General features: G+C 39.5%; 42 protein-coding genes, 6 tRNA genes, 6 rRNA genes and 2 pseudogenes (2 of these 56 cut by a window edge). 36 read left to right on the forward strand and 20 right to left on the reverse strand.

All coding sequences use genetic code 11. The features are described 5' to 3' along the window. On the reverse strand, window positions 1-1639 hold the 5' portion of the coding sequence (locus J6L97_RS00285) for an oligopeptide ABC transporter substrate-binding protein (RefSeq protein ID WP_057726944.1). It extends 122 nt beyond the left edge of the window; the window shows 1639 of its 1761 coding nt (coding positions 1-1639); its start codon is at window positions 1637-1639; the stop codon falls past the left edge of the window. A 196-nt stretch (window positions 1640-1835) separates the two neighbouring features. Here J6L97_RS00285 and J6L97_RS00290 point away from each other — a divergent pair, with 196 nt between their 5' ends. Beyond that, a complete protein-coding gene (locus J6L97_RS00290) occupies window positions 1836-2870 on the forward strand; it encodes an AI-2E family transporter (protein ID WP_057726948.1) in 1035 nt (344 codons plus the stop codon). Continuing rightward, entirely contained in the window at window positions 2870-3442 is a 573-nt protein-coding gene (locus J6L97_RS00295; RefSeq protein WP_013085611.1) for an SGNH/GDSL hydrolase family protein, read from the forward strand. The genes J6L97_RS00290 and J6L97_RS00295 overlap by 1 nt, the downstream gene beginning before the upstream one ends. A gap of 33 nt (window positions 3443-3475) precedes the next feature. Here J6L97_RS00295 and J6L97_RS00300 read toward each other — a convergent pair whose 3' ends face one another. Continuing rightward, window positions 3476-3658 (reverse strand): hypothetical protein, encoded by a 183-nt coding sequence (locus tag J6L97_RS00300; protein WP_013085612.1) that lies wholly within the window; start codon window positions 3656-3658, stop codon window positions 3476-3478. Window positions 3659-3841: 183 nt separating this feature from the next. Here J6L97_RS00300 and J6L97_RS00305 point away from each other — a divergent pair, with 183 nt between their 5' ends. Next, window positions 3842-5176, forward strand: a complete 1335-nt coding sequence (locus J6L97_RS00305; RefSeq protein WP_005720622.1) for an SLC45 family MFS transporter — start codon at window positions 3842-3844, stop codon at window positions 5174-5176. A 407-nt stretch (window positions 5177-5583) separates the two neighbouring features. Here J6L97_RS00305 and J6L97_RS00310 read toward each other — a convergent pair whose 3' ends face one another. From J6L97_RS00310 to trpX, 3 genes are read right to left on the reverse strand one after another with little or no spacing between them, the layout of a single operon-like run. Next, on the reverse strand, window positions 5584-6345 hold the full coding sequence (locus J6L97_RS00310) for an ABC transporter ATP-binding protein (RefSeq protein WP_013085614.1): 762 nt from the start codon (window positions 6343-6345) through the stop codon (window positions 5584-5586). Then, window positions 6342-7238: an ABC transporter permease gene (locus tag J6L97_RS00315; protein WP_013085615.1), complete on the reverse strand. Its 897-nt coding sequence runs from the start codon at window positions 7236-7238 to the stop codon at window positions 6342-6344. The genes J6L97_RS00310 and J6L97_RS00315 overlap by 4 nt, the downstream gene beginning before the upstream one ends. Then, on the reverse strand, window positions 7235-8227 hold the full coding sequence (gene trpX / locus J6L97_RS00320) for a tryptophan ABC transporter substrate-binding protein (protein WP_057726945.1): 993 nt from the start codon (window positions 8225-8227) through the stop codon (window positions 7235-7237). The genes J6L97_RS00315 and trpX overlap by 4 nt, the downstream gene beginning before the upstream one ends. A gap of 337 nt (window positions 8228-8564) precedes the next feature. On the opposite strand from trpX, the gene J6L97_RS00325 reads away from it, so the two are divergent. Next, window positions 8565-9272, forward strand: a complete 708-nt coding sequence (locus tag J6L97_RS00325) for a YjjG family noncanonical pyrimidine nucleotidase (RefSeq protein ID WP_057726946.1) — start codon at window positions 8565-8567, stop codon at window positions 9270-9272. Here J6L97_RS00325 and J6L97_RS00330 read toward each other — a convergent pair. Beyond that, entirely contained in the window at window positions 9269-10099 is an 831-nt protein-coding gene (locus J6L97_RS00330; protein WP_223876376.1) for a CorA family divalent cation transporter, read from the reverse strand. The two genes, J6L97_RS00325 and J6L97_RS00330, sit on opposite strands and share 4 nt — an antisense overlap. A gap of 124 nt (window positions 10100-10223) precedes the next feature. Here J6L97_RS00330 and J6L97_RS00335 point away from each other — a divergent pair, with 124 nt between their 5' ends. The 6 genes from J6L97_RS00335 to J6L97_RS00360 all read left to right on the forward strand — a co-directional run bounded on the left by J6L97_RS00335 (window position 10224) and on the right by J6L97_RS00360 (window position 16138). Then, the gene (locus J6L97_RS00335) at window positions 10224-11081 is read left to right on the forward strand and encodes an IS982 family transposase (RefSeq protein ID WP_118992340.1); all 858 of its coding nucleotides are present in this window, start codon (window positions 10224-10226) and stop codon (window positions 11079-11081) included. A gap of 146 nt (window positions 11082-11227) precedes the next feature. Beyond that, window positions 11228-12085 carry an aldo/keto reductase gene (locus tag J6L97_RS00340; RefSeq protein ID WP_057726855.1) on the forward strand — a complete coding sequence of 286 codons (858 nt, stop codon included), beginning with the start codon at window positions 11228-11230 and terminating at the stop codon, window positions 12083-12085. A 72-nt stretch (window positions 12086-12157) separates the two neighbouring features. Beyond that, complete coding sequence (locus J6L97_RS00345) at window positions 12158-14083, forward strand: GTP-binding protein (RefSeq protein ID WP_057726854.1); 1926 nt, start codon at window positions 12158-12160, stop codon at window positions 14081-14083. 197 nt (window positions 14084-14280) lie between these two features. Next, window positions 14281-15099, forward strand: a complete 819-nt coding sequence (locus J6L97_RS00350; RefSeq protein ID WP_057726853.1) for a Cof-type HAD-IIB family hydrolase — start codon at window positions 14281-14283, stop codon at window positions 15097-15099. Between the two features lie 206 nt (window positions 15100-15305). After that, window positions 15306-15890, forward strand: a complete 585-nt coding sequence (locus J6L97_RS00355) for a hypothetical protein (protein WP_223876368.1) — start codon at window positions 15306-15308, stop codon at window positions 15888-15890. 8 nt (window positions 15891-15898) lie between these two features. Further along, window positions 15899-16138 carry a hypothetical protein gene (locus J6L97_RS00360; protein WP_068813084.1) on the forward strand — a complete coding sequence of 80 codons (240 nt, stop codon included), beginning with the start codon at window positions 15899-15901 and terminating at the stop codon, window positions 16136-16138. Window positions 16139-16523: 385 nt separating this feature from the next. On the opposite strand, the gene J6L97_RS00365 is transcribed toward J6L97_RS00360, so the two are convergent. The 3 genes from J6L97_RS00365 to J6L97_RS00375 form a co-directional block, all read right to left on the reverse strand. Further along, the gene (locus J6L97_RS00365) at window positions 16524-17060 is read right to left on the reverse strand and encodes a group II intron maturase-specific domain-containing protein (RefSeq protein ID WP_223845404.1); all 537 of its coding nucleotides are present in this window, start codon (window positions 17058-17060) and stop codon (window positions 16524-16526) included. A gap of 129 nt (window positions 17061-17189) precedes the next feature. Then, window positions 17190-18359, reverse strand: a complete 1170-nt coding sequence (locus J6L97_RS00370) for an MFS transporter (protein ID WP_057726851.1) — start codon at window positions 18357-18359, stop codon at window positions 17190-17192. Between the two features lie 120 nt (window positions 18360-18479). Then, window positions 18480-19493 carry a D-2-hydroxyacid dehydrogenase gene (locus J6L97_RS00375; RefSeq protein ID WP_057726850.1) on the reverse strand — a complete coding sequence of 338 codons (1014 nt, stop codon included), beginning with the start codon at window positions 19491-19493 and terminating at the stop codon, window positions 18480-18482. A gap of 357 nt (window positions 19494-19850) precedes the next feature. Here J6L97_RS00375 and J6L97_RS00380 point away from each other — a divergent pair, with 357 nt between their 5' ends. The 5 genes from J6L97_RS00380 to J6L97_RS00400 all read left to right on the forward strand — a co-directional run bounded on the left by J6L97_RS00380 (window position 19851) and on the right by J6L97_RS00400 (window position 26393). Further along, window positions 19851-20102 carry a YSIRK-type signal peptide-containing protein gene (locus J6L97_RS00380; protein WP_005720610.1) on the forward strand — a complete coding sequence of 84 codons (252 nt, stop codon included), beginning with the start codon at window positions 19851-19853 and terminating at the stop codon, window positions 20100-20102. Continuing rightward, a complete protein-coding gene (locus J6L97_RS11190; RefSeq protein ID WP_054832922.1) occupies window positions 20062-20601 on the forward strand; it encodes an LPXTG cell wall anchor domain-containing protein in 540 nt (179 codons plus the stop codon). Before J6L97_RS00380 ends, J6L97_RS11190 begins: the two co-directional genes overlap by 41 nt. A gap of 554 nt (window positions 20602-21155) precedes the next feature. After that, on the forward strand, window positions 21156-21983 hold the full coding sequence (locus J6L97_RS00390) for an exodeoxyribonuclease III (RefSeq protein ID WP_057726849.1): 828 nt from the start codon (window positions 21156-21158) through the stop codon (window positions 21981-21983). Window positions 21984-22056: 73 nt separating this feature from the next. Further along, window positions 22057-23499 (forward strand): amino acid permease, encoded by a 1443-nt coding sequence (locus J6L97_RS00395; RefSeq protein ID WP_005720607.1) that lies wholly within the window; start codon window positions 22057-22059, stop codon window positions 23497-23499. A 65-nt stretch (window positions 23500-23564) separates the two neighbouring features. Then, the gene (locus J6L97_RS00400; RefSeq protein ID WP_057726848.1) at window positions 23565-26393 is read left to right on the forward strand and encodes a DEAD/DEAH box helicase; all 2829 of its coding nucleotides are present in this window, start codon (window positions 23565-23567) and stop codon (window positions 26391-26393) included. Window positions 26394-26428: 35 nt separating this feature from the next. Here J6L97_RS00400 and J6L97_RS00405 read toward each other — a convergent pair whose 3' ends face one another. Together J6L97_RS00405 and J6L97_RS00410 are read right to left on the reverse strand one after the other, a co-directional pair. Continuing rightward, a complete protein-coding gene (locus J6L97_RS00405; protein WP_005721937.1) occupies window positions 26429-27481 on the reverse strand; it encodes a serine hydrolase domain-containing protein in 1053 nt (350 codons plus the stop codon). 204 nt (window positions 27482-27685) lie between these two features. Continuing rightward, entirely contained in the window at window positions 27686-28903 is a 1218-nt protein-coding gene (locus J6L97_RS00410; RefSeq protein ID WP_057726847.1) for a DUF2075 domain-containing protein, read from the reverse strand. Window positions 28904-28964: 61 nt separating this feature from the next. Between J6L97_RS00410 and J6L97_RS00415 the strand changes: the two genes are divergently transcribed. From J6L97_RS00415 to J6L97_RS00465, 11 genes are all read left to right on the forward strand, one after another. Further along, complete coding sequence (locus J6L97_RS00415) at window positions 28965-29378, forward strand: peptide deformylase (protein ID WP_005723569.1); 414 nt, start codon at window positions 28965-28967, stop codon at window positions 29376-29378. A gap of 610 nt (window positions 29379-29988) precedes the next feature. Further along, window positions 29989-31552 (forward strand): 16S ribosomal RNA (locus tag J6L97_RS00420). Between the two features lie 205 nt (window positions 31553-31757). Continuing rightward, window positions 31758-34665, forward strand: a 23S ribosomal RNA gene (locus J6L97_RS00425). A 70-nt stretch (window positions 34666-34735) separates the two neighbouring features. Further along, window positions 34736-34852: ribosomal RNA gene (rrf, locus tag J6L97_RS00430) — 5S ribosomal RNA — on the forward strand. 13 nt (window positions 34853-34865) lie between these two features. Beyond that, a tRNA-Asn gene (locus tag J6L97_RS00435) sits at window positions 34866-34938 on the forward strand. 1345 nt (window positions 34939-36283) lie between these two features. Then, window positions 36284-37847: ribosomal RNA gene (locus J6L97_RS00440) — 16S ribosomal RNA — on the forward strand. A 131-nt stretch (window positions 37848-37978) separates the two neighbouring features. Then, window positions 37979-38053 (forward strand) — tRNA-Ile (locus tag J6L97_RS00445). A gap of 56 nt (window positions 38054-38109) precedes the next feature. Next, window positions 38110-38182, forward strand: a tRNA-Ala gene (locus tag J6L97_RS00450). Between the two features lie 120 nt (window positions 38183-38302). Then, a 23S ribosomal RNA gene (locus J6L97_RS00455) occupies window positions 38303-41210 on the forward strand. A 70-nt stretch (window positions 41211-41280) separates the two neighbouring features. Further along, window positions 41281-41397 (forward strand): 5S ribosomal RNA (gene rrf / locus J6L97_RS00460). The 16S, 23S and 5S rRNA genes sit together here with 4 tRNA genes alongside, the layout of an rRNA operon. A 13-nt stretch (window positions 41398-41410) precedes the next feature. Next, window positions 41411-41483 (forward strand) — tRNA-Asn (locus tag J6L97_RS00465). Between the two features lie 414 nt (window positions 41484-41897). Here J6L97_RS00465 and J6L97_RS00470 read toward each other — a convergent pair. Beyond that, window positions 41898-42119, reverse strand: coding sequence for a cytochrome b5-like heme/steroid binding domain-containing protein (locus J6L97_RS00470; protein ID WP_005726080.1), 222 nt, complete (start codon window positions 42117-42119; stop codon window positions 41898-41900). Between the two features lie 92 nt (window positions 42120-42211). Further along, window positions 42212-43052 (reverse strand): annotated as a pseudogene (locus J6L97_RS00475) (lysophospholipid acyltransferase family protein). A 97-nt stretch (window positions 43053-43149) separates the two neighbouring features. On the opposite strand from J6L97_RS00475, the gene J6L97_RS00480 reads away from it, so the two are divergent. After that, entirely contained in the window at window positions 43150-44007 is an 858-nt protein-coding gene (locus J6L97_RS00480; RefSeq protein WP_118992340.1) for an IS982 family transposase, read from the forward strand. Window positions 44008-44052: 45 nt separating this feature from the next. Here the strand turns inward: J6L97_RS00480 and J6L97_RS00485 are convergent, their stop codons facing one another. The 7 genes from J6L97_RS00485 to J6L97_RS00515 form a co-directional block, all read right to left on the reverse strand. Further along, window positions 44053-45000: a glycosyltransferase family 8 protein gene (locus J6L97_RS00485; protein WP_057726590.1), complete on the reverse strand. Its 948-nt coding sequence runs from the start codon at window positions 44998-45000 to the stop codon at window positions 44053-44055. A 13-nt stretch (window positions 45001-45013) separates the two neighbouring features. Continuing rightward, window positions 45014-45967: a glycosyltransferase family 8 protein gene (locus J6L97_RS00490; RefSeq protein WP_035443297.1), complete on the reverse strand. Its 954-nt coding sequence runs from the start codon at window positions 45965-45967 to the stop codon at window positions 45014-45016. Between the two features lie 17 nt (window positions 45968-45984). After that, window positions 45985-46821 (reverse strand): glycosyltransferase family 8 protein, encoded by an 837-nt coding sequence (locus J6L97_RS00495; protein WP_057726591.1) that lies wholly within the window; start codon window positions 46819-46821, stop codon window positions 45985-45987. Between the two features lie 16 nt (window positions 46822-46837). Continuing rightward, a complete protein-coding gene (locus J6L97_RS00500) occupies window positions 46838-47599 on the reverse strand; it encodes a lysophospholipid acyltransferase family protein (RefSeq protein ID WP_013085640.1) in 762 nt (253 codons plus the stop codon). Between the two features lie 179 nt (window positions 47600-47778). Beyond that, window positions 47779-47851 (reverse strand) — tRNA-Lys (locus J6L97_RS00505). A gap of 132 nt (window positions 47852-47983) precedes the next feature. Beyond that, window positions 47984-48205 (reverse strand): hypothetical protein, encoded by a 222-nt coding sequence (locus J6L97_RS00510; RefSeq protein WP_005720458.1) that lies wholly within the window; start codon window positions 48203-48205, stop codon window positions 47984-47986. A gap of 118 nt (window positions 48206-48323) precedes the next feature. Continuing rightward, window positions 48324-48396 (reverse strand) — tRNA-Lys (locus J6L97_RS00515). A 137-nt stretch (window positions 48397-48533) separates the two neighbouring features. Between J6L97_RS00515 and yycF the strand changes: the two genes are divergently transcribed. The 9 genes and pseudogenes from yycF to J6L97_RS00560 form a co-directional block, all read left to right on the forward strand. Continuing rightward, window positions 48534-49250: a response regulator YycF gene (gene yycF, locus J6L97_RS00520; RefSeq protein WP_005720459.1), complete on the forward strand. Its 717-nt coding sequence runs from the start codon at window positions 48534-48536 to the stop codon at window positions 49248-49250. 70 nt (window positions 49251-49320) lie between these two features. Further along, window positions 49321-51174 (forward strand): cell wall metabolism sensor histidine kinase WalK, encoded by a 1854-nt coding sequence (gene walK, locus J6L97_RS00525; RefSeq protein ID WP_005720460.1) that lies wholly within the window; start codon window positions 49321-49323, stop codon window positions 51172-51174. Further along, window positions 51155-52516, forward strand: coding sequence for a YycH family regulatory protein (locus tag J6L97_RS00530; protein ID WP_005720461.1), 1362 nt, complete (start codon window positions 51155-51157; stop codon window positions 52514-52516). Before walK ends, J6L97_RS00530 begins: the two co-directional genes overlap by 20 nt. Before the next feature lie 2 nt (window positions 52517-52518). Continuing rightward, window positions 52519-53343 carry a two-component system regulatory protein YycI gene (locus tag J6L97_RS00535; RefSeq protein WP_057726592.1) on the forward strand — a complete coding sequence of 275 codons (825 nt, stop codon included), beginning with the start codon at window positions 52519-52521 and terminating at the stop codon, window positions 53341-53343. Between the two features lie 12 nt (window positions 53344-53355). Beyond that, window positions 53356-54153: pseudogene (locus tag J6L97_RS00540) on the forward strand (MBL fold metallo-hydrolase). Window positions 54154-54232: 79 nt separating this feature from the next. After that, a complete protein-coding gene (locus J6L97_RS00545) occupies window positions 54233-55495 on the forward strand; it encodes a S1C family serine protease (protein ID WP_057726593.1) in 1263 nt (420 codons plus the stop codon). A 517-nt stretch (window positions 55496-56012) separates the two neighbouring features. After that, complete coding sequence (gene rlmH, locus J6L97_RS00550) at window positions 56013-56492, forward strand: 23S rRNA (pseudouridine(1915)-N(3))-methyltransferase RlmH (protein WP_005720466.1); 480 nt, start codon at window positions 56013-56015, stop codon at window positions 56490-56492. Between the two features lie 399 nt (window positions 56493-56891). Next, window positions 56892-57215, forward strand: coding sequence for an SLAP domain-containing protein (locus J6L97_RS00555; RefSeq protein ID WP_202401254.1), 324 nt, complete (start codon window positions 56892-56894; stop codon window positions 57213-57215). Window positions 57216-57325: 110 nt separating this feature from the next. Continuing rightward, window positions 57326-57671, forward strand: partial view of a DUF5776 domain-containing protein gene (locus J6L97_RS00560; RefSeq protein WP_054832776.1) — the 5' portion only. Its footprint extends 797 nt past the window's final position; 346 of the gene's 1143 nt are visible here — the first part of the coding sequence; its start codon is at window positions 57326-57328; its stop codon lies beyond the right edge, outside the window.

Here is a 57671-nt window from a genome sequence, read left to right on the forward strand (position 1 = left end):
CATACATCCACTTTTGCCACTTCTTGAAGGCATTAGCACGGTAAGTAGGATTGAAGGCCTTCTCTGAGTCGATATCAGCCAAAAGCTTAGTTTGCTTAGGTGAAACGAAACGAGCCAAGTTGTATGGTGCAGCTTCATTGTAAAGGTCGTTAGGGGATGGTTCACTTGAAAGTGACCAACCACCTTCGAAGACGTCGATTCTTGGATCGTCAGATTGGACAGCTTGTACCCAGTTGTTGAATTCCATTGGACGGCCGCCGACAAATTTAACATCCAAACCAACTTTCTTCCATTGTTGGATGTAGTTTCTCCAAACAGGTTCAGCGGTAGTTGAGTTGTTTCTAACAGCCAAGTTAATTACTAACTTCTTGCCGTTAGGTTGAACTCTGTATTCACCCTTCTTCTTGTAGCCGGCTTTATCCAATAATTCGTTAGCCTTCTTCAAGTTGTATGGGTAACCCTTGATTGACTTGTCAGTATAATCACCAAATTGTTCAGGGATCAAAGTGTTAACGCGGAAGGCCAAGCCGTGGTAGTAACGTTTAGCGACTGCATCAACGTTCATTGCATAAGCCATTGCCTTACGTAATGATGGATTATTCATCTTAGAATTCTTGTTTTCAACGTTTTTGCCAGCCTTTTTGTCCCATTTACCTACCTTAAAGCCTAAGTAGCTATAAGATAGAGGCACATTGCCGATAAAGTTAGTGTCAGTGGCATTCTTAACATCTTCCCATTGGGTATTAACGACACCAGCAACGTCGAACTTGTGACTCTTGATGGCTTGAGTAACTGAGTTGGTACCGATGACTGTCATGGATACCTTTTCCAAGTTTGGTGTACCACGCCAGTAATGCGGGTTACGTTCCCAAGTGACAGATTGACCACGAACAAGCTTGCTTACGCGGAATGGGCCGTAGAAGAGTGGTTGTTTTCTAACCTTGTCACTAGACATCAACTTGGAGAATGGTACGTCCTTTAAGTAATGGTAAGGTTCAGCGTATTCCCAGAAGTAACCGTTACCTGATTGAAGCATACCAGGCTTCATTTGTTTAAAGTGAATTACGACCTTGCGGCCATTTTCGCCATCAGGCATCTCAATACCAGAAATCTTCTTGCTCTTGCCTTCGTGATATTCTGCTAAACCAACAATGTCGGCAAGAGAATCGGTATAACGTTGTGACTTGGAGTCTTTATTAGCGATAATTTCATAAGCGTATTCCACGTCTTTAGCATTAACTTGCTTGCCGTCTGACCACTTAACACCCTTCTTAACCTCGATAGTTACGGTCTTGGCTTTACGGTCAAGCTTAAAGGTAGCAGCACCTTTATTGTTAATCTTGTATTGATCGTTGACTGAGAATAACCCTTCTTGTCCTGGTCCTGCAACTTCGGAGTCGGTAGCAGTATCAGATAATTCTGGCAAGAAAATACCAGTGAAGGGACTATCTGACTCGATAGCGTAATTTAAGGTCCCACCTTTTTTAACACTTTTCACAGGAACAGTTTGACTGAACTTGTGATGTGTATCTGCCGCATCATTAGTCTTGGCATTCTTATTATTACCACAGGCAACCAAACTTAAAGCTGCCCCAGAAACAAGTGCTAATGCACCAAAATATCGTTTTGCTTTACTCATTCAAAAAGCACCTCCAAATAAATTAAAAATATTTGAGTTTTATTCTATGATATTAAAATGAAAAAAACAATAGAAAAATGAATAAAAATGTGAAAAATATTATTTTTAAATTATTTTTGAAGCTAAGATTAGTTTTCTTTCTTGGCTAATTAGGCATAGAATAAGGAAATAACAGCTTTTTATGTTGGAGGAAAATATGGATACAGCCTGGAAAAAATTTAAAAATAATATTCCATTACGTCGATTTGTGGTACTGCTATTAATTATTGCCTGCCTTTATGAAATACGAGCAATGATGAACACAGTATTATTAACTTTTATTTTTACTTATGTGATCGTGCATTTAATTCATCTAGTGCAGCGGTATTTTCCTAAAATACCAACAGGTCTAATTGTTGCGGTAACATATCTAATTATCTTGGCGCTGCTTTATTTCGTGGTTACCATTTATTTGCCCATGTTAGTTGGCCAAATATCTAAAATGGTAAAGTCAGTGATGGCGTTTTATGAATCAAATGAATCATCGCGCTTAGCCAGCCATGTAACGCGTTATATCAGTAAAGGTGAGATTGTTACGCAGGCAAAGCGAGTTGGGACTTTTGCTCTGCATACGGTGACCAATTTTGGTAGTTTAACAATTGCTACCTTTATGTCCTTGATTTTAAGTTTCTTCTATACGATTGAATTAGATAGAATGATTGAATTTTCAAAGTTATTTGTTAAAAGTGGTTACTTTAAATGGCTTTTTGAGGATATTCGCTATTTTGGTAAAAAGTTTACCAATACTTTTGGTGTCGTTTTAGAGGCGCAATTCTTTATTGCCATTTGTAATACGGCCTTGACGATGATTGGTCTGGCATTTATGCATATGCCGCAAATTATTGCCTTAGGCTTAATGGTCTTTATTTTAAGTTTAGTGCCAGTAGCTGGTGTGATCATTTCTTTAATTCCATTAAGTATTATCGGCTATTCTGTTGGTGGCATTCGTTATGTGATTTATATCTTCATTATGATCATGATTATTCATGCAATTGAGGCCTATGTGTTGAATCCCAAATTTATGGCTAGCAAAACTGAATTACCAATTTTCTATACTTTTTTAGTTTTGTTAGTAGCTGAACACTTCTGGGGTACTTGGGGCCTGATTGTCGGTGTGCCGATCTTCACTTTCTTGCTTGATGTCTTAGGGATTAAATCGGCGAAGAAAAGTAAAAAGAAAGCGAGTAAATAATGAGAGTACTTTTGACAGGTGATAGCATTATTGCACGCCAGGAAGGAAAAAATGAACCGCACCTTAATTGGAATTTACAACAGCTTTTGCCTGAGATTGAACTAGAAAATACGGCTGTTTCGGGAATTAATTCTGGGGCATTTTTTGCCAAATTAAATGAATTAGTACTAAGCGTAAAGCAGTGCGATAATTTGGTGATCTTGCTGGGAACCAATGATTTGGCTATGCACAAACAAGTGCCAGCAAGGCAATTTAAGCAAAATATGGAAATTATTTCCTCGGCAATAATTTGTCAATATTACCCACCACATGTTCTGCTTGTTTCGCCGCCAGCTGTTGATGAAGCTAAGCAACGTGTACGGAATAATACGTTAGTAGCGGAATATGCTCAGATCGTGAAAGAAGTAGCACATGAGTATCATTTTCGTTATGCAGATCTGGCACAAGCTATGCGGGATACTGGCGATTTAAGCGAGATTTGTCAAGGAGTAAAAAACGATGGACTTCATTTTGGTGATCGTGGCTATGAGATTTTAGGAAAACTAATCGCTGAAAATTTGAAACAAATGTAAAAAGGATCGCAATTTGCGGTCCTTTATTTTTCGCTATTTTAATGTTGCCCAAAGCAAGCTTCCAGCTAGCGCAATGGCCAAGAACGGAATGAGCAAATAGGCAAAAAAGAAAAACATAATTCCTACGACTAGTAAAAAGCCGATAACTTTAATGAGACCAATTCCTAATTTAAAGAATAGCCAGAGTAAGAGTAATGTTAATAATAAAGAAAGCATATTAATACCTCCATAAATCTATGAGAGTATTTTACTACCAAATTGGACGAATAGAATAGTAGGAAGATTAATGCTTTAGAAAAATTTAGTTACCGGTAACAAGATAAATCATATTGAAAGCTCTTTCTGTAACCGCTATATTTTAACTATTGAAAGCGATTTAAGAAACGAGAGGAAAAATAAATGGAGGAGAAAAAAACTGGGTTACCTACGCTAGCTAGTACGACAATTTGGATGATTAGTTTGGGGTATTTGGGTGTGCAAATCGCCTTTACTTTGGAAACATCACAGATGAGTCGAATCTTCCAAACATTGGGTGCTGATCCAACTAAACTAGGCTGGTTCTTTATTTTACCGCCGTTAGCTGGATTGGTAGTGCAACCTGGAATTGGATCATTATCCGATCGAACTTGGATTCCTAAGATTGGACGGCGTTTGCCATATTTATTAGTCGGTATGATCTTTGCCGTAATTACTATGATTTTGTTACCAAATGTTGGTAGTTTTGGTCTAGGCTATGGTTCAATTGAGGCTCTAATATTTGGTGCTGTTGCAATCGCGATATTAGACGTGGCATCGAACATGGCAATGCAACCATTTAAAATGATGATTGGTGACATGGTCAATGATGAACAAAAGTCATATGCCTATGGGATTCAAAGCATGTTGTCCAACTTTGGTGCTGTTATTGCCGCATTTTTCCCGTTCTTGTTAACTAGTTTGGGTGTTGCTAATACTGCTAAAAAGGGTGTGGTACCACAATCAGTAATTATTTCATTTTATGTTGGTGCTGCCGTTTTAGTCATTACATCATTGTTCACGATATTCAGAGTACATGAATATGATCCAGAAACCTACGCTCGTTATCATGGAATTAAAGAATCTGATAATCAAGAAGGCGGTGGTTGGATTGAACTGCTTAAGAAGGCGCCAAAAGTCTTCTGGCAAGTGTCATTAGTTCAGTTCTTCTGCTGGATCTCTTTCCAATATCTATCAACTTACGCTACTGGTGCTATTGCACAAAATGTTTGGAATACGACCAATGCCTCCTCTGCAGGCTACCAGATTGCTGGTAACTGGTTTGGTGTTTTAACTGCTGTACAATCAATTGCGGCAGTAGTTTGGTCATATGTTTTAGCGAAGGTTCCAAATAATCACCACAAGCTAGGTTACGGTATCAGTTTGCTACTAGGTGGAGTAGGATATACTTCAATCTTCTTGATTCATTCTCAGGGGTTTTTAATTCTATCCTTCATTTTAATTGGCATCAGTTGGGCTGGTATGAATACTTATCCATTGACGATGGTATCTAATGCTTTATCAGGTAAACACATGGGAACATACTTAGGTTTGTTCAATTGCTCAATCTGCTTACCTCAAATTGTGGCATCACTGCTCAGCTTCATGATTTTCCCAATGGTGGGTAACTCCATGCCAGCAATGATGTTGATTACTGGTATTTCAGGCTTCTTAGGCGCTTTATCAGTTTTAGCAATTAAGGAAACTTACGTAAAATAGCATAATTTTTCCGATAAAAAAACAATAAAGGCATCATTTGGCTTTAGATAGCCAATTTGATGCTTTTTTGCGTATGCTAAATAAGCGTAGTTTGTATTTCTTTTTTATTAGGCCACGCGATACATGTAATATACTGCAGACTTGGCTTTTAAATTTCGTTTGTCTTTTCGCCTTTATTTTTGCAAAAAAAAGAATCGAATCCAAATGATTCGATTCCTAAAAAGATCAGTTTTTAAAAGTCAATAGCTTAACTTAATGACATTGCATTTTGAATAACTGTGGAGATTTTTTGGTATAAGTCCCTTAACGATGACCTCGGCTCTTATTATAATAAGAAAATCCGCAAATTCACAGTGTTCATATTATAGCTGTCGTTCACTCTTAACTTATAATCCTAAAATAACGTTCTAATCTGTGAAGTATTGCAGAATATCCTCCTCAGTTAGGCGTTTTTTGTCGTCGCCTTTGACATCAAAAACGATTCTACCATTGTTTAAAATGATAGTGCGGTTTCCGTATTTGATTGCGTCTTTTAATTGGTGAGTGATCATGATGCAAGTCAAATGCTCTTCTTGCACAACTTTATCAGTTAGTTCAAGCAATTCGCGGCTAGTATTTGGATCTAACGCCGCAGTATGCTCATCTAGTAAGAGCAAATCAGGGCGCTTAATTGTTGCCATTAAAAAACTTAATGTTTGTCGTTGACCACCAGAAAGATTACCCACAAAAGTATTTAAGCGTTCATTTAACCCATTAGGGAGTTGGGCCGCCTGGCGTTTAAATTCTTGCATATGTTTATCTAGGCCTCTTAAACGCAGACCGCGGTGTTCACCTCGTTTGGTTGCAAGTAATAAGTTTTCTGCAACAGTCATTCGCGGAGCTGTACCCATTTTAGGATCTTGGAATACTTGGGCAATATATTTAGCGCGTTTTACTTCAGAAAGATTGGTTAAATCTTGGTCTTTGAGCATTATTTTTCCGCTAGTAGGAAAAATAGAGCCATTGATAATATTTAGTAGCGTTGATTTACCAGCACCGTTGGTTCCTAAAAGAGTAACAAAATCTCCATCTTCAAGTTTTAGATTAATATTTTTGAGGATTTGCTTTTCTTCATTGGTACCAGCATTAACGGTAGTGGTAATATTTTGTAAATCAAGAATAGTACTCATGGTTTTTCAACGCCTTTCTTTAATAATTTACGAGTGCGAAATTTTTGTTCAAATAAAGGTAACATCATACAAATAGCAAGAATAATAGCGGAAATCAATTTAAAGTCGTTGGTACTAAAGCCAAGTTGGAGGACTAGGAGTAAGATAAGGCGATAAATAATACTACCGATAACAACTGCTACCAAGCGGGCAGTTAAACTTAAATTGCCGTAAACGACTTCACCAATAATGATGGCAGCTAGTCCGATAACCATAGTACCGATACCCATATTGACGTCGGCGTAGCCACCATTTTGGGCTAAAAGGCCGCCAGCTAAGCCAATCAAGCCATTAGAGAGCATTAGACCTAAGATTTTCATATTATCGGTATTAATGCCAAGTGATTGAGCCATTTTTTCGTTGTCACCAGTGGCAATAAAGGCTTGACCAAGATCAGTATCAAGGAAAACTGCTAGCAAAACGATGACGATAATGGCAATGATCAAACCAACAACAATAGTAGGAAAATTGATCGGTAATTTTTGTAAAAGCTGACCGTTTAGTAAAGTATTTTTGTTAAGTAAACCTACATTAGCCTTGCCTAGAATTCTAAGATTAACTGAGTAGACACTGGTCATCGTTAAAATACCAGCTAAAAGAACAGGGATTTTTCCTTTAGTATACAGTAAGCCGGTGACTAAGCCAGTGACCATGCCAGCGAAGAAGGAAAGAATGGTAGCTGCTAAAGGATTGACGCCATGAACTAACGCACTAACACAAATTGCGGCACCGAAGGGGAAGGTTCCTTCAACAGTCATGTCTGGGAAATTCAAAATTCTAAAAGTTAGGTAGAGGCCTAAGGCTAAAATACCCCAGAGTAAGCCTTGGCCAATAGAAGAAGTAATTAAGCTCATTTGATAATTCGTCCTTTCTTTTGGGCAGCTTGAATTACACTGTTAGGAATAGTGATGTTTAATTCACGAGCTATTTTTTCATTGATTACTGTTTCATAATGGGTTACGCGCTTGACGGGAAGAGTAGCAGGGTTTTTACCATGTAAAATTTGTCCTGCCATTTTTCCAGTTAAGATTCCCATGTCGAATTGACTGACACACCTGGTAGCGAGACCACCACTTTTAACCATAGTATCGGCAGCAGGAAAAACTGGGATCTTGGCACTGTTAGTAGCCTTTAATAAGGTGGCAATTCCACTAGCTACAGTATTGTCGGTTGGGACATAAACTGCTTGAACCTTGCCTACCATGGTTTGGGCAACTTGTTCGATATCATTGGTTGAAGTGATAGTGTAAGGGATAACTTTAAGTCCTTTTGCTTCAGCTAGTCGTCTGAATTCACGGTACTCTGATGCTGATGAATCATCACTTGAGGTGTAAATGACACCGATGTTTTTGGCTTTAGGTAGAATTTCTTGCATTAAGGCCAGCTGGCTGGCGATTGGCTGGCGGTCCTGGACACCGGTAATTTTACCGCCAGGATGTGTTAGACTTTTTACTAAATGAGCTCCAAGAGGATCGCTGACCGCGCCCATAACTACAGGGATGTTGCCAGAAGTATTAGCTAGAGATTGGACAGCAGGAGTGGCAATTCCAATAGTTACAGTTGCGTTTTCCTGGCTAAAGCGATCGCTCATTGATTTCAGATTACTTTGATCACCTTGGGCATTTTGAAAATCAATTTTAAGATTTTTTCCTTCGATATATCCTTCATCTTTGAGTCCTTGAATAATGCCTCGATGGATCTGATCTAGAGCGGGGTGGCTCATTGTTTGCAAGATACCGATAGTTGGCGTTTTCTTTTCCGCATTTTTCTTATTTACTTCACTGACAAATGCAACTGCCAGAAAAGCAAAAAGAGCAATAATTGTTCCGATTAACCTTTTCATTCTTTTTCTCCTTCAAACAAAAAAGGCACTTCCTTTTTTCGGGAAATGCCTAAAACAAAACCCGCACGTTATTTTCCGTGCGGGCAATATTTCTTGAAGATTTTACCAGCACAGATACGATCTTAATGAGTCGCATCTGTACTTCACGAACAGAAACAACTCTAGTGCTGGAATTGCCAACGATTGATTGCTGTAAATTTAATCATGATAAAATCTTCCTTTCGTTCAAATTTGTTAGCTAAATTTTAAGTAATTATGAGAAAGATGTCAAATGATTTTTTTATTAACCATGCTATAATAATTATTCTAACAATCATCATAGAAAGAAGGGACCAGATTGCGTTACAAACAAATTATTTTTGATGTAGATGACACAATTATCGATTTTGCGGCAACTGAAGATTTTGCTTTACATAGCTTGTTTAACGCTCATCACTGGCCTTTATCTGCGGAATTGCAGCGGCAGTACCATTCTTATAATCAAGGACTTTGGCGCCGGCTTGAACAAGGTGAACTAACTTATGAAGAGTTAAGTGAAATGACTTTCCATGATTTCATTTTGGATCATTTTGGTATTGAGATTGATGGCAAGAAGGCAATGGATGAATATCGTTCATACTTTGGCGAAGCACACCAATTATTGCCAGGGGTTGAGGACACCTTGATTTTTGCTAAAAAGCAGGGCTATAAGCTGACCGTTTTGAGCAATGGTGAAAAATTCATGCAAAATCACCGGTTGGAGCTTGCTGGTGTGAAAAAATATTTTGACCTAATTGTTACGTCAGAAGAAGCCCACTATTCTAAGCCTAACCCACATGCTTTTGATTATTTCTTCAGTCGTACGGAAATTGGTCCGAGTGAGACTGTCTTTTTTGGGGACGGCCTACAATCTGATATTTTAGGTGCAGAAAAATATGGCTTTGATAGTATTTGGTACAATCATCGCCATCGAAAAAATACTTTGAATTTGCATCCAATTTTTGAGGTAGAAACCTATCCAGAACTTGTTAAATTAATGCAGAATGATTTTGAGAAGAAGTACTAATCATTATACTTTTTGCTCTTCAAGAAGATGCCCCAACCAATAGTTAATAAGCTGGCAAAAATTATTAAAATCCAAAAGCCGTTTTCATTTTCTTTACCTGGTAAGCCGCCGACATTCATGCCCCAAATGCCACTGATTAAAGCGGGAAGAGCAATTACCAGGGCAGCTGAATCTAAATATTTCATTAAATGGTTCAAGTGACTGTCCATCATGGCGGTAAAGAGGCCGCTAATGGAATCGAGCAAGTCAGTATAAACATGAATCATTTTGGTAATTCGTTTTTGCTTGGTCATGATACTTTTGACGCGGGCTTGATTTGCTAGCTTGTTTTCTACTAAATAATTGCCAAATTCTTCTAGACTAGGTGTTTGATCATCTAAGGTATGCTTTAAGTAAACTAGCTGGCGAGTTAAATCTGTTACTTTTTTTAATTCTTTGGTCTTAGTTGTCTTTCTAGCAGCTTGATCTAAACGATCAATTTCTTGTTTGATGGTTACTAATTCTGACCGAATGTGTTTAATTTGAATACACAAGCTTTGGAAAATAGTTTCAATAATATTTTCTTGTGGCTTTAATTCTGAGCAGCTTGCTGTTGTACCAATAAAAAGATGATTTTCGTCAAAGATAGTGAAAACTGGAATTAATTTTTGTTCAATAGGTAAGTCAGCGCTTAATAGATCAAAGCTGACTAGTAGGTGACCATTTTTTAGTTTATTAGAATCAATAGGGATAAAACGAGCAACCTCAATCGAGGAATTAGGGTAAGTGAAAATTGTAGGATCTAGATCCCATTTTTTGATTAAATGATCGATATCGTTTTGCGTCAATTGATCTTTTAAAATTATATTCTGACTACGCGTGGTGCTAGTTAAATCGTTTTAGTTAATAAAAAAATCCAATCTTGTTAGACTCGACTTGTAAATAGTAATAATAGAAAAGAGTCTGATCTGATTGAACTGCCTTAAGCTTAAGCGTTTTAGCCACCATTTACAAGTTAGTTTTAAAGATTTAGTGATAATTTGTCGGCACTGGTATCGTTTGTATGCACCGGCTGAGTTTACTCATCGGCGAAATATTGATCAAATTAAAACTACGGACAGTCTGATTTTGGCTTTACTTATCTGGCAAGCTAAGACAGGAATTGAATCACAAAGAAGATTCTGTGAATGTTTCAATTGTTTATCACACTCACGTTTTAATCGGCGTTCACGTCAGCTATTGCAATTGATTTATCAGATACGGCAAGAAATGAATAAAAAGGTTGACCTGAATGGACATTTCTTGATCATTGACAGCTTTCCGGTACCTGTTTGCCAACCAATTCGCAACTATCGTGCTAAAATTTTTCGCGGTTATGCCAACATTGGTTATAAGGCCACCAAGAAAATTTACTTCTATGGTTTCAAAGTTCATGCCATTGTTAGCGATGACGGTTACATTCTTGATTATGTCGTAACAAAAGCATCAGTTCATGATGCCAAGGAGACAGTTGAACTGATGGAAAATGCACATCCATCTAATTACTATCTTCTTGGCGACGAAGGCTATTTAGGCAAAGAACTGCATCAACAGCTAAAACAAATGGGTTATGAACTTTGGACACCATATCGTAAAAATATGACAGGAGCTAAAAAGCACAATGATCATCAATTGATGGCTATTCGCAGAACAATTGAAAGCGACTTTTCGCTTCTGACCTATTACAATGCCGAGAACAATCGAGCACGTAGTCTGATAGGCTTTCAAAGCCGGTTGGAAATTGCAATTTTAGCTTATAATTTGGCTTATTGTCTAGAAAGATTTAACTAGCACCACGCGTATTCTGACTATTAGTAAGCATATTTGTTCACCTCTGTTTCTTTTTTAGTTTAAGATTAACATGTAATGTTTTTTAGACTGAATTAAGTTGACTTGAAAATATGTTTTTTTAACAAAAAATATAGAAAGGTGAGAATATGGAATTACATTCACTTACTGATACTTATACCCTAAATAATGGTGTAGAGATCCCTGTAATTGGCTTTGGTACTTGGCAAACACCAAGTGGAGAAGTTGCAAGAGAATCTGTTGAAGCCGCACTTGAGGCGGGATACCGTCACATTGATACTGCAGCAGCTTACGGCAATGAAGAAAGTGTTGGCGAAGCAATTAAACGTAGCGGCGTTAACCGCCATGAATTATTTGTAACTACTAAATTGTGGAATTCCGATCATGGTTATGACAAGACTAAAAAGGCAATTGATACTAGTCTAGAAAAATTAGATTTAGACTACCTTGATCTTTATTTAATTCACTGGCCAAATCCTGCCAATATGCGTGACCATTGGGCAGAATTAAATGCTGAAAGCTGGCAAGCAATGGAAGAAGCAGTGAAGGCTGGCAAGATTCGCGCAATTGGTGTATCCAACTTTAGAAAGCATCACCTGGATGAATTAATGAAGACTGCTGAGATTAAGCCGGTAGTTAACCAAAGTTACTTGAATCCGAGTGATTTGCAACCGGAAGTAACGGCCGCAAGCAAGGAATATGATTTGCTTAATGAGGCTTACAGTCCTTTGGGTACAGGTGGTTTATTAGGCAATGAGGTAGTTAATGCAGTTGCTGAAAACTATGGTAAGTCACCAGCCCAAATCTTGATTCGCTGGTCCTTACAACATGGCTTTTTGCCATTGCCTAAGTCAGTACACCCTAAGTATATTGCGGCTAATGCGGATGTCTTTGACTTTGAGATTAGTCCAGAAGATATGGAGAAGCTTGATGGTTTACATGGGGCAAGTAAGTTGGCTAATGATCCGGATCAGGTAGATTTTTAAAGTTAAGAAAATTGAATTATCACAAGAAGTATCTTATTTTTGAAGTAAGATACTTTTTTATTAGGTGAAAAAATGAAGAAAATTACAACAGGAATTGTAGCTCACGTTGACGCGGGCAAAACGACTCTTTCTGAGGCTCTGCTGTACAAGGCAGGAAATTTGCGGACGCTAGGAAGAGTAGACAATGGGGATGCTTTTTTAGATACAGATCAATTGGAGAAAAAACGTGGCATTACCATTTTTTCTCATGAAGCTAAATTAACGACTGATGATTTAGAAATTACGTTGTTGGACACACCGGGACACGTTGATTTCAGTGCACAAACAGAAGAAACGCTGAGTGTACTTGATTATGCTATCTTGGTTATTTCAATTACAGATGGTGTAACTAGTTACACTCGTACTTTGTGGCATTTGCTCAAGCGATATCAGGTACCAGTTTTTATTTTTGTGAATAAGGTTGATGCGATAGGCGCTGATCGAGGGATGGCGTTGGTTGATATTCAAAAGAACTTAAGTGAGAGTTGCGTTGATTTTTCGAAGATTGATGATGAATTTTATGAAAATGTGGCTGCCACAGATGATGCCTTGCTTGAGAAGTATTTGGATAGTGGTGCCATTTATGATCAGGACGTGCAGAATGCAATTGTGCAGCGGAAAGTTTTTCCAATTTATTTTGGTTCTGCGTTGAAATTAACGGGAATTACGGAATTTTTGGCTGGTTTTAGTAAATGGACTAAGGAAAAGGAATTCTCTGATAAGTTTGCGGCACGGTGTTTTAAGATCTCACATGATGCTAAGGGTGAACGCTTAACTTGGTTGCGAATTTTGGGTGGCAGCTTAAAAGCCAAGACTGAATTAGCTGGTGAGAAAATTAATCAGCTGCGTAGTTATAATGGTGAAAAATTTGTAACTATTACTGAAGCAGCTGCTGGAGAGATCGTTGCTGCAACAGGATTGGCAAAGACGTATCCAGGACAAGAATTCGGCGTGGGGGATGCACCAACTGCACTGCTTAAGCCAGTTTTGACCTATAAAGTTAATCCCCAGGATAATGATCTTCACGCTTGCTTAAAAGCTCTGCAAACCTTGGAAGATGAAGATCCACAGCTGCATGTGACTTGGTCCGAACATTTGCAAGAAATCCACGTGCAAGTGATGGGAAAGATTCAATTAGAAATTTTAGAACAGTTAATGCAAGAACGTTTTGATTTGAATATTGTTTTTGAACAGGGAAGTATTCTTTATCAAGAAACAATCACTAAACCAATTGAAGCAGTAGGCCACTTTGAACCGCTACGTCACTACGCGGAAGTTCATCTTTTACTGGAGCCACTGCCACGTAATAGCGGTATTGTTTTTGAAAATAAATGCAGTTTAGAAGTTTTGACTAAAAATTGGCAACATCAAATCATGACGGCATTGAAGTCTAAAGAACATCTTGGTGTTTTGACAGCTTCGCCGATTACAGATATGAAGATTACCTTGATCGGTGGTAAAGGCTCAATTGTACATTCGGTTGGTGGCGATTTCCGTGAAGCAACTTATCGTGCAGTGCGGCAGGGCTTGATGGAAGAAAAATTGCGCCAGCAAACTATTTTGCTCGAACCGTGGTATGATTTCCGCTTAGAAATAGGAAAAGATCAGGTAGGGCGTGCTTTAAATGATATTCAGCGCATGAATGGAAAATTTAGTACGCCTGAAAATATTGGTGAACGAACAGTCATATCCGGTTCTGCACCGGTAGCTGAAATGCAAGATTATGCGACAGAAGTGCGCAATTATACGCATGGTGAAGGTAATCTTGAATGCGTAGTCAGTGGTTATTTGCCTTGTCACAATGCGGCAGAAATTATTGAGGAAAAGAATTATGATCCCGTTTCTGATCTGGAGAATACGCCTAACTCTGTCTTTTGTTCACATGGTGCAGGTCACACCGTCACTTGGGATAAGGTGCCAGAGACTGCACAATATCCTTATACTTATCCATTAGATTAGCATGATACCATGAATTGCTTATCTTGTTACATGTGAAACATTAAAAATGCGGCATAGTGTTTTTCTTATTAAAAAGTGCAACTTGAAATAAGCGAAATATTTGACTAGTTATGAAAGAAATTTCATTTTATTAGCAAAATACTGCTAGAAAATCGCTTGCATAGTAAGATAAAGGTACGATAGAAAGGTGATAAAACATGACACAAATACCTTTTAAAGCTGTAGCGGTTGATCTAGATGGCACTTTTTTGACCGAAAAAAAGACTTTTGATCATGCGCTATTTGCAAAAGTTTTACGAAAATTGCAAGCTAATCAAATACCGTTTATCTGTGCAACAGGTAACCAACTAATTCGTTCGCATGAATATTTTGACGAGTTTACTAATGAAGTAGATTACGTGTCTGAAAATGGGGCAATTCTAGAAGCCGATGGCAAAGTATTTAAGCGGATTGCGATTGACTATGATACTGCACAAAAATTGCTACATTTTATTCAAACAGAATACCCTGAAGCGATCATTATGGTTAGCGCACAGCATCATTGCTATATTTTGAAGAGTATGGATCAAGCGGATAAAGACGACATTAGAATTTATTATCGTGATGTTCAGGAAATCGATCAGTTTACTGACATTGATCCAACCGATGCGATCTTGAAGGTTTGTCTGACAGCTGATGATGAACTGGCACAGGTGATTCAGGATCGGTTTAATGAAAAATATGGCGACTGTATTCGCGGTACTAGCAGTGGTAATATGACAATTGACTTGGTGCATAAGGGGATTAATAAAGCTGCGGGGATCGCCGAGATGCTTAAGCATTATGGCATTGAACAAAAGGACTTAATTGCTTTTGGCGATGGCGAAAACGATATTGATATGCTTAAAGCTTGTGGTTATAGCTATGCAATGAAGAATGCGAATGAGAAGACTAAGGCGGTAGCAAAGTATGAGGCACCTTCGAATGATGACAATGGTGTGTTGCAGATTTTGGCTAAGTATTTAGATGTTGAATAAAAAATTCAAATTAAATAGTGAATCGATTATCTGATGAGATATTGATTCACTATTTTTTTGTAATGAGAATGTGACTTTAAAAAATGATGATTCAAAGTGACAATTATGTTAAAAACATTAAAATTGTAATTGACATTTAATCTATTATAAAATTAACTAACATTTAACAAAATTATTTTTTATTAGATGTTAGTGGAGGAAAGAAGATGAATTTGAAAAAGATTTTGTGTACTACATTGGCAACTGTTACATTAGGAACAGCTTTTTCTAGTGTATTGGCAACTCCAACTTATGCTAGTGAAGCGAATGTTGAAGAAAATGATGAAGTTACTCAAAAAGAACTAGCTCAAGCGATTGATAAACTAGCTCAGGCCTTTAAAGAAGCACATGACGCAAATCCAGATATGGATGAAGTTCAATTATCTAAGGGAGTTTTATCATACGCTACTGGTGAAATTAAATTGCCAACAGAGCGAGAGTTGCGACTTCAAATGCTGTATGGGTCTGCTTTTTTTTCAGCAGAAGGTTTTGGCAAATGTTTGTTAAAACAATATGGCATAATGGGAGCAGAAAATTATGCTAAGGTATTGTACAGTCCTCAAATAAAAAAATTATTGCGGTCACATGCTTGGGAAAAAGCAGCAAGTCTTATGGTTAAAGCATTTGCAAAAGTAGCTGGAAAAAAATTAGCAAAACAATTTGCTGAAAAGATAGCTGGATCATTGGTACCAGGGGTTGGTTGGGTTTCATTAGGTTGGGCTGTTGCTAACTGTGGTATAAAGTCTAGATAAATTAGAGTATGAAAAGTAAGCTAAAGAAACTATTTAATAGTTGGCTATTTTGTATGATTATTACAAACATAGTTATTATTTTAATAATTACTATTTGGAATTTATATCATTGTTATGGAATGATGATTTATGGTGATAGTTTTGCAGAAGCAACTAAATTTTTTTGGGAGGTTGAAATTATTGATAGTGCTGTTGCATTATCAGTCTTTAATATTTATGCTATTATTCGAAAATTTATTAAGAAATAGTATTAAATTAAGAGCTTCTAAGTTTTAAACTGCTAAATTTCTGATGCTAAGTTTTTTAATTAAAGTTTTTGAAGCTATATTATAATCAGTATAGCAACGAAGTAATTAGGGTATTCAAGCATACTCAAGAAGCTTTACCAGTTATGATGGTAAGGCTTCTTTTTTCGCTAGAGACAACTATATAATGTGAGGGGGATACGAAGTGATTAAGTTGACAAACATGTCCCCGCTTTATTTCGGCGTAGTCGTGCAAGATAGTATTTGCAGATTATATGTTGAGAATACTGTTATTGCAGGGGTGAAAAGTTCATTACTGTAATAGAGTAGAGGGAGATTAATTCTCGCCCCCTCTCATTGCACCGGACGTACGGTTCCGTATCCGGCGCTACATTTGTAATTCTTTACGAGTTAAATAGTATTTCAGCGGATCGACCAAACCTGGGCGATCCGCTTTGCTTATGCCCAATACTTTTGGGCTAAGCAAAAAGTTAATGACATGCCCTGTACTGCGCTTATACCAACCCAGTCGTGTGTTAGCTGTTTTATGAATATCTTCATCACTAAAGTTGCACTTTAATACCTTGTTTATCCGCATTAAGTTAGTGTATATTCGTTTTGGTAGTTTCCATTGTTTAATGATTACCACCCGTACTTTATGACGCAGCCATTGACTAAATTTAATTAGAAAGCTTTTCATACCACCAATTTTAAAGTAGTTGATCCAGCCTCTGACCACTTGATTTACCTTGGTAAAGACTAGTGATAAAGGCTGGGCAGCTGCTTTCTTACGGCAGAGAAGCTCTCTAATTTTGTCGTAAAGCTTGGCTTTACGGTTGTCTTTAGGACTTCGACTTGGTATGACCAGGTTTTTATACGTAGGCTCAGAAAACTTGCTAGCCACTTCCTTCACCCATAGCGTCATCGCTACCGGCTTGTGGTTCACTACACTTGGCGACAACTACCCGTGATTCAAACTTTCATTGAACTAGATAAATGCCATGCCCGACACACATATGCAAAAAAGACTTGAGAATTAATTTTCCCAAGGCTTTTAGTTTGCTTTATTAACTGCTCTGAAAATATTAAGTCCGCTAATTAGAATAATGAATCCACAAGCTAAAATCAGAACCGTTTCACCAGAGCTGTCTAACAAAATTCCGGCAACAATTGAACTAATCGGTCCACCAATAGAGGTACTGGTACGAATAGTAGTTAGCACTCTGCCTAATATTTCATCGTCCACAGTAATCTGAATCAATGATTCTGCCAAAATATTGTGAATACTCGTCATTAGCCCAAATAAGAAAATTAGTCCTGTGAATATCAACCAATTGTTACTGAAGAAAATTATCAAAAGTAATGGTACTGCACTAGCTATCCAAGTAAAACCAATTGTTTTTACCCGTACGGATAATCTTCCTGCAATAGTTGCACCTATTACAAAGCCAATCATAAAACTGATATAGAACATACTGTATAGTCCCGCTTGACCATTTTGTTGAGCAATTCTTGGCAACAGAATGGCCATTGCTGGCGTTATAAAAGAATACAGGATTGAGGACCAGAAGTAATGACTTAAGAAATAATTTGTTTTAATAAACTTATAGCCATTAAGAATTTGATTGAGGTATTTTGCCTCTGCTTTTTTGACTTTAGGTCTATCTTTAATTTCTTTTAGGGCGTAAAATAGAAAAACAAAACTGATTAGGCTCAGTAGACTGCAGATCAACATTACATTAGCTGAAATTAAAAAAGTTAATAAAAATCCAGAAAGAGCAGTTCCCGCTACATTCACAAGCTGGTCGATGTTGCTAACTTTAGAAATTAGATTATTTAATTCTTGGTCATCAGCCGTTGTTTCTTTTAAAATAGCCCGGTCAGCTGGATTAAAAAATTCATCGCAGACAGATACTATTCCTGCGCAGATTAATGCCAAAATATAACTTTTGCTAAGTTGGTAAACTGCAATTGTTGTGGCAAATAGGAAAACAGTTTGAACAAGAATTGAATAGTAACTTGTCCTTTTGAATGAATAATGATCGATAATGGGGCCGTAGAATATTGATAAGGCGGCAGTGGTGGAAAAGATGGCTTCCGCAATTCCGACGACAAAGGAACTTTTGGTGGAAGTTTGCAGCCACCAGATAAAGACCATGCTGAAGAGGGAATTAGCTAGTCCGCCAACGGCACGCGAGAAAAAATATGATTTCTTTTTTAACATTTTATTTATCCTATTCTCATTTTTATTTTCCAATTAGGATCAATTTAATAAAAATAGTGCAAAAAAAGACTTGAGAAGTAATTTTTCCCAAGTCTTTTAGTTTGTCTTAATTTAGGTTAATTAAAACTTGTTCTTGTCCAAAACAACTGGAGAATCTGGCTTTTCACCATTGATCATCTTCAAGTTGTTGTCAAATGCCTTAACAACCATGTTACGTACAGCGTGGGTGGTGTAGAAGGCGGTGTGTGGAGTTACCAAAACGTTTGGACGATCAATTAAGTCAGCTAAACGCTTGTCTGGGAATTCTTTACCTTCCCAATCTTCGTTAAATACACCAACTTCGTCTTCGTAAGTATCCATAACAAAGCCAAAGATCTTACCTGAATCCAAACCGCGGATAACAGCGTCAGTGTCAACAAGTGGGCCACGTGAGCAGTTTACAATTACAACGCCATCTTTCATCTTGGCAATTGATTCGTCATTGATCATGTGTACATTTGCTGGAACATCTGGTACGTGAAGTGAAATTACATCAGCTTGCTTGTACAAGTCGTCAAGTGAGTCAACGTAGTAACCCTTCTTTTCGAGTTCTGGGTTCTTGAAGATATCGTAAGCAATAACCTTTGCGCCGAAACCTTCCATAATTCTCATAAATACTTGACCAATGTGACCAGTACCTACAACACCAACAACTTGGTCACGAACTTCACGACCAATAGTAGGTGCCCAACGTAAGTCGCGCTTAGCCATCTTTTCGTCCATACGCTTGTCTTGACGTAATACACGAGCAGCTTGGATTGCAGCATGTTCAGCAATAGCGTCAGGAGAGTATACAGGAACGTTAGTAATTTCAAAGCCAAGTTCCTTAGCCTTGTCCATGTCGATGTTGTCGACACCAACGTTACGTAATGACATCTTAGTTACGCCAGCGTCTGCCAATGCTTGAAGAGTTTCTGGGGTGTAGTCTAATTGTTGGTAAACAACAACACCGTCAGCACCCTTAGCTAACTTAGCAGTTTCAGGAGTCAAAAGCTTATCAGTGTAATCTACATCGATATCCTTGTGAGCATCCTTCCATTCGTTTAAGAATGGTTCTTCGTCTTTACGAATAGCGTAAGCAAAAATCTTTGTCATAAATTTAACCTCCGTAAAATTTATTAGTATGACCAGTCCTCATTATACGCTTTTACTTGCTCAACAAAACACAAAAGAACCATTTTTTTGTATAGATTTTAAGAAAAATAAAAGTCAAGTTTTACTCTGAGCAAAAAAGTTGCAATTTTTTCAAAAAAAGTTTATAGCCTAAAAATTGCAACTATTATTAACTGTTACCTAATCTCAATCCCATAGATATGAAAATTATTTTTGTATATAGCAATATTAGTGAAAGGTAGTATATGGATTTGTATAAGAGACGCATTTTCGTTATATAACCCAAGTTATATAATGGATTTTAAGTAGAGAAACAAACATAGCGGAGGAAAATTGAATATGCATTTTAAAGGAGAAAGCCAACAGCATTTCAGCCTAAGAAAGCTGACAATTGGTGTTGCTTCTGTAATAATCGGGACCACCTTTATGTTTTTTGGTGGTCATGCTGTTCATGCAGATGATTTAAGTAGAGATGCTGAGCAAACCAGCTCAGTTGTTCAAAAACAGAGTAGTGAGAAAATAGATGTAGATGCAGTCAAAGAAGCTGATAATGTTTCAAATCAAAGACAAGACTTACCCAGACGGTACTAAGAGTACCGCAACTGTTCCTGTAACTGTCATTGCACCAAATGTACCAGACGTTATCTACGTACCAAAGGGTGACAAGGTTCCAGACCCAAGTACTGTAGTTACTAACTCTAACGATATCAAGGACAAGATTCCTGACACGACTTACACTTGGAAAACTACTCCAGATACTCCAAATACTAAAGTAGTAATTAACTATAAGGCTAATAATCCTGGTACTCCAGATACCCCAGTTACTCCACCAGTGGATCCAGGCGATAATCCAGCAACCCCAGTTACCCCGCCTGTAAAGCCAGAGCAGAAGCCAACAACACCAACTCCTCATGCTACTAAGACACCAGCAAAGGATAATGGTGGCAAGAAGACAGTAGCTAGTGAGCAAAAATCTACTTTGCCACAAACGGGGAAGAAGGATAACGTTGCTTTGACTGCTATCGGTGTAGCTATTGCAGCTGCTGGAAGCTTATTAGGATTAGCAGATAGCAAGAAGCATAGATCTTAATTTGTAATATCTAATTTCTGTTTACTAAGAAGCAAGTTGACTCAAATAGGAGCTAGCTTGCTTTTTTGTCTAAAAGTTTAAGGATTTCTAAAGACAAAAAACAAATAGTGACGCATTGTCATAAAGCTGATATTATATACTCATAACAAAAATACAACGCATCAAATAGAGATGAATTGTAAGAAGGTAACAAATCTTCTAATTCCTTATTAATACATCCTATTGGGCCTTTATTAATTCATACATTGGGTATTGCTTTTTGCTGGTTGTCCCCTATACAACCGCGAAAGTTAAGATTGATAATAAGTCCATCCCCTTTTTGCGAAGGTAAAGAGTCAAGACCCCCTGCAACATCTCTTGCGTTGAATCTTTTGTTAATCTTGATAATTTATTTTCGCAACATTAGTGATGAGTAGGCTAATGTAAAAAAATCTCGTTATTCTCATTCAACACAACTCCCTTAAAAGGGCTGGTTTAGAAAAGTCATCTAAATCAGTCCTTTTTCTTTTTTTCGTTATAATTAAACTTGAGAACTAAAACAAAGGGGAAGAAAAATGATCTTAATTTCATGGAATATCGATTCATTAAATGCAGCTCTGACTGGTACTTCAGCTAGGGCGGAAGAAACGCAGCAAGTTTTAACTAAAATTCATGATGCCAATCCAGATATTATTGCGATTCAAGAAACTAAGCTGCGTGCAACTGGGCCAACTAAAAAACATAAAGAAGTGTTGGCTGAAAAGTTCCCTGAGTATGACTATGTTTGGCGCTCTTCAGAAGAACCAGCTAGAAAAGGCTATGCTGGTACAATGTATCTTTATAAGAAAGGATTAACTCCTGCAGTGTCTGAGCCGATTATTGGCGCCCCTGAGCCGATGGATCATGAGGGACGGATAATCACACTGGAATTTGATAAATGCTTTGTCACCCAGGTTTATACGCCAAATTCAGGCAGTGGTTTAAAGCGACTAGCTGAACGTCAAGTTTGGGACCAAAAGTATATTGAATATCTGCAAAAATTAGATGAAAAAAAGCCAGTTTTGGCAAGTGGCGATTATAATTGCGCTCACACAGAAATTGACTTAAAACATCCCGAAAATAATCATCACTCAGCAGGTTTTACTGATGAAGAAAGAGTCGACTTTACCAATTTGCTCAATGCTGGCTTTACCGATACCTTTAGAAAAGTTCATGGTGAGATTACTGGCGTATATTCTTGGTGGGCTCAACGTGTCAGAACCGCTAAGGCTAACAACTCTGGCTGGAGAATTGATTATTGGCTAGTAAGCAATCGCATTGCTGATAAGGTGGTCCGCTCAGAGATGATCGATACGGGCAAACGAGCAGACCACTGCCCAATTTTGCTTGAAATAAATCTTTAAATTGAAGCAAGCCCTAGTATAATTTCTTTTTGAAATGTTTTTATTTTGAAAAAGAAGTAGGGGTTGAAATTCTTTGAATAACGAGAAAAAAGAAGATTGGGCTTTGGAGCAGGATCTGAAGTACAATCGTCTGACAGCATTTAAGCTATTCGCGATGACTAGTTCAATGGTTATTTCTGTTGATGAACTCGCACCATTTGGTAAAACTGGAGCAACGGCACTGTTTTACTTGTTAATTGCTGGAATCGCTTGGTTTATCCCGATTACGCAAATGGCTGGAGAAATGGCCTCAATTGATGGCTGGGAAAAAGGCGGAATCTTCACTTGGGTGAAAGGATCTCTTGGAGACAAAACAGGCTGGACAGCAATGTTTTATCAATGGATTCATATTACTGTTGGTATGGATACGATGATGTATGTGATCATTGGGGCATTGTCTATCACATTTGGGACACCTTGGTTCAACACCACGCCAATCGTACGCTTCATTTTAATGATGGTTATTCTGTGGGGAGCAACAGCGATTCAGGTAATTGGTGTTAGAAAGATTGGTCGAATCGCTGAATGGCTGTTTATTCTGGGGATTGCGACACCAGTAATTTTATTGATTATTTCATTCTTCGTATATGTGATTCAGGGGCATCCCTTGCATATGACGATTAACTGGAATACTGTAATTCCACATAAATTGAATGGTAATACATTAGTTGCCTTTGTCCCATTTATGTTGGCCTTTTGTGGTGGGGAAGCTTCTGCACCGCACGTTAAAAACTTGGACCACATCAAGTCATACTCAAAAGTTATGCTTGGCTTAGCCGTTACTGCAATCTGCTTCGACTTGCTAGGTAGTATGGCAATTGGAATGACTGTGCCTAAGGATCAAATAGAGAACAGTACAGGCTTTGTTTATACCTATGGCAAGCTGTTAACGTCAATCGGGCTACCTGGTGATCTGTTGCAAAAAATTGTGGGTATAATGTTAGCCTGCGGTATTATTGGTGAGCTAGGCAACTGGATTGCTGGTCCTAATCAGGGAATGTATGAAGCGGCTAAAGAGGGCTATATGCCTAAGTTTTTTGCTAAAACCACTAAGCACGGCGTGCCATTAAGAATTATGGTTTTACAATCAAGTATCGTTACCATTTCTGCATTATTGATTACTTTTACCAGTGGTGCCGATGCCGATTTTGCGTTTAACGTTTCATTGGCCGCAACGACGGCGCAATATCTCATGGTTTATATGATTATGTTGATTGCTTACATGGTTTTGAAAAGAAAGCATGAAGATTATCACCGTATGTATTACATGAGCAAGAACCCTAATTTGAGTATTGCAATTGCGGTGCTTGCATTAATCATCACGGTTATAGCTTTCTTTGTAACTTTTGTTCCAGCACAAGGCACGCCAAGCAATTTGCGTCACGTTTATGTTTGGACCTTAATCGGCATGTGTGCCATTGTGTCGATTTTGCCACTTATTTTGTATCGCTGGCATGAAAAATGGCAATCACAATAGAATTAAGAAGCATTCGTTTTTCAAGACGGATGCTTTTTTAGTAGAATTTGAGAGAGGTGAATAAAATGGCGGATGCGATGAGGGATGCAATATTAAATGGTTTTGTTGATCAAAATTATTTAGGAAGTGAAGAATTAGGTCCTAAAATATTAGCTAATAATCAGCAAGAGAGAATCTGGCAGACTTTGCGCCAGGAATTGTATAGTTGCAAGTCCTTTACTTGGGCGGTTGCGTTTATTACGCAAGACATGCTAGTTCCGTTTAAGGTGATAATGGCAGATTTAGCGAAAAATGGAATTAGTGGCACGATTATTACTGGTGATTACTTGGGTTTTAACAATCCGCGTGTTTTTACGGAATTACAAAAGATTCCTAATTTAGAAGTTCGTATTGCTAATAAGGCAGGTTTCCATACTAAAGGATATTTATTTGATCATGAAAACTATCAAACTGTGATTATTGGCAGTGCTAATTTTACACGTTCAGCTCTGCTGGCTAACTATGAGTGGGCTTTGAAAGTAAGTTCAAAAAAGCAAGCAGATTTAACAGCTCAATTAGTGGATAAAATTGCAGATTTGAAACAGGATAGTTTTGTTTTAAATTCAGCCTGGCTAACAGATTATCGTAAAAATTGGGTAAAGCCTGAGCGAGTTGCTACTGATCGGCATCAGACAAAAATTTTACCAAATAAAATGCAAAAAGCGGCTTTAAAACAGATAGAGGCACTGGTTGCAAGTGGTGAAAAACGAGGGCTAGTAGTGTCAGCCACAGGAACGGGGAAAACTTATTTAGGTGCTTTTGCTGTTAAGAAATATCAGCCGCGGCGTTTTTTATACATTGTGCATCGTGAGCAAATTGCTAAAAAGTCATTAGAAAGTTTTTATCGTGTAATCGGTGGACCAAGATCGGATTGTGGCTTATTAACGGGAAATAGGCACAATTTACAGGCCAAGTATTTATTTGCGACGGTACAAACGATAAGTCAACCTGAGATGCTGGCTAATTTTAATAGCGACGAATTTGATTATATCTTGATTGATGAAGCACACAGGGCAGCTGCACCTTCGTATCAGCGCCTTTTACATTATTTTAAGCCCAATTTTTGGTTAGGAATGACGGCTACGCCTGAACGAATGGATGAGCAAAATGTTTATCAGATTTTTGACTACAATTTGGCATATGAAATTCGTTTGCGGGATGCACTGGAAGAGAAGATGCTGGCGCCATTTCATTATGTGGGTGTCCAGGATTATGAAGCAGACGGAGTAGTGATTGATGAAACAACAGATTTACGCTACCTAGCTTCTACATCTCGAGTAGACTATGTTTTAAAGGAATTAGACTATTACGGCTATTGTGGAACAAAGGCTAAAGGCTTGGTTTTCTGCAGTCGACAGGATGAAGCACGTGAATTAGCTCGGCTTTTTAGTCAAAAAGGACATCCCGCTGTAGCATTGACCAATGAGGATAATGAAAAAAGACGTAATGAAGTGGTTGCGTCTTTAGTTAAAGGTGAGATTGAGTATATTGTAGCGGTTGACTTGTTTAACGAAGGAATCGACATCCCTGCCTTGAATCAAATTGTGATGTTACGCAACACACAGTCGAGCATAGTGTTTATCCAGCAGTTAGGCCGGGGGCTTCGTAAATATCCTGGCAAAGATTTCACCGTTGTGCTAGATTTTATTGGCAATTATAAAAACAATTACATGATTCCGTTGGCACTGAATCAGGATACTTCTCGAAGCAAAGATCAAGCTAAACGAGAAACGCGTCTGCCAAGCTTTATTGATGTTTCAACGATTAACTTTAGTAAAATTGCCAGTGAAAAAATTTTGGCTTCGCTTGATAGTGTCAAGCTTGATGGGATGCGTGAATTGCGGCAGAGTTACCATGATCTCAAGAACAAACTAGGGCGTGTACCGCTACTATTTGATTTTTATCAATATGGCTCAGTTGCACCGATTGTTTTTGCACAAAATCATGGCTTGGCAAGCTATGCTGACTTTTTGGGTAAAATGGGCGAAGACGTTAATTTATCAAAATATGAAAATGAAGTGCTGTCTTTTGTGACTAAGGAATTACTTAATGGTAAAAGAATTCACGAGTTACTTTTGTTAGAGATGCTACTTGAACAAGATATTGTTAAGCAAGAAGATTATCTAGCTCAATTGAAACGACACCATGCTTATGTAAATGATGAATTGTTAGCTTCTGTTGATGCGATTTTATCGCTAGATTTTTTTGATATTAAGCAGGGAAAGACTACCAAAAAAGCACAATATGGTAAATTGCCGTTAGTTGAACGTAGCAATTTATTTGACTATCAATTGAATGGTTCTCTACGTTCTGCCCTAGATCAACATGATTTTAAGAATTTATTTGTTGATGCTATTAAAACTGGTTTGGCCTTAAATCAGGAATATGATAATCAGCGTCAATTTACTTTATATCAGCAATATGATCGTAAGGACGCTTGTCGACTCTTGAACTGGCCTAAGGATGTTTCGGCCCCGATGTATGGCTATCGTGTTGGTGAGCAGGACACACCAATCTTCATCACTTATCATAAAGATGATCATGAAAAGCGGAATGCTCTGTATCGTAATACATTGGCTGATGGGCGCAGTTTGCGCTGGTATACTAGGGTGCCACGGCATTTAGATTCTGATGAGGTACAGCGTTTGCTTAATACGCGAGGGATGAATTTGCATATATTTGTTAAAAGAAGCGATGCAGATGGTAAGCAGTTCTTTTATTTAGGCAAGGCAAAGATTCAAGCTGATTCTGTTCGCGAAGAATTGCTCGGTGTTAAGAAAAAGCCAGCTGTAGGGATGAACTTAATGTTGAAACATCCACTGAGTGAGTCAATGCATGAGTTATTATTTGAATAGACCAAAAAAAGCCTTTCCGCTTAGGAAAAGCTTTTTTAATTGCCGCTAATATTAATTAGATCTTGGTCATCTTGGTTATTATCCTTATCAAACATTCTAGGCTTGATGTGATCTAGAATCTTAGTCCCGATATTTTTCTGAGCAGTTTCATCACCGCTAACCTGGTTTAAAAACATAATTATTCCATATCGATTATCTGTAGTCATTTTGATCCAATTACCAAAATGAGTGTTGCTTAAGCTACCATAAGCAGATTTAGTATGGTCATCATCTAAATGAAGCCCTCCAGAATAATTAGTGGTTGCACTTTTAAGATGAGTTAAGTAATAGAAATCGGATTTGCTTAAGATACTACCATTGGTTAAGCCAAGCTGGATCTTGTAATAATCCATTGGGGTAGTGAACATATTGCCTGCGCCTGGAAGCTGGGAGGCAAGAGTCTTTTTAACGTATTCAGCGTCTTGGTAATTTTTACCATTATTCCAGACGTAAGAGATAGGATCGGTTTTCCAACTAGGAATATCCTGATAAAGGAATGTATTAGCAAGCCCTAATTTGTTAATGATGCGATTATTGAAATTGTTTTCGTAGGATTGTCCGCTGATTTTAATAATAATTCCGGCTAATAAAAGATAGTTGGTATTATTGTAGAAGTAGGTTCCTGGTGTCCCTTGAGTGCCGTTATTAGTATTATCAATAGCCCAATTGATGGCATCATTCTCACTTAAAACTTTTCCGCGATCCAATTCAGTATTGGTTGCTTGAATGCCAGAAGTATGGGTCATTAACTGTCCAATAGTAATATTATCGGCGTTTTTAAGATTAGGGTACCAACGTGAAATTTTGGTGTTTTGCGTAAATTTTTGACTAGTGTGCCAGTTTTCATTCATCAGCTGAATTATCATTGCTGCTGTAACAACTTTTTGCAAAGAAGCAGTTGGATAAACTACGTTGTCGTTCCCATTACCAACTTTTTTACCGTACCAAGCGTAGCCATAGCTGATTTGTTGCGGCTGACCGTTTTTGATAATGACGATACTACCGCGAGTATTGTTTTGAGCCAAAGTATTGCGGACAAAATTTCGCATTTCGGTTTTAGAGTATGAACTGGCTTGAACTTGTGGTGGTTCAGTGATCGCAAATGCAGGAACTGTCGTTAGCAGCGCAGCGGTAGCTAGTCCAATAATTGATTTTTTCAAAATTTAAAAGGCCTTCCTTAAAAAGTGGTTTGTTTACATTTTAGCGCGTTCTTTGCATCGGACAAACTATTATTTTGGTGAAAAGACGTATTTTTAGCTAGCTTGTTGAAAAAGTGCGGCTAATTTTGCTCTGAGTGCGGGATCATGAGCGTATAAATAGGTACCGCGGATTCCTCGCTTGAATAGAACGTTGAGTGAATTCATGACCATCTTCTCTTCATATTCTATTTTTTCTTTTGAGTTGGTTAGATCATTACGCTTTTTGAACATCTCAACATCTGTAATTTTGTCTAAATTAACTTTAAGTTGATTGGTGCCGGGAATCAGGCTGATTGGTGGACCGATAATGATGCCAGCATAATTTAGGTCAAAACCTTGGCAAGTATAGATAGAACCAACTTCATTGATTGTTGTAGGAATTTCTGCCCAAGGAGTTGATGTGTAGTTGTATTGATCCCATGGCAGCATGAATTTCCCTTCTTTAATGTAATGTTTGCCACCATCAAGAGTAGATGGATAGCCGGAAGTTGAAAGAATTCTTGCCAGGCCGTCTGTTTGATTTCTCTTGACGATTTCTTGCCGCATTTTTTCTGCATCAGTAAAAATACGAAAGTCGTAGTTGTGCCACATTTCTTTTTTTAAGGGCATTAATTTATTATGTGTAAAAAAGTTAAACCATTCTATTAGACTATCTGGTGCCATCATTCTAAATTGATGATGTAGTTGATAGTCTTCGTGGGGATAATGATGAGTAATTGCTTCAAGTCGCTTACGTGTCCAGAAGCTTTTCATTCGTAAAACTTGGTTTTCATCAAATACCAAAATGACAACTTTTGACCGCTTAATAACCTCCTCTAATTGGTTATCGTGATAAAAGTTGTTGTAGTGATCAGGCTGAGATAAGAGCAAGTGTGCTTCATCAATGACGACAACATCAGCACTGGTTTGTTTTTTGTCCATCTGATTAATAAATGAAGTTGGCCGCATATAATTTTTCTTATATAGTTCTTTAATTGGCCCAGCAATCTGCTTATAGACTTTTAGCAGTTCAGGGTGATTTACTAAAAAGTAGTTTTGAGTTTTATACAGTTGGCTGCCTGTTTGGTGGTTTAATTTTTGCAACTGATCAAAAAGGGCAGAAAGCACTACACTTTTACCAGTACCTGCTTCGCCATAAATAGTGAAAACAGCAGGATGATTTTTATTGCTGCAATGTGTAATCGAAAAATGTAAAATTTTTTGTACGAGAAGTGATTGCTCTTGGTTGAGCTGATGGTAAGGAGAGAGTTTAAAACTTGCTTGATTATTCAATATTTATTCACCTCGTTTTCAATTATAATGAATAGAAATAATAATGATAAAGGAAGAAAAAATGACTGCACAAAAAATAATTCACGATCAGCTATTTTTAAGACAAAAATCTGATTTAGCTGGTAAAAATGATTTACAAGTTGCGATAAACTTGCGTGATACGCTACTAGCTAATCGTGGGAAAGCTGCGGGGCTGGCTGCAAATATGATTGGTCAGACTAAACAAATTATTGCGTTTTATGCTGGCCCGCTTCCATTTGTAATGCTGAATCCGCGTATTATTCAAAAAAAGCAGATGTATCTTGCTAGTGAGGGATGTCTGTCACTAGAAGGCGAGCGTAATGTTCAGCGCTATGAAGAAATTACTGTTACTTATCAGAATATGGAGTTAGAAACAGTAACGCAAACTTTTGGTGACTTTATAGCTGAAACGATTCAGCATGAAATTGATCATTGCAATGGAATTTTGATTTGAATAGTAGAATATTTACGTGATTTTGCAAAAAAAGTAAAAAAATTTAAATTAATTTTGCATGGTTTCAGGAATGAAAATCCACAATTTTCGAATAATTAGATTTGAGAGAATAAAATACTTTTTAATTTAATGCAAAGATAAAGGAAAATATATTACAACACTACCTAGTGTATCGTGAAGAACCCGAACGAAGAGCAAGACTTGCCAAAGCGGAGAAAATAAGGTAAATTAATAAAGTCGCTTCGAGAGATGCGACGAGAGCTTAAAAACAGACATGTAAGGAAAGAAAACAAATAAAAAGAAAAAAAGTACTTGCAAAGAAGTAAATAAGCTGGTAATATATTTAAATGTCGTCAGGTGAAAGCAGAAAAAGCTTGAGCAAGACGAAAAAACAAATCAAAAAGTTCTTGACAAAGAAATGATGGTTTGATAAAATATAAAAGCTGTCTGCTTTACAAAAAGCAAGACAGAGGTAGTACTTTGAAAACTGAACAAAGTTTCGCTAAAAGTGTGCGGGTGTAAAAACCCAAACAAGAAGCGAAGTCAATTCGCAAGCAATAAATTTGAGACAAAGATCTTAAATAAGGAATGAGCAATCATTCAAACTTTTTAAAATGAGAGTTTGATCCTGGCTCAGGACGAACGCTGGCGGCGTGCCTAATACATGCAAGTCGAGCGAGCGGAACTAACAGATTTACTTCGGTAATGACGTTAGGAAAGCGAGCGGCGGATGGGTGAGTAACACGTGGGGAACCTGCCCCATAGTCTGGGATACCACTTGGAAACAGGTGCTAATACCGGATAAGAAAGCAGATCGCATGATCAGCTTTTAAAAGGCGGCGTAAGCTGTCGCTATGGGATGGCCCCGCGGTGCATTAGCTAGTTGGTAAGGTAAAGGCTTACCAAGGCGATGATGCATAGCCGAGTTGAGAGACTGATCGGCCACATTGGGACTGAGACACGGCCCAAACTCCTACGGGAGGCAGCAGTAGGGAATCTTCCACAATGGACGCAAGTCTGATGGAGCAACGCCGCGTGAGTGAAGAAGGTTTTCGGATCGTAAAGCTCTGTTGTTGGTGAAGAAGGATAGAGGTAGTAACTGGCCTTTATTTGACGGTAATCAACCAGAAAGTCACGGCTAACTACGTGCCAGCAGCCGCGGTAATACGTAGGTGGCAAGCGTTGTCCGGATTTATTGGGCGTAAAGCGAGCGCAGGCGGAAGAATAAGTCTGATGTGAAAGCCCTCGGCTTAACCGAGGAACTGCATCGGAAACTGTTTTTCTTGAGTGCAGAAGAGGAGAGTGGAACTCCATGTGTAGCGGTGGAATGCGTAGATATATGGAAGAACACCAGTGGCGAAGGCGGCTCTCTGGTCTGCAACTGACGCTGAGGCTCGAAAGCATGGGTAGCGAACAGGATTAGATACCCTGGTAGTCCATGCCGTAAACGATGAGTGCTAAGTGTTGGGAGGTTTCCGCCTCTCAGTGCTGCAGCTAACGCATTAAGCACTCCGCCTGGGGAGTACGACCGCAAGGTTGAAACTCAAAGGAATTGACGGGGGCCCGCACAAGCGGTGGAGCATGTGGTTTAATTCGAAGCAACGCGAAGAACCTTACCAGGTCTTGACATCTAGTGCCATTTGTAGAGATACAAAGTTCCCTTCGGGGACGCTAAGACAGGTGGTGCATGGCTGTCGTCAGCTCGTGTCGTGAGATGTTGGGTTAAGTCCCGCAACGAGCGCAACCCTTGTTATTAGTTGCCAGCATTAAGTTGGGCACTCTAATGAGACTGCCGGTGACAAACCGGAGGAAGGTGGGGATGACGTCAAGTCATCATGCCCCTTATGACCTGGGCTACACACGTGCTACAATGGGCAGTACAACGAGAAGCGAGCCTGCGAAGGCAAGCGAATCTCTGAAAGCTGTTCTCAGTTCGGACTGCAGTCTGCAACTCGACTGCACGAAGCTGGAATCGCTAGTAATCGCGGATCAGCACGCCGCGGTGAATACGTTCCCGGGCCTTGTACACACCGCCCGTCACACCATGGGAGTCTGCAATGCCCAAAGCCGGTGGCCTAACCTTCGGGAAGGAGCCGTCTAAGGCAGGGCAGATGACTGGGGTGAAGTCGTAACAAGGTAGCCGTAGGAGAACCTGCGGCTGGATCACCTCCTTTCTAAGGAAGCGAAGGATATGGAGAGCAGGAATGCTAAGAGAAGTATCCAGAGCAAGCGGAAGCACACTGAGAAACTTTGTTTAGTTTTGAGGGTAGTACCTCAAAAAGAGCTAGTACATTGAAAACTGAATATAATCCAAGCAAAAAACCGAGACAATCAAAGAGAACAGATTGTAGAGCGACCGAGAAGAGAATTCTTGAGTAAGGTCAAGTAGAAAAGGGCGCACGGTGAATGCCTAGGCACTAACAGCCGAAGAAGGACGTGACGAACTACGAAAAGCTTCGGGGAGCGGTAAGTACGCAGTGATCCGGAGATATCCGAATGGGGGAACCCAATGCAGAGATGCATTATTGATTAGTGAATAGATAGCTAATCAAAGGAAGACGCAGTGAACTGAAACATCTAAGTAGCTGCAGGAAGAGAAAGAAAGATCGATTTCCTTAGTAGCGGCGAGCGAAGAGGAAAGAGCCCAAACCAAGTGATTTATCATTTGGGGTTGTAGGACTGCGACGTGGCAGTGTAAGAGATAGTTGAATTATCTGGGAAGGTAAGCCAGAGAGGGTGAGAGCCCCGTAAGCGAAATCTCAAGCACGCCTAGCAGAATCCTGAGTAGGCCGGGACACGAGGAATCCCGGTTGAAACCGCGAGGACCATCTCGCAAGGCTAAATACTAGTTAGTGACCGATAGTGAACCAGTACCGTGAGGGAAAGGTGAAAAGAACCCCGGAAGGGGAGTGAAAAAGAACCTGAAACCGTGTGTCTACAAGTAGTCAAAGCACATTAAAGTGCAATGGCGTGCCTTTTGTAGAATGAACCGGCGAGTTACGTTATCTAGCGAGGTTAAGTCAGAAAAGACGGAGCCGGAGCGAAAGCGAGTCTTAATAGGGCGAAAAGTTAGGTGACGTAGACCCGAAACCAAGTGACCTACCCATGACCAGGCTGAAGGTGTGGTAAAACGCACTGGAGGGCCGAACCCACGTAAGTTAAAAATTGCGGGGATGAGTTGTGGGTAGCGGTGAAATTCCAAACGAACTTGGAGATAGCTGGTTCTCTCCGAAATAGCTTTAGGGCTAGCCTCGTGGAGAGGATAATGGAGGTAGAGCTCTGTTTGGACTAGGGGCCCGTCAGGGGTTACTGAATCCAGATAAACTACGAATTCCAGATATCCATACACGGGAGTCAGACTGCGAGTGATAAGATCCGTAGTCGAAAGGGAAACAGCCCAGATCACCAGTTAAGGTCCCCAAATCTATGCTAAGTGGAAAAGGATGTGGAGTTGCGTAGACAACTAGGACGTTGGCTCAGAAGCAGCCATCATTCAAAGAGTGCGTAATAGCTCACTAGTCGAGTGGCGCTGCGCCGAAAATTTACCGGGGCTAAGCATAGTACCGAAACTGTGGATGTGTTTTAAAGAGCACGTGGTAGGAGAGCGTTCTAAGGGCGGAGAAGTTGAATCGAGAGGATCAATGGAGCGCTTAGAAGTGAGAATGCCGGTATGAGTAGCGAAAGATAGGTGAGAATCCTATCCGCCGAAAGACTAAGGTTTCCTGGGGCAGGCTCGTCCGCCCAGGGTAAGTCGGGACCTAAGGCAAGGCCGAGAGGCGTAGTCGATGGATAACAGGTAGAGATTCCTGTACTGTGTCAAATCGTTAAGAGCGAAGGAGGGACGCAGGAGGTGAAGCACGCATCGCGATGGAACGATGTTCAAGCAACAAGTGCGGTTAAGAGTCAAATGCTTCTAACCAGCAACACGAGTTGTGAAGAGGAGTGAATTAAAAGTAGCGAAGGTGTGGTAATCACACTGCCAAGAAAAGCTTCTAGCCAGAGATGACATACCCGTACCGCAAACCGACACAGGTAGTCGAGTGGAGAACACTAAGGTGAGCGAGAGAACTCTCGTTAAGGAACTCGGCAAAATGACCCCGTAACTTCGGAAGAAGGGGTGCTAGCCAAGAGATTGGTTAGCCGCAGTGAATAGGCCCAAACAACTGTTTATCAAAAACACAGGTCTCTGCAAAATCGTAAGATGACGTATAGAGGCTGACACCTGCCCGGTGCTGGAAGGTTAAGAGGAGAGCTTAGCGTAAGCGAAGGTTTGAATTGAAGCCCCAGTAAACGGCGGCCGTAACTATAACGGTCCTAAGGTAGCGAAATTCCTTGTCGGGTAAGTTCCGACCTGCACGAAAGGTGTAATGATTTGGGCACTGTCTCAACGAGAGACTCGGTGAAATTATAATACCCGTGAAGATGCGGGTTACCCGCGACAGGACGGAAAGACCCCATGGAGCTTCACTGTAGCTTGATATTGAGTATCTTTTAAACATGTACAGGATAGGTAGGAGCCAGAGAAGATAGGACGCTAGTCTTATTGGAGGCAATGTTGGGATACTACCCTTGTTTGAAGGATGCTCTAACCTCGACCTGTAAGCCAGGCCAGGGACAGTGTCAGGTGGGCAGTTTGACTGGGGCGGTCGCCTCCTAAAGTGTAACGGAGGCGCTCAAAGGTTCCCTCAGAATGGTTGGAAATCATTCGCAGAGTGTAAAGGTATAAGGGAGCTTGACTGCGAGAGAGACAACTCGAGCAGGTAGGAAACTAGGACTTAGTGATCTGGTGGTACCGTATGGAAGGGCCATCACTCAACGGATAAAAGCTACCCTGGGGATAACAGGCTTATCTCCCCCAAGAGTTCACATCGACGGGGAGGTTTGGCACCTCGATGTCGGCTCGTCGCATCCTGGGGCTGAAGTCGGTCCCAAGGGTTGGGCTGTTCGCCCATTAAAGCGGCACGCGAGCTGGGTTCAGAACGTCGTGAGACAGTTCGGTCCCTATCCGTCGTGGGCGTAGGAAATTTGAGAGGAGCTGTCCTTAGTACGAGAGGACCGGGATGGACGCACCGCTGGTGTACCAGTTGTTCCGCCAGGAGCATCGCTGGGTAGCTATGTGCGGAAGGGATAAGCGCTGAAAGCATCTAAGTGCGAAGCCCCCCTCAAGATGAGATTTCCTTTGCGTAAGCAGTAAGACACCTCAGAGACGATGAGGTAGATAGGCTGGGAGTGGAAGTCCTGTGAAGGATGGAGCGGACCAGTACTAATCAGTCGAGGACTTGACCAAAGCGAAGCAAACTGGAAGGTTTTTTGCGAGAAGGATTATGTTTAGTTTTGAGTGTAAAAGCTCAAAAGAGTACGGTGGCGAAAGCAAGAAGGATACACCTGTTCCCATGCCGAACACAGAAGTTAAGCTTCTTAACGCCGAAAGTAGTTGGTGGGCAACTGCCTGCGAGGAAAGGAAGCTGCCGTGCTCTTTTTTAATATTCCGGCTTAGCTCAGTTGGTAGAGCGCTTGACTGTTAATCAAGATGTCGTCAGTTCGAGTCTGACAGCCGGAGTAAAGGGAAGAAGGAAGCGGAAGGCTTCCTTTTTTTGTGCCTTTTGGGTATGTTAAAAGGTTAATTAGGCTAAGCAAGCATGACTTGAGGGTCAAATTTAATATAATCATTAATAGAAGACATAGCACAACTCCTAAATAGCTTAATTGAATTGATTACGGAGACTATGCTCTCTTTTTAAGTGCATAAAAATCTTATAGATAGATTATTATAAATATTCAACGACAGTAAAATTAGGTAAGCAATCTATATCTAGGAATCTGTTGGGGTTCTGATTGTAGTAGGCTAATTATACAAAAATGAGTTAACAAAATTCTGATCAGAATTAGTACGGTTGAGATTGAAAAAATAACTGGTAATTATTACTGTATCTCCTTGTAATTAGGTAGCAATGCTATTTTTTACTTCTAAAATATAATTAAACCGGTCAGACAATTCGTATTGACCTGAATTTAGATAAACAGTTATAACAAAACTATGTGTGCAAAGCAGATGACAGGGACTTTTAATTGATCTCGTATGTTGGAGCGCGCTGTGTTGACTATTTGTTCTAAGTGAACAGATGACAAGCATGCCTCTATCTAAGTACCAAGATCTAGGAAATTCATTCTGAAGTGGTTAATATGTGTCAATATGTCGCACAAAGGTAACTATGAATTACAGCAACATAAGAGAAATTTGAAAAATAGTTTTTAAATTGTGGCTTGTTATTAGTGAAAATGATAAATTAAATATTATTTTGGCAGAAAATACAGCTTAATAACAAAAAATAAAAATATTTTTTGCTTACCTTTAAAAATATAGTTCGAGATTTATAAAGTTTTTAACGAGTTAAGGTGATATTTCTATAATTGAAAGCAGATTCTACTAATGTAATTGCTACAATCAGAATAAATATTTCATAAAAACACATAGAACCCGAACGAAGAGCAAGACTTGCCAAAGCGGAGAAAATAAGGTAAATTAATAAAGTCGCTTCGAGAGATGCGACGAGAGCTTAAAAACAGACATGTAAGGAAAGAAAACAAATAAAAAGAAAAAAAGTACTTGCAAAGAAGTAAATAAGCTGGTAATATATTTAAATGTCGTCAGGTGAAAGCAGAAAAAGCTTGAGCAAGACGAAAAAACAAATCAAAAAGTTCTTGACAAAGAAATGATGGTTTGATAAAATATAAAAGCTGTCTGCTTTACAAAAAGCAAGACAGAGGTAGTACTTTGAAAACTGAACAAAGTTTCGCTAAAAGTGTGCGGGTGTAAAAACCCAAACAAGAAGCGAAGTCAATTCGCAAGCAATAAATTTGAGACAAAGATCTTAAATAAGGAATGAGCAATCATTCAAACTTTTTAAAATGAGAGTTTGATCCTGGCTCAGGACGAACGCTGGCGGCGTGCCTAATACATGCAAGTCGAGCGAGCGGAACTAACAGATTTACTTCGGTAATGACGTTAGGAAAGCGAGCGGCGGATGGGTGAGTAACACGTGGGGAACCTGCCCCATAGTCTGGGATACCACTTGGAAACAGGTGCTAATACCGGATAAGAAAGCAGATCGCATGATCAGCTTTTAAAAGGCGGCGTAAGCTGTCGCTATGGGATGGCCCCGCGGTGCATTAGCTAGTTGGTAAGGTAAAGGCTTACCAAGGCGATGATGCATAGCCGAGTTGAGAGACTGATCGGCCACATTGGGACTGAGACACGGCCCAAACTCCTACGGGAGGCAGCAGTAGGGAATCTTCCACAATGGACGCAAGTCTGATGGAGCAACGCCGCGTGAGTGAAGAAGGTTTTCGGATCGTAAAGCTCTGTTGTTGGTGAAGAAGGATAGAGGTAGTAACTGGCCTTTATTTGACGGTAATCAACCAGAAAGTCACGGCTAACTACGTGCCAGCAGCCGCGGTAATACGTAGGTGGCAAGCGTTGTCCGGATTTATTGGGCGTAAAGCGAGCGCAGGCGGAAGAATAAGTCTGATGTGAAAGCCCTCGGCTTAACCGAGGAACTGCATCGGAAACTGTTTTTCTTGAGTGCAGAAGAGGAGAGTGGAACTCCATGTGTAGCGGTGGAATGCGTAGATATATGGAAGAACACCAGTGGCGAAGGCGGCTCTCTGGTCTGCAACTGACGCTGAGGCTCGAAAGCATGGGTAGCGAACAGGATTAGATACCCTGGTAGTCCATGCCGTAAACGATGAGTGCTAAGTGTTGGGAGGTTTCCGCCTCTCAGTGCTGCAGCTAACGCATTAAGCACTCCGCCTGGGGAGTACGACCGCAAGGTTGAAACTCAAAGGAATTGACGGGGGCCCGCACAAGCGGTGGAGCATGTGGTTTAATTCGAAGCAACGCGAAGAACCTTACCAGGTCTTGACATCTAGTGCCATTTGTAGAGATACAAAGTTCCCTTCGGGGACGCTAAGACAGGTGGTGCATGGCTGTCGTCAGCTCGTGTCGTGAGATGTTGGGTTAAGTCCCGCAACGAGCGCAACCCTTGTTATTAGTTGCCAGCATTAAGTTGGGCACTCTAATGAGACTGCCGGTGACAAACCGGAGGAAGGTGGGGATGACGTCAAGTCATCATGCCCCTTATGACCTGGGCTACACACGTGCTACAATGGGCAGTACAACGAGAAGCGAGCCTGCGAAGGCAAGCGAATCTCTGAAAGCTGTTCTCAGTTCGGACTGCAGTCTGCAACTCGACTGCACGAAGCTGGAATCGCTAGTAATCGCGGATCAGCACGCCGCGGTGAATACGTTCCCGGGCCTTGTACACACCGCCCGTCACACCATGGGAGTCTGCAATGCCCAAAGCCGGTGGCCTAACCTTCGGGAAGGAGCCGTCTAAGGCAGGGCAGATGACTGGGGTGAAGTCGTAACAAGGTAGCCGTAGGAGAACCTGCGGCTGGATCACCTCCTTTCTAAGGAAGCGAAGGATATGGAGAGCAGGAATGCTAAGAGAAGTATCCAGAGCAAGCGGAAGCACACTGAGAAACTTTGTTTAGTTTTGAGGGTAGTACCTCAAAGATTTGAAAAACGCCAAGCGTTAGTCGGGCCTATAGCTCAGCTGGTTTAGAGCGCACGCCTGATAAGCGTGAGGTCGATGGTTCAAGTCCATTTAGGCCCATTGACATAACGAGGAAAAAGAGTTAAAGTTATGTCTGGCCGAAAATAAAATACTCTGGGGGCTTAGCTCAGTTGGGAGAGCACCTGCTTTGCACGCAGGAGGTCATCGGTTCGAACCCGTTAGCCTCCATTGATCCAGAAAAAGGATCAAAGAGCTAGTACATTGAAAACTGAATATAATCCAAGCAAAAAACCGAGACAATCAAAGAGAACAGATTGTAGAGCGACCGAGAAGAGAATTCTTGAGTAAGGTCAAGTAGAAAAGGGCGCACGGTGAATGCCTAGGCACTAACAGCCGAAGAAGGACGTGACGAACTACGAAAAGCTTCGGGGAGCGGTAAGTACGCAGTGATCCGGAGATATCCGAATGGGGGAACCCAATGCAGAGATGCATTATTGATTAGTGAATAGATAGCTAATCAAAGGAAGACGCAGTGAACTGAAACATCTAAGTAGCTGCAGGAAGAGAAAGAAAGATCGATTTCCTTAGTAGCGGCGAGCGAAGAGGAAAGAGCCCAAACCAAGTGATTTATCATTTGGGGTTGTAGGACTGCGACGTGGCAGTGTAAGAGATAGTTGAATTATCTGGGAAGGTAAGCCAGAGAGGGTGAGAGCCCCGTAAGCGAAATCTCAAGCACGCCTAGCAGAATCCTGAGTAGGCCGGGACACGAGGAATCCCGGTTGAAACCGCGAGGACCATCTCGCAAGGCTAAATACTAGTTAGTGACCGATAGTGAACCAGTACCGTGAGGGAAAGGTGAAAAGAACCCCGGAAGGGGAGTGAAAAAGAACCTGAAACCGTGTGTCTACAAGTAGTCAAAGCACATTAAAGTGCAATGGCGTGCCTTTTGTAGAATGAACCGGCGAGTTACGTTATCTAGCGAGGTTAAGTCAGAAAAGACGGAGCCGGAGCGAAAGCGAGTCTTAATAGGGCGAAAAGTTAGGTGACGTAGACCCGAAACCAAGTGACCTACCCATGACCAGGCTGAAGGTGTGGTAAAACGCACTGGAGGGCCGAACCCACGTAAGTTAAAAATTGCGGGGATGAGTTGTGGGTAGCGGTGAAATTCCAAACGAACTTGGAGATAGCTGGTTCTCTCCGAAATAGCTTTAGGGCTAGCCTCGTGGAGAGGATAATGGAGGTAGAGCTCTGTTTGGACTAGGGGCCCGTCAGGGGTTACTGAATCCAGATAAACTACGAATTCCAGATATCCATACACGGGAGTCAGACTGCGAGTGATAAGATCCGTAGTCGAAAGGGAAACAGCCCAGATCACCAGTTAAGGTCCCCAAATCTATGCTAAGTGGAAAAGGATGTGGAGTTGCGTAGACAACTAGGACGTTGGCTCAGAAGCAGCCATCATTCAAAGAGTGCGTAATAGCTCACTAGTCGAGTGGCGCTGCGCCGAAAATTTACCGGGGCTAAGCATAGTACCGAAACTGTGGATGTGTTTTAAAGAGCACGTGGTAGGAGAGCGTTCTAAGGGCGGAGAAGTTGAATCGAGAGGATCAATGGAGCGCTTAGAAGTGAGAATGCCGGTATGAGTAGCGAAAGATAGGTGAGAATCCTATCCGCCGAAAGACTAAGGTTTCCTGGGGCAGGCTCGTCCGCCCAGGGTAAGTCGGGACCTAAGGCAAGGCCGAGAGGCGTAGTCGATGGATAACAGGTAGAGATTCCTGTACTGTGTCAAATCGTTAAGAGCGAAGGAGGGACGCAGGAGGTGAAGCACGCATCGCGATGGAACGATGTTCAAGCAACAAGTGCGGTTAAGAGTCAAATGCTTCTAACCAGCAACACGAGTTGTGAAGAGGAGTGAATTAAAAGTAGCGAAGGTGTGGTAATCACACTGCCAAGAAAAGCTTCTAGCCAGAGATGACATACCCGTACCGCAAACCGACACAGGTAGTCGAGTGGAGAACACTAAGGTGAGCGAGAGAACTCTCGTTAAGGAACTCGGCAAAATGACCCCGTAACTTCGGAAGAAGGGGTGCTAGCCAAGAGATTGGTTAGCCGCAGTGAATAGGCCCAAACAACTGTTTATCAAAAACACAGGTCTCTGCAAAATCGTAAGATGACGTATAGAGGCTGACACCTGCCCGGTGCTGGAAGGTTAAGAGGAGAGCTTAGCGTAAGCGAAGGTTTGAATTGAAGCCCCAGTAAACGGCGGCCGTAACTATAACGGTCCTAAGGTAGCGAAATTCCTTGTCGGGTAAGTTCCGACCTGCACGAAAGGTGTAATGATTTGGGCACTGTCTCAACGAGAGACTCGGTGAAATTATAATACCCGTGAAGATGCGGGTTACCCGCGACAGGACGGAAAGACCCCATGGAGCTTCACTGTAGCTTGATATTGAGTATCTTTTAAACATGTACAGGATAGGTAGGAGCCAGAGAAGATAGGACGCTAGTCTTATTGGAGGCAATGTTGGGATACTACCCTTGTTTGAAGGATGCTCTAACCTCGACCTGTAAGCCAGGCCAGGGACAGTGTCAGGTGGGCAGTTTGACTGGGGCGGTCGCCTCCTAAAGTGTAACGGAGGCGCTCAAAGGTTCCCTCAGAATGGTTGGAAATCATTCGCAGAGTGTAAAGGTATAAGGGAGCTTGACTGCGAGAGAGACAACTCGAGCAGGTAGGAAACTAGGACTTAGTGATCTGGTGGTACCGTATGGAAGGGCCATCACTCAACGGATAAAAGCTACCCTGGGGATAACAGGCTTATCTCCCCCAAGAGTTCACATCGACGGGGAGGTTTGGCACCTCGATGTCGGCTCGTCGCATCCTGGGGCTGAAGTCGGTCCCAAGGGTTGGGCTGTTCGCCCATTAAAGCGGCACGCGAGCTGGGTTCAGAACGTCGTGAGACAGTTCGGTCCCTATCCGTCGTGGGCGTAGGAAATTTGAGAGGAGCTGTCCTTAGTACGAGAGGACCGGGATGGACGCACCGCTGGTGTACCAGTTGTTCCGCCAGGAGCATCGCTGGGTAGCTATGTGCGGAAGGGATAAGCGCTGAAAGCATCTAAGTGCGAAGCCCCCCTCAAGATGAGATTTCCTTTGCGTAAGCAGTAAGACACCTCAGAGACGATGAGGTAGATAGGCTGGGAGTGGAAGTCCTGTGAAGGATGGAGCGGACCAGTACTAATCAGTCGAGGACTTGACCAAAGCGAAGCAAACTGGAAGGTTTTTTGCGAGAAGGATTATGTTTAGTTTTGAGTGTAAAAGCTCAAAAGAGTACGGTGGCGAAAGCAAGAAGGATACACCTGTTCCCATGCCGAACACAGAAGTTAAGCTTCTTAACGCCGAAAGTAGTTGGTGGGCAACTGCCTGCGAGGAAAGGAAGCTGCCGTGCTCTTTTTTAATATTCCGGCTTAGCTCAGTTGGTAGAGCGCTTGACTGTTAATCAAGATGTCGTCAGTTCGAGTCTGACAGCCGGAGTAAAGGGAAGAAGGAAGCGGAAGGCTTCCTTTTTTTGTGCCTTTTGGGTATGTTAAAAGGTTAATTAGGCTACTATTATTGGATATTCATTTATCATTTAAAATTGATCTGGGTGCCGTTAATCGGATTAATAGGCTATGTAATTAGGTTATATCACCGATTATTGCCACAGAATAAAAAATCTTCAAATTATAAGAATATCGGTATTATATCAGTTTACAAAGTAATATTTATAATGTTTGTATGTGTTAAACGCAATCAATTATATGATTATAATGTAATCATCAGTAATTAAAGACTGTAGTTGAATCAAATAATTAACTCAGCGTATAAAATGCTGAGTTAGACAAAAAAACAACGAGCAATTCTCTCGTTGTTTTATGGATTCATTTTGATCAAATTTTTAGTTTATCTTTAGTTGTAAATACCAACTTGATTAATGTGGGCCAATTCCAGAACTGGAGATTGAGCGAGGTCCAAACTAACATCACAGCCAGCATGGATACCATTATTTTCGCCATTAAGCCAGTGGGTATTATTAGTTACGTCATAGACAGTACCATTAAATGCAATATAAGCTGGACGTCCATTTTTACCATTGTAATTTGATAGAGTTTCTTTAGTAAATTTTCTCATATAAGAAGCTCCTTTCTAATAAGATCTTGATATATTAATGGTAACACTGTGTCACCTTATAGCAAGAGATACGAAGGAGTCTTATGCCTTTCTTATGAAAGATGACCACGCCACCCAGCAATATCCCAATCTAGAAAGTCATAATTAAGCTTTTTACCATAAATTTTCTCGTAGACAGCAACTTTTTGTCGGTAGTCGAGTTCCATCATCTTATGAGCGTTTTCGTTGGCGTTTAGAGAAACGTCAGGGAAGATTGGTGGTAAAACATGGACAATATATTTGGTCTCATAAAAATTAGGATCTTTCTTTTCGATTTTAGGTAGATCCTTAATCTCGACAAAAGTGGAGACTACCGGTACATTTTGTTTAGCCGCAAAATAATAGGCACCACGTTGTAATTTGCGAGGCTTGCGATAATTCCACCACATCTCCTGTTCTGGATAAATTAAAACCCAATTATTTTTAGCTAAAGCTGCACTGAGGTGCTTAGGAAATTCATTTCCAATATAGCTAGGACTCTGAACTAGTGGAATAGTGCCAACATAATTCATTAAATAGCGGAAAAAATCCCGGTAGCATTAGGTTAGTATCTTCAATTACAATTGAAAGCTGATGGTGCATCTTGTTAGCGAGCAGCTTCATTGGTAAAGAATTAACCTGATTGTAGTGGTTAGAAGTTAAAATTGCGCCACCAATAGGTAAATTATTTAGGTTCTCTAAACCTACAAATTCAGTTGATCCAGCTAATGCTCTGGATAAAGTACCAAATAAGAGATGTCCAATACGATTATTAAGCTTACTTGAAAAAGTGTTACGCTTATTCCAATAATCATTGACCAATTTAAGGCGCTGATCTAGGGACATTTGGGGATCGCCGATTTCTACTTTTGCTGTGAAGTTGCGTTCATTAGCAGCTTTTTTTATATTTTTAATACGCGTGGTGCTAGTTAAATCGTTTTAGTTAATAAAAAAGTCCAATCTTGTTAGACTCGACTTGTAAATAGTAATAATAGAAAAGAGTCTGATCTGATTGAACTGCCTTAAGCTTAAGCGTTTTAGCCACCATTTACAAGTTAGTTTTAAAGATTTAGTGATAATTTGTCGGCACTGGTATCGTTTGTATGCACCGGCTGAGTTTACTCATCGGCGAAATATTGATCAAATTAAAACTACGGACAGTCTGATTTTGGCTTTACTTATCTGGCAAGCTAAGACAGGAATTGAATCACAAAGAAGATTCTGTGAATGTTTCAATTGTTTATCACACTCACGTTTTAATCGGCGTTCACGTCAGCTATTGCAATTGATTTATCAGATACGGCAAGAAATGAATAAAAAGGTTGACCTGAATGGACATTTCTTGATCATTGACAGCTTTCCGGTACCTGTTTGCCAACCAATTCGCAACTATCGTGCTAAAATTTTTCGCGGTTATGCCAACATTGGTTATAAGGCCACCAAGAAAATTTACTTCTATGGTTTCAAAGTTCATGCCATTGTTAGCGATGACGGTTACATTCTTGATTATGTCGTAACAAAAGCATCAGTTCATGATGCCAAGGAGACAGTTGAACTGATGGAAAATGCACATCCATCTAATTACTATCTTCTTGGCGACGAAGGCTATTTAGGCAAAGAACTGCATCAACAGCTAAAACAAATGGGTTATGAACTTTGGACACCATATCGTAAAAATATGACAGGAGCTAAAAAGCACAATGATCATCAATTGATGGCTATTCGCAGAACAATTGAAAGCGACTTTTCGCTTCTGACCTATTACAATGCCGAGAACAATCGAGCACGTAGTCTGATAGGCTTTCAAAGCCGGTTGGAAATTGCAATTTTAGCTTATAATTTGGCTTATTGTCTAGAACGATTTAACTAGCACCACGCGTATTTTTAATCACTGCCTCACGATTATCGCCAAAAATCATAGTGTTACTGCCTCTCGTTTCTTAACTTTTGCCCAATTATTAGGATCTTGCTCAGTTTTGTCTTCCTTAGCAAGCATATGATCCAATTTTTCGCGGTCTGCTGCACGCTCGTCATCAGTATAATTATTGAGTTCGTTCTTTAATTCATCGAAAAACTGCGTTTGTTTGGCACTATCCCAGAAGTACTGTGCATATTGGACATTAGCAAAATGCCATGGCTTAAAGAAAAGATTATAGTGAATCAGACCAGGATTAGTTAAAGGTTCAGTGTTTTCATTTGGCATAGCATCCCAGCGAGGATTTAAGTGCAAAATTCTGCCTTCCCCGATTTCATTTAAATAGTCTTGATCAGGAGCAATACAATCAAAATGATACTTTTCTAAAAGTGTCATAAAATGGTCAATAAAATGTTCAGCGCGAAAGGCCCTAGCATTCATGACGAGCATGCCAGAGTTAATGTATTTCTTGGGGTCAAGTGCCAGGACATTTTTGATGTATTTTATCATCTTGTCTACATATTGAATTGAGGAGTCGGTGCAAGCAGCAAATAAATTATCACCCAATTCGGAGTTGTATAGTTTAGCAAGATCGTCGTTTACAATTGTGTCGCTATCAATATAGATCACCTTATCATATTCGGGGAAAAGTTCTGGAATAAAGAGGCGATAAAAAATCGACATGGTAAAAAAGTCAGCGCGAAGAAAGTTTTCCTTACGATTTTGAATAGGTTGTACAAGTTGATTATCAATATGGAAAAACTTCACATGAACGTTTGAACTGCTAAGATCAGACAAAGCTTTTTGATGCTTTGATGAGAGATCTTGATTTAAAAAGTAAACAGTATAATCCTTATTTGGATCTGTATGTTTGACTAAAGAATTAAGAGAAACAGCAGCGTATTTGGTAAAGTCATCGCTGATACTGTAAAAAATAGGAATTGTCATAAAATTACCTTTCTTAGATTTTAACTGATTCCGTTTGTTTAACCTTAGCCCAAGTATTTGGCTCTTTGACAATCATGTCAACTTTTTTAGCCATCCATTCTAGGTCAGCTCGGGCCTTTTGACGGTCTTCATCAGTAAAGTTGTCTAATTGCTGCTTTAGTTCATCGTAATACGGCGTAGTTTTAGCAACATCCCAGAAATAATGACCATATTGAACATCAGCAAAATGCCATGGTTTGAAGAAAAGATTGTAGTGCACGATCTTAGGATCTTGAATTTCAGGAATGCTTTCGTTTGGCATAGCATCCCATTCTTTAGGTAGGTGATAAATCTTATCTTCGCAAATTTCATTCATGTAGGCTTGATCAGGGTCAACGTTATCGAAATGATATTTATTCATTAAGTAGTAGAATTTATCAACAAACTTTTTGTCTCTAAAGGCCTTCATATTAAACAGAATTACACCATTATTGATGTATTTTTCTGCAGGCAAAATTCCCTGACATTCTTTAATGTACTTTTGTAAAAGTGGCATGTAACGAATTGATAAGTCGGGACATGAAGCAAACATGTTGTCGGCGATATCAATTTCGTACATTTTAGCAATATCAGTACAGATAATAGTATCTGCATCAAGATAAACTGCCTTGTCATATTGAGGGAACAATTCTGGAATGAATAGCCGGTAGAAAATTGACATGGTAAAGAATTGAGCACGCAAGTAGTTTTCCTTGGTATTATGGATTGGCTTAACCATGTCATCGTCGATATGAAAGATTTGAATATGAATATTATCAGTTGAAAGATCTTCTAAGCTCTTTTTGTGCTCATCAGATATCTGTTGGACTAAAAGGGTAATCGTATAGTCCTTCTTGGGGTCAGTATGGTCAATTAATGATTTAATTGAAACATATGCATATGGCGTATAATTATCGCTAATTGTGTAAAAAACAGGAATGGTTTTCAAAATAAGATCCTCCTAAATTATTTTTTTAAATTATTTCGTAATTTGAGATATTCGTTAAGCAAATCATCATATTCATGTAAATGAAGTACACTGTGTACGCGATCAACATCCCATGGCTTAACTGTTTGAGTATGGAAATAAGGCCAAAACCTAAAGCTAGTAGTGAAATGTTGAATTTTGGTGTTTTTTTGCAAATGATATTGCTCATTATAACGGCGTGGTGCTACTCGCTTGGCTACAGCTAGCTTGTTTATTGCTGATTGGTCGGGCAAAAACATTTGCTTAACCTGCATCATATGCCGCACCTCGGCAAAGAGACCAGTTTGTTTAATTTTCTTCATATTCAGCAACAAAACGCCAGAATTAAGATAATCAAATGCGCGCTTGGTCTTAAGATTGTGGAAGAAGAAGCGGCCCCAATAATCAAGTACGCCCACTAATTCGATTCCGGTAATATCCTCATTGTAAAAAGTTGTAATATCACCGCGAATGACAATGTCATCGTCTAAATAAAGAATGCGATCAGGAATCTGTGGCAATTGGTCTGCAAATAAACGCAACATAGCATATGGCGTGAAGCGAGTATTCATGTTAGCGGTTGGCGGTTCCTGTTCAAATAACTTGGTGCAGTCAATTAATTCAACTGTACTGTTAGGATTGGCTTTTTTTACTAAAGAACGTAAAAAATCAGCCGCATGTTGTGAGAAAGGGTGATATTTACGTTCATCACTGTGTGCCTCCATCGTTAAAATATAAAGATGCAATTCTTGAGCACCAGAATTTTTGATTAAAGATAAGGTGGAAATCAAAACGCCATCTTGAGCATTTTCATCTCCACAAAAAAGAATATTCATGATAAACTCCTATTTTTTATTTCTTTTGAATATATTGACAATATTCATAATCGCTATTTTTTGCACGCTGCTTCATTACCTGCCAAATTTCATCGTGAAGCTTATTTTGAGCTTCCTTACGGCTTAAATTTGTATCCGGGTAAAAGGGCCCATCAATGTAAATAACGGCACTAGGCCGCTTGCTAAGCCACTTTTTATGGTAGGTTTTGGTCATGACGAAACTAGGCGCATTTAATTTAACTGGAAAGTGCATGCTTGTTGCATCGAACGGGCGAATCTTCGTGTAATAGGGCCAGACATGAGCTTCAGGGTAGATGAGAATCTCGCCCTTTTTATCCTTAATCACAGTTTGAATGGCTTTAATTAGTTTGAGCGATTGCTTCATATTTTTGCCAACAGGTAGACCGCCATAGCGTACAAGATATTTGCCAATGAAGGGGATGCCCCAGTTAGCTTGATTAGCAATAGCATAAAAATTTTTGATTGGAAAAATTGTGAGCGAGGTAAAGACATCCCCCATGGGTCTAGTATGGTTGCCATAAATAAAATAGCCCCCATTGACTTGCTTAAGTTTTTCTTGACCAACGACTTTTACATGATCGAAGAAGCGGAAAACCACCCAACCAAAAGCGCATGCTAAGTGACGAGCGGTAGTGGACCAGATTCTAGCTCCAAGAGAATTAGGTAGAATAACGTAATTATCGGGTAGACTGAAATTTTGATCGTGACTATCGACTACATCATCGGTTGTTTTTTGGTAATAATAAATCCGTTTCATCTTGCCCTCCATGATACTTATGTATCCTATGATACCATGGAAAAAAGCCTAATTCCTAAGACGAGAGGAATGCTGAAAGAAAATAAAAAAGATTCGTAATTTCATGATCGAAAAATACGAATCTTCTGTAAAATAGCATAAAAAAAGCACCGCCTTCTTGCAGTGCATCTTTCATATTATGGGTGGCCAGGGGATCGAACCCTGGACCCACGGATTAAGAGTCCGTTGCTCTGCCAGCTGAGCTAGCCACCCATATTTGTTCATCAGCTCCCGCCGACATTTAAATATATTACCAGTAGTTTTATAATTTGACAAGCTTTTTTTGAAAAAAGTTGAAAAATAATTTGAAGCTAGCAAAAAGCGCCCATAATGGCCGCTTTTTTACTAAAGTTTATCTTGAATATGATAGGCTGTGCCTTGCTGATCCTGCTTCATGTGATCTGCATAGTAAACAGCATAGACACCGCTTTGATCATTTTTGGCAATCACAATTTGGCGCCCTGTTGGACGTTCTGCCTTAATGATTTGAGCACTGCGGCGTGCTTCTTTAAAGTCGTGTGAAGATGCGATGGCATCCCCTGGATTAAAAAATACAGCTTCATTCATTGTAAAGCCCCCTCGTACAAATTCTAATTTTATTTTACCAAGAAAGCCCTTTCTAAATCCAATTTAAGAAACAAAAAAAGAGATAAAATCAACATCTTATCTCTTACGAAAAATATTATGGGTGGCCAGGGGATCGAACCCTGGACCCACGGATTAAGAGTCCGTTGCTCTGCCAGCTGAGCTAGCCACCCATGTCGTTGAATCAATCAATAGATATTATTATGCTATTGTTGATAAGAAAATGCAAGCTTTTTTTGAAAAAAAAACAAAAATTTTTGGCTAATGTTACAAAATTCAGTATAATGTAAGGGCAAAGGAGGCATTCCCGATGCCAAAGAAGATTCTCGTCGTCGACGATGAAAAGCCGATTTCTGATATTATCAAATTTAATTTAACTAAGGAAGGCTTTGATGTCGACACCGCCTATGATGGCGAAGAAGCTGTTAAAAAAGTTGACGAATACGACCCGGATCTAATGATTCTGGATTTGATGTTGCCCAAAAAAGATGGGTTGGAAGTTGCGCGTGAAGTTCGTCAAACGCATGACATGCCAATCATCATGGTAACTGCTAAAGATACTGAAATTGATAAAGTCTTAGGACTGGAAATGGGTGCAGATGACTACGTAACCAAGCCGTTTTCTAACCGGGAATTAGTTGCCCGTGTGAAGGCTAACCTGCGTCGTCGTGATATTGTTAAAAAAGCAGAAGCTGCCAGCCAAGAAGAGACCGATAAGAATATTAAGATCGGTAACTTGGTCATTATGCCAGATGCCTATATTGTAGAAAAAAATGGTAAGAAGATTGAACTTACTCACCGTGAATTTGAACTTCTTTACTATTTAGCTCAACATATGGGACAAGTTATGACTCGTGAACACCTGCTTCAGACTGTTTGGGGTTATGACTACTTCGGTGATGTGCGGACTGTAGACGTAACGGTACACCGTTTAAGAGAAAAGATTGAAGATAATCCAATCCAACCTCAAATTTTAGTTACCCGTCGTGGTGTTGGCTATTATGTAAAACAGCCGAGTGAAGAATAATAAAGAAAGCCACAGAACCGTTATGGTAGTGGCTTTCTTTTTTATATTTTTTAGATATTGAATGAGTAGAATGAAAAAATTCAAAGCAAGATTAAATAGTACATTTAATTCCATTAATACTAAAATTGCAATTGTGTTCATGCTGATGCTACTGGCAACAATTGAAGTTATTGGAGCTTATTTTACCCGTCAATTAGAGCAAAATAGCATTGAAAATTTCCAATCATCAATCCAGATTCAGACTATCGTCAGCAATCAGTTAGCTAATCAGTTGACCAGTGATAATAAAAATACTAATGATCGCTTGAATCAAATTGTTAATGACTACAATAATGATGCAATTAGTGAAATTATTGTTGTCGATAATAAGGATACGATTCGTGCCGTTTCTAACTTAAATGATAAAAGTAAGATCGGTCAACGGATTAACAATACTGATGTGAAGCAGGTTATTTCAACTGGACATCAAATTAATAAAGTGGTCGATGATCATGGCAATTACATGATTCAAATATCGCCGTTGACTAGTGGCAATGGCTCTAACAATACTGTTGGTGCTGTCTATGTTAAAGCTAGTATGCAAGATGTCTTTAACAATTTGCGCCAAATTTCATTGACTTTCTTGATTGCGTCATTGATCGCGGCTTTATTAGGTGCATTTTTGTCATTGGTTATTTCCCGGGCAATTACGCAACCGATCGAAGAAATGCAGAAACAAGCATTGCATATTGCTGATGGTGATTATTCAAGTCAGGTAAAAATTTATTCCAATGATGAACTAGGGCAATTAGCTAAAGCATTTAATACCCTGTCCGTACGAATTGAACGCTCACAAGAAGAGTCTGATAGTGAACGGCGGCGACTAGATAGTGTTCTGTCACACATGAGCGATGGAGTTCTAGCCACTGATCGTCATGGTAACGTCAGTGTGGTTAATCATATGGCACTAAACTTTTTAAATAAAAAAGAAGACGAGGTTATCAATAAGCCGATTGCTGAAGTACTGGGACTAGAAGATACTTCGTCACAAGATTTGATTTCTAGTCAAAAAGAGATCGTTATTACCCTTGATCCAGGTACGCGGGATGAAATTATTTTGCATGCTAGTTTTTCTTTGATTAAGCGAGTAACTGGCTTTGTATCAGGGTCAGTTTGTGTATTACACGATGTAACTGAGCAACAAAAGAATGAAGATTCACAAAGACAGTTTGTTTCTAATGTCTCACACGAATTGAGAACACCTTTAACAAGTTTGCAGGCTTATATTGAAGCTCTTAATGAGGGTGCTTGGAAGAATCCAGAGATTGCTCCTAAGTTTTTGGAAGTTACCCAACAAGAAACTAGTCGGATGATTAGAATGATCAATGACTTGTTGAGTTTGTCTAGAATGGACCGTGGCGTTTCAAAAATGGATCTAGAATTTGTTAACTTAAACGATTTTGTTAACCATATTCTTAACCGTTTCGATATGATTGTTAAAACAGATAAAAATAAAGAAAAGAAGAAATACACAATTAAGCGTGAATTAGGCAGTCAAGCCTTATGGGTGGAAATCGATACCGATAAGATGATGCAGGTAATTGATAACATTATGAACAATGCAATTAAGTATTCACCTGATGGCGGTGTAATTACTGTTAGAATGACCCAAAACCAAAATCATGTTATCTTAAGTATTTCTGACCAGGGCTTGGGTATTCCAAGAAAAGATCTGGGTAAAATCTTTGACCGCTTTTACCGAGTTGATAAGGCACGTTCCCGGGCCCAAGGTGGTACCGGCTTGGGCTTGGCCATTGCTAAAGAAATTGTGGAAGCTCACCATGGTAAAATTTGGGCTGACAGTAGCGAAGGCAAGGGGTCTACTTTCTATATTTCCTTGCCATATGAACCGATGACAGAGGAGGATGATTGGGATGAAGTTTAAATTCAAATTCGGTGAATTTTTCTTAGGCTTAGCTACACTGATCGTCATTGTCCTCTCAATTGTGCTTTGGATCTTTATTATGACTAGTGATCAGCGCTTTAGTAATATTGGTCAGCAAAATCAAAATAATATCACTAAAGAGCAAACGCGTAGTCACAATTTTAAGTCATTATATGATTTATATATTCCAACTACTTCATATGGTTTTGCTAATGGAAATTTGTGTCAGCTATATGATTCAAAAAATAATTTGACTTTAGAATTTACCAAAGAGATAAAAAAAGCCAAGGCCACTAATAAAATTAAGAAAATAGTTGATACTAGAACTAAATATGAAGAGTATTTAAACAATCCCAACTATGTGCAGTTGGTTTATCCAGATGAAATTACTTTCTCCTTATTTAACCAGTTGAATAATGCCGCAAATGATAACCGCGAGTTTAACCGCTTCTTTATCTCGCAGTCAAATCACTGGATTTATTTGGGAAATGATCAGACTAATGAAATTTATCAAGTAAAAATTGCTGGCGCAAATTTTGATAAACTACGTAAATATGCACGTAATGCTAAGAGCAAGTATCCAGTTAGATTAGTTCGTTTAAAGGAAGGCTATTCACCGTTTTACATCAAGACAATGAATGCTAAAGTTTATAGTTACTTGACTAATCATCAATCGTATTCTTACTTTGTTTCGCGTTTATTAGGTACATCTGGCGTTACTAGTAAGACTAATAAGAATGGTCAAACGGTATATTCTTTGAACTACTATACTCGCTTAAGAGTGCCAGATTCTAATTCAGGTGAGCATAATTATCTTTATACTCATTATGAAAAAAATAAGATCCCCAATACTACTAACCGCTTATTAGATAGCGTTTATTATGTTCACCAATTGGGGTTAACCGAGCAAGATTTACGCTTCTTTGATGCAGATGGTGCTAATGTTAGTTATCTAAACTATATTGAAGGGATTCCTGTTTTCTTAAATAAGCATGATTTGCAAGTCAAGACGACCTTTTCAACAGATTCGATTAATGTGGCCTTTAATAGTGTAAACTTCCAAATTCCAATTCCGTTTGATGGTCAAACTAAGCGGTTAAAACCAACCCAAGATGTTGTTGATGAATTAGTCAATCACGGCCTAAAGCAGGAAGATATTCAACGAATTATCGTTGGTTTTGCTGAAGAAAAGGATTCAAGTCACCATAGTTTGATTAACTTGATCCCAACGTACTATATCAAAGCTTACGATGAATGGAAGAGCCTAGGTGAATGGGAAAAGCAAGACGTATCTACCTACCGTGAAGCTGATCAGTTAACTGTTAACGAAGGGGGAAAATAGAAATGGACCATAAACGAATCGAATGGCTATTTTTCGTTGTTTTCTTTTTAATTGATATTTATCTTGGAATCGAAATTCTCCGTTCTCCCGTTAATTTAAGTAACGCTGATACCACTACTCGCAGCGTTGCTAGCATCCGCAATGAAATGAAGTCAGACAATATTGATTTGCCCGATAAGATTTCGGATGCACCAGATTCTGGTTATTATTTAGCTACCAAGAATCGTGACTACCTTTCTGGCAAAGTTAGCTCGCTGACTAATGTAAATGCCCGCTATTCTAAAAGCGATAATGTGCTTTATGGTGAACCAAGACAAGCAGTCCTTTTGAGTAAAAAAACTAAGGAAGCTTTAGAACAAATTGAAGATTTTAAGAATGATTCGAAAAATATTCCTTATGGTAAAGAATTCAAGTATGAACCTGATATGTCGAGTGAAGACAATTATGTTTTTGTGCAAAACTCAGATTATGGTGAAATTTATGCTAACTCGGCCCAATTGAATATCAATGTAAAAGATAATCAGATTATTAATTTTACTGAAACATATATGGGGCAAGCTAGTCCAGTGCGTGAATTACAGTCAACCATCAGTGCTTGGCGTGCTGTGCGTGCGATGTACACTGATCGTGAGTTGACTAATAATTCGCGCGTAACGCAGGTAAAATTAGGTTACTCCAAACTGACAGAAGTACGTGGCAGCACAATCTTGTTGCCAACTTGGCTGGTTTGGGTAGAAAATAAGACAACTAAAAATATCACGATGAAACGTATTAATGCATATACGGCACAGATGCTACAATCGAGTACCTATAATGTAGAAAAGTAGAAGGGACAAAAATTGAAGGTTTCCGTTTTAGCAAGCGGCTCGACCGGCAATACCAGTTTAATCGTTACAGGCCAGCATAAAATCCTGATGGATGCTGGCATTTCTGGTAAGAAAACTAAAGATTTGCTAGCCGAAGTTGGAGTTGATATTAACGAGATTGATATGGCCTTTTTAAGTCATGATCATACCGATCATAGTGGCGGACTCGGCGTGTTGATGCGCCGTTATCCTAAGATAGATGCTTTTGCCAATAGTGGGACTTGGCAGTATTTATTGGATACGCAAAAAATAGGTAAATTACCGGCTGAACAAATGAATACAATTGAACCAGGCTAAACTAAAACTTTTGGTGATGTTGATATTACTGCCTTTGCAACTAGTCATGATGCAGCTGAGCCGCAATATTATGTGTTTACTAGTGGTGGTAAGCGGGTCGCTTTTTTAACTGATACAGGTTATGTATCAGAAGAAGTTGAAGGGACAATTGAAGATGCTGATGCCTATATGATGGAATTTAATTATGATAATATGATGCTCAGAGATGGACCATATTCCTGGGCACTGAAGCAGCGAATTTTGTCGGATGTAGGCCATTTATCTAATGACGAAGCAGCCCAGGCATTAGTTGATGTAGTCACACCTAAAACAAAGCATATCTTTTTAGCGCATCGCAGCCAACATAATAATACGGAGTATTTAGCTCACGAAACGGCAAAGGAAATGCTGCTTGAGGGGGATGCAAATTTGGATGATGATGTTAAGATTATTGATACAGAACCTAATCAGCCTACAAAATTAGTTGAAATTTAGCAGTTTTCACAACATTTTTTCATATAATATTCAAATTTAATCGGTATGATTAGTAAACAAGATGAGGGGAGAAGCAAGTATGGTAGAAAATAAAAATAATAATAACAATTTACAACAACCTAGAAAAAAGAATACTAATGGTAAAATCATTGCCACTGCAGCGATTGTCGGTGTAGTTGGTGGCTTGATCGGTGGAGGCGTTTCATATTACGCAGCTGATCAAATGAATAATGCATCAGTTAATAATGGTGCTGCTCAAACTAGTGTATCTTCAAGTAGTAGTAAAGTTTCAGAAAAGAGTGCTAAGACTAGTGGCACAATGACTACTGCATATAATGATGTAAAAGGAGCGGTTGTTTCAGTTATTAACTTAAAACGCCAATCAAGTTCTAATAGTACTAATTCACTTTATAATAGTTTATTCGGTAATGATGACAGTGATGATAGCTCTTCATCAAGCAGCAAGGGCAAGCTTGAGACTTACAGTGAAGGCTCAGGTGTAGTCTACATGAAATCTAATGGCAAGGGCTATATCGTTACTAACAACCACGTTATCTCAGGCAGTGATGCTGTTCAGGTAATGCTAGCTAATGGCAAGACAGTAAATGCTAAAGTTGTTGGTAAGGATAGTACAACTGACTTAGCTGTGCTTTCAATTGATGCTAAGTATGTGACTAAGACGGCCGAATTTGGCGATTCTAAGAGCTTACAAGCTGGTCAAACTGTCATTGCCGTTGGTTCACCATTAGGTAGTGAATATGCTTCTACGGTAACGCAAGGGATTATTTCAGCACCGGCTAGAACCATTTCTACTTCATCAGGCAATCAACAAACGGTTATTCAAACTGATGCCGCAATTAACCCAGGTAACTCAGGTGGTGCCTTGGTTAACTCAGCTGGTCAAGTGATCGGGATTAACTCAATGAAGTTAGCCCAATCAAGTGATGGTACTTCTGTCGAAGGAATGGGCTTTGCAATTCCATCAAACGAAGTAGTTACGATTGTGAACGAATTAGTTAAGAAGGGTAAGATTACCCGTCCACAACTTGGCGTAAGGGTAATCGCACTTCAAGGTATTCCAGAAGGCTACAGAAGCCGCTTGAAGATCAATTCTACTTTGAAGAGTGGTATTTACATTGCCTCAGTAAACAAGAATAGTTCAGCTGCTAATGCCGGAATGAAGAGCGGCGACGTTATTACCAAGGTTGACGGCAAGAAGATTGATGATGTGGCATCGTTACACAGCATTTTATACAGCCATAAAGTCGGTGATACCGTAAATGTTACCGTGAACAGAAATGGTAAGGATGTCAACTTAAAGGTAAAACTTGAAGGTAACTAAAAATCAAAATAGAAGTTAATTAAAAGAAAAAAGGCTATATCACGCGGTTTAAACGTAGATATAGCCTTTTTGTTAACTTTTTAAATGTGTAACATCAAATTGTTCGGAATTATTTGTTGTCAAACAGACACCAGCCTGTTGATAAGTGTGGATAACTCTGTGGATTGTGTATAACTTGATAAATATAGGTTTATTAACTTGTGGAAAAATATGATGATTTTGACCTTATTTAGTGAATTCTATTTGAGAAAACAGGCGTTCATGCAGGTATAACAAGCCTTAAGAGATAAAGTTTGTGAAAAAAGGCTTTCATAAAATCGATGTGAATAAAGAAATTTTAGAAAAATTATTAAATACAACTTCTGGGGCATAAGTAAAATAATACCACAAAATGTTGAAATTGGTCTTTGAAGTTTTGTGGAAAAGTTTGGGTAAATAGTGTGGAAGAGATGTTAGTATTGTGCTGGTAGATTAAAATTATGAATGGAAAATTAGCTATGCTTGTTATAATAGAAGCATGAATATCAAAATTGTATGTGTTGGAAAATTAAAAGAGAAGTATTTTAGGGATGCAATTGCGGAGTATGAGAAACGACTCAGTCGTTTTGCAAAGGTGTCCATTGTACAGGTGCCTGATGAAAAAGCACCGGAAAAATTCAGTGCAGCTGAAGATGAGAAGGTTAAAGAGATTGAAGGTCAGCGAATCCTGAGCAAAATTAAAGATAAGGAGTACGTGTATGTGACTGCAATTAAAGGAAAGCAGCGCAGCAGCGAAGAGTTCGCTAAAGAGATTCAGGATCTCGCAACTTATGGTCATTCAGACATTACGTTTGTCATTGGTGGCAGTTTAGGGACTAGCGATGCTGTAAACAAGAGGGGAAATGACTTGATTAGTTTTGGTAAATTGACGATGCCACACCAGTTGATGCGCGTGGTGTTGATTGAACAAATCTATCGTGCATTTATGATTAACTCAGGTAGTCCTTATCATAAGTAGAATATAGAAAAAGCCCATAAATTGGGCTTTTTATTTTTGCATATTTGCAGATTTCACAAGCATATTGAAAAAAACTGTGGCAGGTCAGTGCTTTTTTAGTTTTTTATGATTTAAAAATAGATTTTGTTAAATTATGTTTGGCAACAAAAAAGACGATCTTTCGATCGCCCTGCTAATTTTTGAGCTACCAGCTAGTAGCTCACGCACACGCTGAAGTCTACTTTATCTTTGTAGTAGTATTTCTACCACTGAATTGTGATGGCAAGTGCTTCAAGAGCTCAAGAGGGCTATTAAAAAGTTCCTTAAGAACCTGATTGATAGTTTCTTTGATTAATCCGATTCAGACTCAATACAGCCGTCCTTCGGGGCGGCTTTTTTTATGATGAAAATGGCAAGTCATTGGGTGAAAAGTATTACGCATATCGTGCAGTAACTGTAAATCAAAGTCCCATAACAATTAATGGCGCTAAATTCTACAAGTTGGCTGATAGGGATGCTTATATTAAGGTGACCAATATTAGTGGTCAAGGTCGCGTTTTAAAGCGTAACGCCTACATCTACAGTACATCAAAAAAACGCACTACGCATAACGGTGCTTGGAAGTTGTACAAAGGCTCCACAGTGACAACTTACGGTGGTTCATACAAGTTTAAGAATGGCAAACGCTATTACAGAATTGGCGGACCTGCTAAGCAATATGTAAGGACATCAAATTTTAATTAGAAGCTGAATATCATTTACGACAGCAACATAATAGTTGCTGTTTTTTTGCCTCAAAAACCATAGAAAATCTTCTGTAATCAAGGTAAAATAAAATTGATTTTACAAATATCATGGAGGATGTTGGAATGAGAAAACGATGGACAGCAGCTGTTATTGCTGCTTTAGTTGCCGTAAGTACTGCCGCAACTACTGTTAAGGCTGACGATACTAACACAACAGCTAATACTAATGAGACGCAAGTAACTGCAACTAGTGACCAAACTAATTCTGATTCAGATAAGGTTACTTATAACAAGGCAGATTATTTGTCTGCTAACCCTAAATTAGTGCGAATTAAGCATGCAACTACTGCTTATAAGGATGCTGCATTGACTAAATCAGCACAGAGCGTAAAAGCAGGATCACACTTTTTAATTAGTCGAATTGTTAAATCTGACAACCAAGTACCAATACTAA

This window comes from Lactobacillus crispatus (genome assembly GCF_018987235.1).
In the GTDB taxonomy this organism is placed as follows: domain Bacteria; phylum Bacillota; class Bacilli; order Lactobacillales; family Lactobacillaceae; genus Lactobacillus; species Lactobacillus crispatus.

What these genes read in the sequence shown, in the direction of transcription:
- J6L97_RS00290 (WP_057726948.1), top strand. Translation starts at nt 1,836, where the DNA reads ATGGATACAGCCTGGAAAAAATTTAAAAATAATATTCCATTACGTCGA.
- J6L97_RS00295 (WP_013085611.1), top strand. Translation starts at nt 2,870, where the DNA reads ATGAGAGTACTTTTGACAGGTGATAGCATTATTGCACGCCAGGAAGGA.
- J6L97_RS00300 (WP_013085612.1), bottom strand. Translation starts at nt 3,658, where the DNA reads ATGCTTTCTTTATTATTAACATTACTCTTACTCTGGCTATTCTTTAAA.
- J6L97_RS00305 (WP_005720622.1), top strand. Translation starts at nt 3,842, where the DNA reads ATGGAGGAGAAAAAAACTGGGTTACCTACGCTAGCTAGTACGACAATT.
- J6L97_RS00310 (WP_013085614.1), bottom strand. Translation starts at nt 6,345, where the DNA reads ATGAGTACTATTCTTGATTTACAAAATATTACCACTACCGTTAATGCT.
- J6L97_RS00315 (WP_013085615.1), bottom strand. Translation starts at nt 7,238, where the DNA reads ATGAGCTTAATTACTTCTTCTATTGGCCAAGGCTTACTCTGGGGTATT.
- trpX (WP_057726945.1), bottom strand. Translation starts at nt 8,227, where the DNA reads ATGAAAAGGTTAATCGGAACAATTATTGCTCTTTTTGCTTTTCTGGCA.
- J6L97_RS00340 (WP_057726855.1), top strand. Translation starts at nt 11,228, where the DNA reads ATGGAATTACATTCACTTACTGATACTTATACCCTAAATAATGGTGTA.
- J6L97_RS00345 (WP_057726854.1), top strand. Translation starts at nt 12,158, where the DNA reads ATGAAGAAAATTACAACAGGAATTGTAGCTCACGTTGACGCGGGCAAA.
- J6L97_RS00350 (WP_057726853.1), top strand. Translation starts at nt 14,281, where the DNA reads ATGACACAAATACCTTTTAAAGCTGTAGCGGTTGATCTAGATGGCACT.
- J6L97_RS00355 (WP_223876368.1), top strand. Translation starts at nt 15,306, where the DNA reads ATGAATTTGAAAAAGATTTTGTGTACTACATTGGCAACTGTTACATTA.
- J6L97_RS00360 (WP_068813084.1), top strand. Translation starts at nt 15,899, where the DNA reads ATGAAAAGTAAGCTAAAGAAACTATTTAATAGTTGGCTATTTTGTATG.
- J6L97_RS00365 (WP_223845404.1), bottom strand. Translation starts at nt 17,060, where the DNA reads ATGACGCTATGGGTGAAGGAAGTGGCTAGCAAGTTTTCTGAGCCTACG.
- J6L97_RS00370 (WP_057726851.1), bottom strand. Translation starts at nt 18,359, where the DNA reads ATGTTAAAAAAGAAATCATATTTTTTCTCGCGTGCCGTTGGCGGACTA.
- J6L97_RS00375 (WP_057726850.1), bottom strand. Translation starts at nt 19,493, where the DNA reads ATGACAAAGATTTTTGCTTACGCTATTCGTAAAGACGAAGAACCATTC.
- J6L97_RS00380 (WP_005720610.1), top strand. Translation starts at nt 19,851, where the DNA reads ATGCATTTTAAAGGAGAAAGCCAACAGCATTTCAGCCTAAGAAAGCTG.
- J6L97_RS11190 (WP_054832922.1), top strand. Translation starts at nt 20,062, where the DNA reads ATGTTTCAAATCAAAGACAAGACTTACCCAGACGGTACTAAGAGTACC.
- J6L97_RS00390 (WP_057726849.1), top strand. Translation starts at nt 21,156, where the DNA reads ATGATCTTAATTTCATGGAATATCGATTCATTAAATGCAGCTCTGACT.
- J6L97_RS00400 (WP_057726848.1), top strand. Translation starts at nt 23,565, where the DNA reads ATGGCGGATGCGATGAGGGATGCAATATTAAATGGTTTTGTTGATCAA.
- J6L97_RS00405 (WP_005721937.1), bottom strand. Translation starts at nt 27,481, where the DNA reads ATGCGAAATTTTGTCCGCAATACTTTGGCTCAAAACAATACTCGCGGT.
- J6L97_RS00415 (WP_005723569.1), top strand. Translation starts at nt 28,965, where the DNA reads ATGACTGCACAAAAAATAATTCACGATCAGCTATTTTTAAGACAAAAA.
- J6L97_RS00470 (WP_005726080.1), bottom strand. Translation starts at nt 42,119, where the DNA reads ATGAGAAAATTTACTAAAGAAACTCTATCAAATTACAATGGTAAAAAT.
- J6L97_RS00485 (WP_057726590.1), bottom strand. Translation starts at nt 45,000, where the DNA reads ATGACAATTCCTATTTTTTACAGTATCAGCGATGACTTTACCAAATAC.
- J6L97_RS00495 (WP_057726591.1), bottom strand. Translation starts at nt 46,821, where the DNA reads ATGAATATTCTTTTTTGTGGAGATGAAAATGCTCAAGATGGCGTTTTG.
- J6L97_RS00500 (WP_013085640.1), bottom strand. Translation starts at nt 47,599, where the DNA reads ATGAAACGGATTTATTATTACCAAAAAACAACCGATGATGTAGTCGAT.
- J6L97_RS00510 (WP_005720458.1), bottom strand. Translation starts at nt 48,205, where the DNA reads ATGAATGAAGCTGTATTTTTTAATCCAGGGGATGCCATCGCATCTTCA.
- yycF (WP_005720459.1), top strand. Translation starts at nt 48,534, where the DNA reads ATGCCAAAGAAGATTCTCGTCGTCGACGATGAAAAGCCGATTTCTGAT.
- walK (WP_005720460.1), top strand. Translation starts at nt 49,321, where the DNA reads ATGAAAAAATTCAAAGCAAGATTAAATAGTACATTTAATTCCATTAAT.
- J6L97_RS00530 (WP_005720461.1), top strand. Translation starts at nt 51,155, where the DNA reads ATGATTGGGATGAAGTTTAAATTCAAATTCGGTGAATTTTTCTTAGGC.
- J6L97_RS00535 (WP_057726592.1), top strand. Translation starts at nt 52,519, where the DNA reads ATGGACCATAAACGAATCGAATGGCTATTTTTCGTTGTTTTCTTTTTA.
- J6L97_RS00545 (WP_057726593.1), top strand. Translation starts at nt 54,233, where the DNA reads ATGGTAGAAAATAAAAATAATAATAACAATTTACAACAACCTAGAAAA.
- rlmH (WP_005720466.1), top strand. Translation starts at nt 56,013, where the DNA reads ATGAATATCAAAATTGTATGTGTTGGAAAATTAAAAGAGAAGTATTTT.